The organism is Streptomyces fragilis (genome assembly GCF_003112515.1).
Classification (GTDB): domain Bacteria; phylum Actinomycetota; class Actinomycetes; order Streptomycetales; family Streptomycetaceae; genus Streptomyces; species Streptomyces fragilis.
In genome coordinates, this window is the sequence record NZ_BEVZ01000005.1 from 1 (window position 1) to 57,671 (window position 57,671).

The window sequence follows — 57,671 nt, forward strand, 5'->3', positions numbered from 1 at the left end:
CCAACTTGCCGGTTGTTGTTTCATAGTGTTTCGGTGGTCATAGCGTGAGGGAAACGCCCGGTTACATTCCGAACCCGGAAGCTAAGCCTCACAGCGCCGATGGTACTGCAGGGGGGACCCTGTGGGAGAGTAGGACGCCGCCGAACAATTATTGGGAAAGCCCCCGCACCTTGGTGCGGGGGCTTTCTGCATTCCCGGAGAAGTTGTACGCGGAGATACAAAGAAAGAGGGGGGTGCCCGAGCCGGGCACCCCCCTCTTTTGCGTTCCTAGAGCCGTCCTGCCGCCTTCAGCGCGAGGTAGGCGTCGGCGAGGGCCGGCGCGAGGTCCTCGGGGGCGGCGTCGACGACCGTGACACCGTGACGGCGGAGTTGTTCGGCGACGTGATGGCGTTCTTCGCGGGCCTGGGCGGCCGAGGCGGCGCCGTAGACGGCCTCCACGCTGCCGCGGCCCTCGGCCATCTCGGCGACGTGCGGGTCGGCCACGGAGGCGACCAGCAGCGTGTGCTGCTGCGTCAGGCGGCTCAGCAAGGGCAGGAGGCCCTCCTCCAGCGGTGCCCGGTCGAGAGCGGTCAGGAGGACGATCAGGGAGCGACGCGGTGCTGCGGCCACGGCCGTGGTGACGAGGCCTCGCGCGTCGGTCTCGACCAGTTCGGGCTCCAGGTTGGCCATGGCCGCGACCAGCGAGGCCAGCAGGTCGTCGGCGGTGTGCCCCTGGACGCGGGCCCGCACGCGGCGGTCGTAGGCGAGGAACCCGACCCGGTCGCCGGCCTTGGAGGCCAGGGCGGCCAGCAGCAGGGCGGCGTCCATGGAGGAGTCGAGCCGGGGAGCGTCGCCGACGCGCCCGGCCGAGGTGCGTCCGGTGTCGAGGACCAGGTGGACGTGACGGTCCCGTTCGGGACGCCAGGTGCGGACGGCCACGGACTGCTGGCGTGCGGTGGCCCGCCAGTCGATGGAACGCGTGTCGTCCCCGGGGACGTACTCGCGCAGGCTGTCGAACTCGGTGCCCTCGCCGCGGGTGAGGACGCTGGTGCGGCCGTCCAGTTCCCGCAGGCGGGCCAGCTTGGACGGCAGGTGCTTGCGGCTGTGGAACGGCGGCAGCACGCGCACCGACCACGGCACCCGGTGGCTGCCCTGACGGGCCCACAGACCCAGCGGGCCGTAGGAGCGGACGGTGACCCGGTCCGGGGTGCGGTCGCCGCGGCGGGTGGGGCGCAGCCGGGTGGTGAACCTGCGGCGCTCGCCCGGGGGTACGTCGAGGGCGTGCCGTGAGGGGTCCCCGCCCGGGGTGTCCGCTCCGCCCACACCCGCGGTGTGCGTGCCGGCCGGCCAACTGCTCGGCGGCCAGGCGTCCCTCAGCTGCCCCTTGAGGGGCCGGCGGGAGGGATTGGTGACGGTGAGGGTCACCTCGGCGGTGTCGCCGAGGCGGACGGAGGTGTCGCCGGAGCGGCTCAGGCGCAGACGCCGGACGGGGGCGGCCAGCGCGAAGTCGCAGGCGCAGGCCGCCGCCAGGGTGCCGTTCACGGCGAGGACGCCCGTCCAGCTGGGCTCCAGCAGGGCGACCGGGAGCGAGCCGATGGCCGCCAGGAGGGCGGCCCGTCCGGTGAGAGCCATCAGCGCGGCACCGGGACCTGGGCGAGGACGGCGGTGATGACGGAGTCCGCGGTGACGCCCTCCATCTCGGCCTCGGGGCGCAGCTTGACCCGGTGGCGCAGGGTGGGGAGGGCGAGGGCCTTCACGTCGTCGGGGATGACGTAGTCGCGGCCGGTGAGCCAGGCCCAGGCGCGGGCGGTGGACAGCAGGGCGGTGGCGCCACGTGGGGAGACACCCAGTGCCAGGGAGGGCGATTCGCGGGTGGCGCGGCAGATGTCGACGACGTACGCGGTGATGTCGGGGGAGACGGTGGTCTTCGCGACGGCGGTGCGGGCTGCCTCGATGTCGGCGGCGGAGGCCACCGGACGCAGACCCGCGGCGGAGAGGTCGCGGGGGTCGAAACCGGAGGCGTGGCGGGTGAGGACGCCGATCTCGTCGTCGCGGGAGGGCAGCGGCACGGTGAGCTTGAGCAGGAAGCGGTCCAGCTGGGCTTCCGGCAGCGGATAGGTGCCCTCGTACTCGACGGGGTTCTGGGTCGCGGCGACCAGGAACGGCTCGGGCAGCGGGCGGGGCGTTCCGTCGACGGTGACCTGGCGCTCCTCCATGGCCTCCAGGAGGGAGGACTGCGTCTTGGGAGGGGTGCGGTTGATTTCGTCGGCGAGCAGCAGGTTGGTGAAGACGGGGCCGGCCTGGAAGGAGAACTCGGCGTTGCGGGTGTCGTAGACCAGCGAGCCGGTGACGTCGGCGGGCATCAGGTCGGGGGTGAACTGGACGCGCTTGGTGTCCAGTCGCAGGGAGGCCGCGAGGGAGCGGACGAGGAGGGTCTTGGCGACGCCGGGGACGCCTTCCAGGAGGACGTGGCCGCGGCAGAGCAGGGCGACGACCAGGCCGGTGACGGCGGGGTCCTGGCCGACGACGGCCTTGCCGATCTCTGCCCGCAGGCTCTCCAGGGCGGCCCGCGGGTCGCCGGAGGGCGCGGTGGTGTAGGCGGTGGGCTGCCAGGAGCCGGGGGTGGTGTCGGCGGTCGGGTCCGTCATGGACGGCTCACCTCTCTTTCGAGGGCGTCGAGTCGGTCGGCGAGGGAGACGAGGGCCGCGTCGTCGCCGGGCGGCGGGCCGAAGAGGAGTTCCTGCAGGGCGGCGGCCCGCGCGGGGTCGCCGATGCGGGTGGCCACGGCGGGCAGCAGGGCGTCCGCGGAGTGGGCGCGTGCGGCGGGGACGCCGGTCAGCGGGGCCAGGCGCAGGCGGGTGGCGCCGCGCAGTGCCTCGGCGGCCCGGTCGCGGGCCCTGGCCGCGTGGTAGAGGCGGGCCCGGCCCTCGGTGGTCTCCGAGGCGCGCACGACCACGGGCAGCGGTTCGGTGACCAGCGGGCCGAAGCGCCGGCCGCGCCAGAAGGCGGCCACGGCTGCGGCGATCAGCAGCTGGAGGACGGCCCATTGCCAGGCGGCGGGCAGCAGGGAGGACACCTCGGCCATGCCGTCCTGGTCCTCGCCGGCCGGGCCCGCCTCGGCGACGTCGGCGAGGGAGGGGATGTACCAGACGAGGTCGGGCCGGGAGCCGAGGAGGCCGAGGGCCAGGGAGGCGTTGCCGTGCTCGGCGAGGCGTTCGTTGGTCAGGAAGGCCGGGGAACCGACGACCACCGTGTCGCCGCCGGTCTCCGTCGCGGTGTCGGACGGGAGGCGGACGAGGGTGGGCAGGCCGTCGCTGAGGTAGCAGGAGTCGGCGTCCCGCGCGGTGACGCGGTAGCGGATGCCGGTCGTCCCGGCGTCGCCGGCGCGTTCGGCGGCGGGCAGGGCGCAGGCGGGTTCGGCGGTGTCCTCGAAGGCCGGGGTGGTGTCGGAGGCGACGCCGGGGGCCAGCGCCCCGGTGGAGACGTCGGGGGCCAGGAGCACCAGGTTGCTTCCGGTCTCGCTGACGGCGTCCCGCAGGGACCTGGTCTGGTCCTTCGTGAGCAGGTCGGGGACGGCGACCAGCAGGGTGGTGTCCGGTCCCAGGGCGGAGGTGGCGGCGTCGAGGGTGGTGACGGTGCGGGTGTCGACACCGTGGTCGCCCAGCACCTCGGCGACGGCCTTCGCCCCGTAGGCGCTGGGGGAGCGGGGGTCGAGCGGGCCGTTGTTCGCCGAGCGGGCCGCGGCCATGACGATGCCGGCGACGACGAGGACGGCCAGGACGAGCAGGATGCCTCGGCCACGGGTCCACAGCTGGCGCGTGGTGGGCGAGGTGGAGGTGCCGCCCGCGGGAAGGTGCGCGGTGGTGGTCATCCGGCGGCTCCCGGGCTGGTCCAGCCGCCGCGGGAGGCGGTCGTGGCGTCGGCGAGCAAGGGGGTTGCCCTGCGCAGGTCGGCGTCGAGGGCGGCGGTGCGGCGGTAGGTGTTCTCGGAGGCGGTGCGCCCGCCGTAGGTGACGTCGTCGAAGTCGCGGGCGGCGGTGCGGAGCCGGTCCGCGTGGCCGGGGAGGACCCGGCCGGCCTCGGCGGCGGCCTCGTCGGCGGTGCGGCCGGGCCGGACGTCGAGCAGGGTGCGTTCCTCCAGGGAGCGGACCAGGGCGCGGGTGTGTTCCTGGACGGCGCGTGTCCAGTCGCCGCGGGCGGCCGCCTCCTCGGCGGCCGTGCGGTGTGCGGAGGCGCTGCGCGGGCCGTCGGCGAACAGTGTGTCCTGCGCGGTGGCCGCCGGCCGGCGGCCGGGCAGGCCGAGGCGCACGACGAGCAGGACCAGCAGCAGGACGACCGCCCCGAGGAGCAGCCAGAGGCCGGTGTGGCCTCCGGGCGCCAGGGAGGCGGCCCGGTCGAAGAGGTCGGAGACGGCTTCGCCGAGCCATCGCAGGGCCCGCTCGAACAGCCCGGGGTCGTCCTGGTGGTAGACGCCCTTGGACAGTTCGCGCTCGGCCTCCTCCCGCGCGGGGTCGCGCGGGAGGGTGACCGGAGGGCCGTCGTCGGACGTGGTGTGTGCGGTGGCCGCGAGAACCGCGGCCGTTCCCCCCGCCCAGCTCACCGCATCAGCTCCCCGTGCCGGGGGCGAGGCCGGTGACGCGGGCGAGCTCCAGGTCGAGCGCCTCGCGGCGGATGCGGCGGTCGATGTAGAGGAGCACGGTGACGCCGGCGGCGAAGGGCAGGGTGATCGTCTGGGCGATCACGCCGCCGATGCTGTTGAGGATGTAGTAGACCGCCCCGAACGAGTCGAGTCCGCCGCTGAAGTACGTGTCCGGCGAGAAGCCGTCGAGGATCATGCCCAGCACTTCGAACGGCACCTGGACCATGAAGGCGAGCATCCCGGCGATGATCGAGGCGAGCAGCTGGATGCCGAAGATGCGCCACCAGGAGCCCTTGACGAGCTTGGCGGAGCGGCTCATCGACCGGAACACGGGCTGCTTCTCGAGGATCAGCGCCGGCGAGGCGAGGGACCACTTGAAGTTGAGCCACGTCAGCAGCGGGAGGCAGGCGAGGGAGCCGAGCACCAGCAGCAGGATGCCGGCGGGTCGGGCGTCGGCGGCCAGCAGGAGGATGCCGGGCAGCAGGCAGCCCAGGACCACGGCGATGAGGATCACCGGGATCAGGAGGGTGAGCCCGACGAGGCGGAAGAACTGGGGCTTGGAGGTCCGCCACGCCTGGCCGACCGTCGCGGGCCGGCCGAGGACCGCCTGGCTGATCACCGGGGTGAGCAGGGCGGCGGCCGCCGTGGTGCCGAGGAGCATGACGACCATGGCGACCAGGTAGACGGCGCCCGTCGCGGCCATCAGGCCGGCGAAGTCCGAGCTGTCGACGGAGGTCGGGTCGGAGCTGAAGGTGTTCAGCTCGTCGAGCACGCTGAGGGTGCTGAGGAGCGACAGGCCCTGGGTGATCAGGGCGACGACGAAGGAGATGCCGAGGACGGGGCGCCAGTAGGTGCGCATGGTGGCGACCGCGCCGTCGAGGATCTCGCCGAGGCCGAGCGGTCGGAGCGGGACCACGCCGGGCTTGGGGGCGGGCGGGGGTCCCCACGCGGGCCCGGGCGGGCCGTGAGGGGCACCGCCGTAGGGAGCGCCGCCGGGCGGGGCGCCGCCGTAGGGTCCGCCGCCGTAGGGGGCTCCGTGCTGGGGCGCGCCCGGGTGGGCTCCGCCCTGCGGGGGAGCGTCCTGGTACGGGCCGCCCTGGTGCGGCACGCCGGGGCCCGGCTGCGGGGCGGCGGGCGGGGGCTGCTCCTTGGACCACTGGGGCCCCTGCTCGCCGCTGGGGCCGCCGGCCGGAGAGGATCCGGGCGAGGTCCAGCCCGGCGAGTCGTTCATGGTCGCTCCTTCAGGGTGCTGCCGCGATCGCGGCGCAGGTCAGGTCATCGTGCCATGTGCACGCCCGGGGGTGGACGGGGTGTGGACGATCGGGACGGGACCGGGACAGGACGGTGCGCGCGGCTGTGATCGCCTCACTGGCGCGGCCGTTTCGGGGAAGACTGACGGCATGGCTGATCACGGCGTGCGACCTGGCGGCAGCGGACGGACCGACGGCATACCCATGATCCCGGCGCTTCGCTGGGAGGAGCCCCCGGAGGGGCCGGTGGTGGTGCTCCTGGACCAGACACGGCTGCCGGCCGAGGAGTCGGAACTGACCTGTACGGACGCCGCCGCGCTCGTCGGGGCGATCCGTTCGCTGGCGGTGCGCGGGGCTCCGCTGCTGGGGATTGCGGGTGCCTACGGGGTGGCGCTGGCGGCGGCCCGCGGCTTCGACGTGGAGCAGGCGGCAGGTGCGCTGGCGGGCGCGCGGCCCACCGCGGCGAACCTGGAGGCCGGCGTGAGGCGGGCGAAGGCCGCGTACGACGCGGCGCTGGCCGCGGGCGGCGGCCCGGACGGCGCGGCGAAGGCGGCCCTGGAGGCGGCGCGCGCGCTGCACCGGGAGGACGCGCGGGCCTCCGAGCGGATGGCGGAGCTCGGGCTGACGCTGCTGGACGAACTGCGGCCGGGCGGCGGGCACCGCATCCTGACGCACTGCAACACGGGTGAGCTGGTGTCGGGCGGTGAGGGCACGGCCTTCGCCGTGGCGCTGGCCGCGCACCGGGTGGGGCGGCTGCGCCGGCTGTGGGTGGACGAGACGCGGCCGCTGCTGCAGGGCGCGCGGCTGACGGCGTGGGAGGCGGCGCGGCAGCGGATGGCGTACACGCTGCTCGCGGACAACGCGGCGGGCTCGCTGTTCGCGGCCGGGGAGGTGGACGCCGTGGTGGTGGGGGCGGACCGGATCGCGGCGGACGGCTCGGTCGCCAACAAGGTGGGGACGTATCCGCTGGCGGTGCTGGCGCGGTACCACCACGTGCCGTTCGTGGTGGTGGCGCCGTGGACCACGGTGGACGTGCACACGCCGGACGGGGCGTCGGTCGAGGTGGAGCAGCGTGCCGGGCGGGAGGTCACCGAAGTGGCGGGCGTGGTGGTCGCGCCGCTGGGGACGCAGGCCTACAACCCGGCGTTCGACGTGACGCCGCCGGAGCTGGTGACGGCGATCGTGACGGAGCGGGGCGTGCTGTCGCCGGTGACGGCGGAGGGGATTGCCGCGTTGCAGGGCGGCGCGTAAGGTCCGGCGGCGCGCAGCGCGTACGGTTCGTCGTACGAACGGCTTGTCCCGGACACCGACAGCGGTGACGGACACACGTGACCTCGCTCACCAAGCGTCCCGGTCACCGTTATCGGAATGGGATGATGTGGTTTATGAAGGGACGAGTCCTTGTCGTCGATGACGACACCGCACTGGCCGAGATGCTCGGGATCGTGCTGCGTGGAGAAGGCTTCGAGCTGGCCTTCGTGGCCGACGGCGACAAGGCGCTGGCCGCTTTCCGGGAGGCGAAGCCCGATCTGGTGCTGCTGGACCTGATGCTGCCCGGTCGGGACGGCATCGAGGTCTGCCGGCAGATCCGGGCGGAGTCCGGCGTGCCGATCGTGATGCTGACCGCGAAGAGCGACACCGTCGACGTGGTGGTGGGCCTGGAGTCCGGCGCCGACGACTACGTGGTGAAGCCGTTCAAGCCGAAGGAGCTGGTCGCCCGCATCCGGGCGCGGCTGCGGAGGTCGGAGGAGCCCGCTCCCGAGCAGCTGACCATCGGCGACCTGGTGATCGACGTGGCCGGGCACTCGGTGAAGCGGGACGGCCGGGCCATCGCGCTGACGCCGCTGGAGTTCGACCTGCTGGTCGCGCTCGCCCGCAAGCCGTGGCAGGTGTTCACCCGCGAGGTGCTCCTGGAGCAGGTGTGGGGCTACCGCCACGCCGCCGACACCCGCCTGGTCAACGTCCATGTGCAGCGTCTGCGCTCGAAGGTCGAGAAGGACCCGGAGCGCCCGGAGATCGTGGTGACCGTGCGTGGCGTCGGATACAAGGCGGGGCCGAGCTGACATGCCCGGGGCTCTGCTCGCGGGCGGGCTGCTGCAGGGCGGCGTCCAGGGCAGTCCCGTCCTGAGGCTGCTGCTGCGCTGGGTCCGCCGGCCGCTGCTGCCCGTCATACGTCTGTGGCGGCGCAACATCCAGCTCAAGGTGATCGTCACCACGCTGCTGATGTCCCTCGGCGTGGTGCTGCTGCTCGGTTTCGTGGTGATCGGGCAGGTCCGCAACGGCCTGCTGGACGCCAAGGTGAGCGCGGCGCAGAGTCAGGCCGCCGGCGGGTTCGCCGCGGCCAAGACGCGTGCCGACGAGGAGGCCGGCAAGGCGTCCGGAACCGGGGCGGCCGAGATGCCGGGTGAGGGCGAGGTGGCCGGATCGGGCCCGATCCCGTGGACCACCGACCTGCTCGAGTCCTTGTCCAGCGGCGGCCAGGGCGCGTACGACGTGGTGATCCTGCCGGTCGCCGACACGTTCGGCAGTCCCCGTTCCTCGGGCACCGTCGAGCCCGAGGCGTCCATACCCGAGGCCCTGAGCCAGCGCCTCGAGGACAGCTCGGCGGCCGCGCAGAGCTACACGCGGGTCGTCTACAAGGAGGCCAGGCCCTCCCAGCCGGCGCTGGTCATCGGCAAGCAGATCATCGACCCGGAGGGTGAGCCGTACCAGCTGTACTTCCTCTTCCCGCTCACCCAGGAGGAGAAGTCGCTGAGCCTGGTCAAGGGCACGCTGGCGACCGCCGGGGTGTTCCTGGTGGGTTTGCTCGGCGCCATCGCCTGGCTGGTGGTGCGCCAGGTGGTCACGCCGGTGCGGATGGCGGCCGGCGTCGCCGAGCGGCTGTCGGCCGGCCGGCTCCAGGAACGGATGAAGGTCACCGGCGAGGACGACATCGCCCGGCTCGGCGAGGCCTTCAACAAGATGGCGCAGAACCTGCAGCTGAAGATCCAGCAGCTCGAGGACCTGTCGCGGATGCAGCGCCGGTTCGTCTCCGACGTCTCGCACGAGCTGCGCACCCCGCTGACCACCGTGCGGATGGCGGCCGACGTCATCCATGAGGCCCGGGGGGACTTCGACCCGGTGACCGCGCGCTCCGCGGAGCTCCTGACGGACCAGCTGGACCGGTTCGAGTCGCTGCTCGCCGACCTGCTGGAGATCAGCCGGTTCGACGCGGGCGCGGCGGCCCTGGAGGCCGAGCCGACCGACCTGCGGGACGTGGTGCGGCGGGTGGTGGGCGGCGCCGAGCCGCTCGCCGAGCGCAAGGGCACCCGGATACGCGTGGTGGGCGACCGGCAGCCGGTCATCGCCGAGGTCGACGCCCGGCGTGTGGAGCGGGTGCTGCGCAACCTGGTCGTCAACGCGGTCGAGCACGGCGAGGGCAAGGACGTGGTCGTGCGGCTCGCCTCGGCGGGCGGCGCCGTTGCCGTCGCGGTCCGCGACTACGGCGTGGGTCTCAAGCCGGGCGAGGCGACCCGGGTGTTCAGCCGCTTCTGGCGGGCCGACCCGGCGCGGGCCCGCACCACCGGTGGCACCGGTCTGGGGCTGTCGATAGCCCTGGAGGACGCGCGGCTGCACGGTGGCTGGCTGCAGGCGTGGGGCGAGCCGGGCGGCGGCTCGCAGTTCCGTCTGACCCTGCCGCGTACCGCGGACGAGCCGCTGCGTGGTTCCCCGATACCGCTGGAGCCGCGTGACTCGCGGCAGTCCCGCCGTGCCCGTGAGGCGGCGCGGGCGCAGCAGCCGGTGGCCGTGGACGGGGTGACCTCGTCGTCGGCGCACGGCGGGGGCCGGGCCGCGGTGCCGGTGCAGCCCGTCGGTGACCGGCTGCCGCCGCGGGGGACGCCCGTGGCCCGGCGGCCCGGTCCGGCGGCGGACCCGGCGGCGTTGCCGGGCGACAGCGCGCGGGTGGTGTCCCGCCCGTCGGTGCCGGTGCAGCCCACCGCGGGCCGGTCGTCGTCCGCCGAAGGCAGGTCGTCGGTCACCGAGGGCCGGTCCTCGTCCGCCGTGACTGAGGACGGGGTGGACGGCCGGGCGGACCACAGGCAGGCGAAGGACCGGCAGGCCAAGGACACGCGGGGGAACGGCGGGCAGGGGAACGACGGCCCGTCGGCGGGCGCCAACGTGGCGCGCGGCACCGCGGCGGACGCCGTGGACGTCGCGGAAGCCGCAGAGGGCGCCGGGCACCGCTCCGCCGACCGCGGGGCGGACACGGCGGGCCCGGACCGGTGGGGATCACGGCCGGGAGCACCGGCGGAGCAGGAAGAGGCGACTCGTGGGGGCTGACACCTCTGGCACGGCCGAACGGGCCGAACGGGCCGGCAGGGTCGACGGAGGGGCCGGTGCGGCCCGCCGTCGGGGACCGGGGCGTGCGGCGGTCGCAGCGGCGTGCGGCGTCGTGCTGCTCGCCGGATGCGCCTCGATGCCCGACGGCGGTGACCTGCGGGACGTGCAGCTGAGCCAGCGGCAGGACGCGCAGGTGCGGGTCTTCGCCGTGCCGCCGCGTGAGGACGCCAGGCCCGACCAGATCGTGCGCGGATTCCTCGAGGCGCTCACCAGCGACGACCTCGGGTACGAGACCGCGCGCAAGTACCTGACCACCCGCTCCGCCCGCACCTGGCGTCCGGAGCTGTCGACGACCGTCCTCGCGAACGGTCCCGTGCCCGAGCCCAGCCGCTCCGACCGGTGGGAGAAGAACGCCGACGAGCTGACCTACACGCTCTCCGGCAGCCGGGTGGCCGCGGTGGACGCCCAGCAGGCCTACGCGCCGGCCGACGGCGAGTACCACGAGGTCGTCACCCTCCGCCGGGACGCCAGGTCCGGGCAGTGGCGCATCGACCGGCTGCCCCAGGGCATCGTGATGGGCCAGTCCGACTTCCACCGCAACTACTCCTCCGTCAGCCGCTACTACTTCCCCGCGTCGACCGCCGACGGGGGCGGCCGTCAGCACGCCGTCGCCGATCCGGTGCAGGTGCGCAAGGTGGACCCGCTGACCGGCATCGTGCGCGCGCTGCTCGCCGGACCCACCGGCTGGCTCTCGCCCGCGGTGCGCACCCGCTTCCCGTCCGGGACGGCGCTGAGTGACGGCGTCACCTCGCTCACCCCCGACGACGAGGGGAAGCTGACCGTCCCGCTGAACGCCGCCGCCCGGGCCGCGGACCACAACGCCTGCGAGATGATGGCCGCCCAGACGCTCCTCACCCTGCAGGGCTACTCGCCGACCGGGGTGAAGTCGGTCGAGCTGAAGTCCGGCGAGCGGCGTCTGTGCGGGATCGACGAGAAGCGGACCGAGCTCTACGCGCCGCGGGGTTCCGGCAACCCGCCGGAGTACCTGTACTTCGTGGACGGCGAGCACCGCCTGGTGCGGATCGACGCCGAGTACCAGGACGTGCCGGAGCCCGACGACGCGACCTCCGCGCAGTCCGAGGATGCGGAGGACCAGGACGCGAGCCAGGACACCGGCCAGGGCGCCGCGGGCCAGGACGCCGACCCGTCCGCCTCGCCGGGCGACACCGCGGCCGAGGACGCCGCGCGTGCCGAGGCAGCCGGGGTGGAGCCGGTGCCCGGCGTCTTCGGCACCGGCACGGTCCCGCTGCGGTCGGTGGCGGTGTCCCGGGACGAGCACACCGTGGCGGGTGTCCACCTGGACGGGAGCCGGCTGTACGTCGGACCCCTGGCCGCGGACGGCGAGAACCCCGGGGAGCCGGTGCTGAAGAGCACGGGCAGCTCGGAGAGCGACCGGCTGACCGCTCCCAGCTGGGACGCCCGCGGGGACCTGTGGATCGCCGACCGGGAGCCCGGCGACCCGCGGCTGTTGATGCTGCCCGGCGGTACCGGGAAGCCCGTGGAGGTCTCGGTCCCGGAGCTGGAGGGCCGGGTGGAGGCCGTGCGGGTGGCCGCCGACGGCGTGCGGATCGCGCTGGTCGTCGCCAAGGAGGAGAAGCGGTCGCTGTGGATCGGCCGTATCGACCGGCGGCACGGCAAGGACGGCACGAAGAACCGGCTGCTGGTGTCGGTGGTGGACCCGCGGGCCGTCGCGCCGCGCTTCGAGGACGTCGCCGCCATGTCCTGGGCGGGCCCCGACCGGCTGGTCGTCGCCGGGCGGGAGCAGGGCGGCGTCCAGCAGATGCGGTACGTCCGCGTCGACGGGTCGGCCGTCACCGGCGTGGCGCCGGCCGCGCTGTCGGGCGTGCGGGAGATCGCCGCGTCGGAGGACGAGGAATCGCCGCTGACGGCGTTCTCCGGGACCGACGGGCTGGTCCGGCTGCCGTCGGGGGCGCAGTGGAAACAGATCGTCAGGAAGGCCATGAGTCCGGTATATCCCGGCTGAGAGGCGGGCCTGGAGTTTTCCACAGGGGCGAGGGATGCGGGTGACGTTCGTCCGCGCCCCTCGCGGGTTTTCCACAGGCGTGCACGCCGATCCGTTCGCTGGCGCACAGTGGCCCCATGGACGACATGAGAAACGTGCGGGGACCGGCGGGCCTGACGGGCCCGGGGGACTGGTGGCGGGCGCTGGCCGAACTGGTGCTGCCCGGGGAGTGCGCGGGCTGCGGGGCGCCGCGGTCGACGCTGTGCGAGAGATGCCGGCGGGCGCTGGCGCGGGGCTCGCCCAGGCCGGTGCGCCCCCGGGGCGCGCCCGGCGGGCTGCCGCCGGTGTGGGCGGCCGTGCCGTACGCCGACGCGGTGCGGTCCGTCCTGCTGGCCCACAAGGAGCGCGGTGCGCTGCCGCTCGCCGCGCCGCTGGGCGAGGCGCTGGCCGTGGCGGTCCGTGCCGCCCTGCGCGAGGGGCGGGTCCCGCCCGACGGGCCGGACCCGCCCGACGGGCAGGCTGCGGGTGACGGGCCGGTGGTGCTGGTGCCCGTGCCGTCGGCGCGGCGGGCGGTGCGGGTGCGCGGGCACGACCCGGCGCGGCGGATCGCGCTCGCGGCGGCGGGGGTGCTGCGAAGGTCGGGGACGCCGGCGCGGACCGCGGCGGTGCTCCGTCAGCGGCGGGCCGTGGCCGACCAGGCGGGCCTGGACGCGGCCGGGCGGCTGGCCAACCTGGACGGTGCCCTGGAGCTCCGGCCCGGCGGCGAGGCGCTGCTTGCGGCGGCCGGGCGGCTGCTGGTGGTGGACGACGTGACGACCACCGGGGCCTCTGTCGCCGAGGCGGCGCGTGTTCTGCGGAGCACCGCGGAAAGGAAGGGAACGTGCGTTCCCTTTGCAGCGGCGGTCGTTGCGGCGTCACCACTTTTCTTCGACTGAAACCGGAACTGATGGAAATTCTCCGAATGCCTCCCCTTGGTTGAATCGCTCAACTGCACGGGCGGTGACCAGGGGATACGGCAGGGTTAATTTGCTTGAACGGAGGTATGTGGCGGTAACGGGTGACGACATCCGGCCGAGCGAGATATGTTCGGTAGTGAGGGAAAAGGCGCAGGCCATGCCCCTCCTGTCGCAATGCCGAGCCGCGGGGCCACTGCCCCGTCCCGGCCTCCCCGGGACGGATGACGCGCCCGTGGGGGAGGAGGAGGTGGAGTCACCGAGTCCGAGGTTCCGGAGAGAGTCCGGAACCTGGTGCTAATGGGAGATGATCCGCCGGTGAGGCGGGCGATCCGGGAACGGAGTTCTGCGTGGACATCGTCGTCAAGGGCCGCAAGACCGAGGTGCCCGAGCGGTTCCGTAAGCACGTGGCCGAGAAGCTGAACCTGGAGAAGATCCAGAAGCTCGACGGCAAGGTGATGAGCCTCGACGTCGAGGTGTCCAAGGAGCCCAACCCGCGGCAGGCCGACCGCAGTGACCGGGTCGAGATCACGCTCCGCTCCCGCGGTCCGGTGATCCGGGCGGAGGCCTCCGCCGCCGACCCGTACGCGGCGCTCGACCTGGCGGCGGAGAAGCTGGGCGCCCGGCTGCGCAAGCAGCACGACAAGCGCTACAACCGGCGCGGCGCCGGCCGCGTCCCCGCGGCCGAGGTGGCCGCCCACGTGCCCGACGCGGCGACCCTCGACGCCACGGGTGCGGTGGTGCCCTCCGTCGAAGAGCCCGAGCCCGTGCCCACCAAGCGCATCGGCTCCCTCGAGATCCAGGGCGACGGGCCGCTGGTGGTGCGCGAGAAGAACCACGTGGCCGCTCCGATGAGCCTCGACCAGGCGCTCTACGAGATGGAGCTGGTCGGCCACGACTTCTACCTCTTCGTCGACTCCGAGACCAAGGAGCCCAGCGTCGTCTACCGGCGGCACGCCTACGACTACGGCGTGATCCACCTCCGCACCGATCCGATGGTGGCGGGCGGCGAGCCCTCCCCCGACGCAGGCGGGACGCTCGGCGGCTGAAGCCGCCCGGTGATGCCCGAGGTGCCCCTGGAGGGCGCGCGCGACGCGCCCCTCAGGGGCACCTGTGTGCGCCCCCGCGCCACGTGCGCGGTGACGTCATCGACCCGCCGCCGGTCCGGGCATGGAATCATGGCGGCACGGCCCAACGGGCTGTTCACCGCCGCATGTTGACCGGGCGGCGGCTTGGACAGGCCTCAGCTCCATGGGGGAGGAACGATGGCGGACACCTTCGGACCGATGCGGAACGGGGGCGCCGGCGACAGCATGCCCGGCACCGAACCGGCCGCGGACGGAGGGCGCGAGGAGCCCATCCGGGTCCTGGTGGTGGACGATCACGCGCTCTTCCGGCGTGGCCTGGAGATCGTGCTGGCGGCGGAGGAGGACATCCAGGTCGTCGGTGAGGCCGGAGACGGAGCGGAGGCCGTCGACAAGGCGGCCGACCTGCTGCCCGACATCATCCTGATGGACGTCCGGATGCCGCGCCGCGGCGGAATCGAGGCCTGCACCTCCATCAAGGAGGTCGCCCCGAGCGCCAAGATCATCATGCTGACGATAAGCGACGAGGAGGCCGACCTCTACGACGCGATCAAGGCCGGCGCCACGGGCTACCTGCTCAAGGAGATCTCCACCGACGAGGTGGCCACCGCCATCCGCGCGGTCGCCGACGGCCAGTCGCAGATCAGCCCCTCGATGGCGTCGAAGCTGCTCACCGAGTTCAAGTCGATGATCCAGCGCACCGACGAGCGGCGGCTGGTCCCGGCGCCCCGGCTCACCGACCGGGAACTCGAGGTGCTCAAGCTGGTCGCCACCGGGATGAACAACCGGGACATCGCCAAGGAGCTGTTCATCTCCGAGAACACCGTGAAGAACCACGTGCGCAACATCCTGGAGAAGCTGCAGCTGCACTCCCGGATGGAGGCCGTGGTCTACGCGATGCGGGAGAAGATCCTCGAGATCCGCTGACGGCGGGGCCCGCCCAGCCGGGCCCGCCGCGCGGCCCTTCCGTCCCGCCGAGGCCGGCGTCCCGCCAAGGCCGGCGTCCCGTCGCGCCCCGCGGGCCCGCCGCCGTGGGTTCGCCGGCCGCTGGTCAGGCCGTGAGCGCCGCGAGCTCGGCGACCAGGGCCTCGCGCAGCTCCGGCGGGTCCATCCGCTCCACCCGCACGTCGGTGCAGTCCACCCAGCTCGCCGCCTCGAGCAGGGCGCGGGCGACGTCCCGCACCGCTCGGGGACCCTCCAGGGAGACCTGCCGGGCCACCAGGGTGCGGCCGGAGCGCGCCGGGTCGACCCTGCCGACCAGGCGCCCGCCCGCCAGCACCGGCATGGCGAAGTAGCCGTACACCCGGCGGGCCTTGGGGGTGTACGCCTCCAGCCGGTGGGTGAAGCCGAAGATCCGCTCGGTGCGGGCGCGTTCCCAGATCAGGGAGTCGAAGGGCGAGAGCAGCGTGGTGCGGTGGCGGCCGCGCGGCGGCGTCTCCAGGGCCTGCGGGTCCGCCCACGCCGGGCGGCCCCAGCCCTCGACGGTGACCGGGACCAGACCCGAGTCGCCGACCACCGCGTCGAACTGGTCGGCGCGCAGCCGGTGGTAGTCCGCGATGTCCGAGCGGGTGCCGACGCCCAGCGCCCGCCCTGCCTGCGCCACCAGGCGGCGCACGCACTCGGTGTCGTCCAGCTCGTCGTGCAGCAGCGCCTCGGGCACGGCGCGTTCGGCGAGGTCGTAGACGCGCTTCCAGCCGCGGCGCTCGACGCAGACCACCTCGCCGTACATCAGGGCGCGTTCCACGGCCACCTTGGAGGCGGACCAGTCCCACCACTCGCTGGTGCGCTTGGCGCCGCCGAGCTCCGTGGCGGTCAGCGGGCCCTCCGACCGCAGCTGCTCGATCACCTGGGCGTAGGCGCCCTCGGGGAGTTCGTGGCCCCACATGGGGCGGGCCCGGTAGGCGCGGCGGCGGAACGCGAAGTGCGGCCACTCCTCGACGGGCAGCACGCAGGCGGCGTGCGACCAGTACTCGAAGGAGTGCGGGCGGCCGTCGCCGTCGCGGCCCCAGTACGCCGACTCCACGGTCCCGCGGCCCACCGCGCCGAGGCGTGCGTAGGGGACGAGTTCGTGGGAGCGGGCGAGCACGGAGATGGTGTCGAGCTGGACCGCGCCGAGGTGCCGGAGTATGCCGCGCACGCCCCCTCGACGGTCGGGGGCGCCCAGCAGGCCCTGGGCGCGCAGGGCGATACGCCGGGCCTCGTCGGCGGAGAGCTCGGCGACGGGACGAGGACGAGAACTCGCTGACAAGAGGGCCATGACGGCACCTTAGAGGGCGGCGCCGACAGCCGGGGTCCGCTCGTCGAGGTCTGTGGGGAGCAGGGAGGCGATCCAGGCGTCGTGGCGGACGCCGCCGCTGAGGACGGCCTGGCGCAGCACACCCTCGTGGACGAAGCCGCACCGGTCGGCGACGGCGCGGGAGGCATCGTTGCCGACCCCCGCGCGCCATTCGACGCGGGCCGCGCCGAGGGCGTCGAAGGCCCAGCGGCACAGGGCGAGGGCGGCCTCGGTGACGTGACCGCGGCCGCGGTGCTCCTTCACCGCCCAGAAGCCGAGCTCGAAGGTGTCCTGGCCGCGCGTCTTCAGGCCGAGGCAGGCGGCGAGGTCGCCCGCGCCGCCCCGTCGGCCGGGGTCGGCGAGGAAGGCGCCGAAGACGTACTCGGTGTCCGAGGCCCAGGCGGCCGGCGCGGCCTTCCCGGCGAAGGCACGGGCGTGCTCGGCCAGGTAGGGCGAGGGGACGCCGGTCCAGCGCCGGATCTCCGGGTCCTGGCAGGCCGCGAGGACGGCGCCGGCGTCACCCGGGCCGAGGGGACGCAGGAGCAGGCGTGCGGTGCTGAGGGTGACCGGTTCCATCGACCGATTGTGCGGGCCGCGGGACGGCGGGGGCCACAGCATTTTCGCCCACAGTGATATCGGGGCCCGCGGGACGCCGTTTTCCGGCAATTCGGTCGTCCCGCGCGGCACTATCGGCCGCTCCCGCACGTTGTGTCCTGGTGGAAGCAGCTCGCGGCTGCCGTTCGTCGCGCGGCCCTCCGTTCCACCGGGGCGAAGCCAGACCTCCCGGCGTGGCGGGGTCCTCGCATACGATGGCCGTTGCTCAGCAGTACCAGCAAGCGACCGTCCCAGGCCCGACCGGCAAGGAGACCAGCCCCCGTGTCCGTCCTCTCGAAGATCATGCGTGCAGGCGAAGGCAAGATCCTGCGCAAACTGCACCGCATTGCGGACCAGGTCAACTCCATCGAAGAGGACTTCGTCAACCTCTCCGACGCCGAGCTGCGGGCCCTCACCGACGAGTACCGGCAGCGGTACCAGGACGGTGAGAGCCTGGACGACCTGCTCCCCGAGGCGTTCGCCACCGTGCGCGAGGCCGCCAAGCGCGTCCTCGGCCAGCGGCACTACGACGTGCAGCTCATGGGCGGCGCCGCCCTCCACCTCGGCTACGTCGCCGAGATGAAGACCGGTGAGGGCAAGACCCTCGTCGGTACCCTGCCCGCCTACCTCAACGCGATCTCCGGCAAGGGCGTCCACCTGATCACGGTGAACGACTACCTGGCCGAGCGCGACTCCGAGATGATGGGCCGGGTCCACAAGTTCCTCGGCCTCGAGGTGGGCTGCATCCTGGCGAACATGACGCCGGCCCAGCGCCGCGCGCAGTACGCCTGCGACATCACCTACGGCACGAACAACGAGTTCGGCTTCGACTACCTGCGCGACAACATGGCGTGGTCGAAGGACGAGCTGGTCCAGCGCGGCCACAACTTCGCGATCGTCGACGAGGTCGACTCGATCCTCGTGGACGAGGCCCGTACCCCGCTGATCATCTCGGGTCCGGCGGACCAGGCCACCAAGTGGTACGCCGACTTCGCCAAGCTGGTCACCCGCCTGAAGAAGGGTGAGGCCGGCAACCCGCTCAAGGGCCTGTCGGAGACCGGCGACTACGACGTCGACGAGAAGAAGCGCACGGTCGCCATCCACGAGTCCGGCGTCGCCAAGGTCGAGGACTGGCTGGGCATCGACAACCTCTACGAGTCGGTGAACACCCCGCTGGTCGGCTACCTGAACAACGCCATCAAGGCCAAGGAACTCTTCAAGAAGGACAAGGACTACGTCGTCATCGACGGCGAAGTCATGATCGTCGACGAGCACACCGGCCGTATCCTCGCCGGCCGCCGCTACAACGAGGGCATGCACCAGGCGATCGAGGCGAAGGAGGGGGTGCCGATCAAGGACGAGAACCAGACCCTCGCCACGATCACCCTCCAGAACTTCTTCCGCCTCTACAGCAAGCTCTCCGGCATGACCGGTACGGCGATGACCGAGGCCGCCGAGTTCCACCAGATCTACAAGCTCGGCGTGGTGCCGATCCCGACCAACCGGCCGATGATCCGCAAGGACCAGTCGGACCTCATCTACCGCACCGAGGTCGCCAAGTTCGACGCGGTGGTCGACGACATCGCGGAGAAGCACGCCAAGGGCCAGCCGATCCTGGTCGGCACCACCTCGGTCGAGAAGTCCGAGTACCTGTCGCAGCAGCTGTCCAAGCGCGGCGTGCAGCACGAGGTCCTCAACGCCAAGCACCACGAGCGTGAGGCCGTGATCGTCGCCCAGGCCGGCCGCAAGGGCGCCGTCACCGTCGCCACCAACATGGCCGGCCGTGGTACCGACATCAAGCTCGGCGGCAACCCCGAGGACCTCGCCGAGGCCGAGCTGCGGCAGGCGGGCCTCGACCCCGAGGAGCACATCGAGGAGTGGGCCGCCGCCCTCCCGGCCGCCATGGAGCGCGCCGAGGCCGCGGTCAAGGCGGAGAAGGAGGAGGTGGAGCGCCTCGGCGGCCTCTACGTCCTCGGTACCGAGCGGCACGAGTCGCGCCGTATCGACAACCAGCTCCGCGGCCGCTCCGGCCGTCAGGGAGACCCGGGCGAGTCCCGCTTCTACCTGTCGCTGGGCGACGACCTGATGCGCCTGTTCAAGGCGCAGATGGTCGAGCGCGTGATGTCCATGGCGAACGTGCCGGACGACGTGCCGATCGAGAACAAGATGGTCACCCGTGCCATCGCCTCCGCGCAGTCGCAGGTCGAGCAGCAGAACTTCGAGGCGCGCAAGAACGTCCTGAAGTACGACGAGGTGCTCAACCGCCAGCGTGAGGTCATCTACAGCGAGCGGCGCCGGGTGCTGGAGGGCGAGGACCTGCAGGAGCAGATCCAGCACTTCATGAACGACACCATCGACGCGTACGTCTCCGCGGAGACCGCCGAGGGTTTCCCCGAGGACTGGGACCTGGACCGTCTGTGGGGCGCGTTCCGCCAGCTGTACCCGGTGAAGGTCACCGTGGAGGAGCTGGAGGAGGCGGCCGGCGAGCGTGCGGGTCTGACCGCCGACTTCATCTCCGAGTCCATCAAGGACGACATCCATGAGCAGTACGAGGCCCGCGAGGCGCAGCTGGGCTCCGAGATCATGCGTGAGCTCGAGCGCCGGGTCGTGCTGTCGGTGCTGGACCGCAAGTGGCGTGAGCACCTGTACGAGATGGACTACCTGCAGGAGGGCATCGGCCTGCGGGCGATGGCGCAGAAGGACCCGCTGGTCGAGTACCAGCGCGAGGGCTTCGACATGTTCACCGCCATGATGGAGGGCATCAAGGAGGAGTCCGTCGGTTACCTGTTCAACCTGGAGGTCCAGGTCGAGCAGCAGGTCGAGGAGGTCCCGGTCTCCGACGAGGCGCCGTCGCTGTCCAAGCAGGACGCCGTGCCGGCGGGCGCCCGCCCGGAGATCCGTGCCAAGGGCCTCGAAGCGCCGCAGCGGCCGGACCGGCTGCACTTCTCGGCGCCGACGGTCGACGGCGAGGGCGGGGTCGTCGAGGGCGACTTCACCAGCGACGGCGAGCCGGTGCGGTCCGAGGCGGACGGCCTGACGCGTGCCGAGCGCCGCAAGCAGCAGAAGGCCGCGGGGCGTCGCCGCAAGAAGTGACACCGCCGCACGGCGGGTGACCGCCGGACGGTGCGAGCGAGGGGCCGGGTGCGCACAGCACCCGGCCCCTCGTGGTGTGTCCGGCGTCGGAGCCCCGGCGGGGACAGGAACGCGCGCTTCGGCCCGGCTCCGGTCAGGGAGGCGTCGCGCTCGGGACGGGGCCGCGCAGGGAGGCGCACTTGGCCCCGGCCCGGTCAGGGAGGCGCGCCTGGGCCCTGGTCCGGTCAGGGCTGTGCGAGGCGGTCGGCCAGGTGTTCCGCCAGGGAGACCGCCTCGGTGAGGGAGTCCACGACCGGTACGCCGGCCTCCTCCAGGCTGGCCCGGCTGTGGGAGCCGCCGGTGTACAGCACCGCGCTCGCCCCCGCACTGCGGGCGGCCAGCGCGTCGTCGAGGGCGTCCCCGATGACGACGGTGGTGTCGGGGCGCACGCCGTGGGCGTCGAGGGCGGCGAGGTGGCGGACCATGTGCTCGGCCTTGGTGCCGCCGGAGGGGCCGTCGCGGCCGTCGACGCGCAGGAAGTGCGGCTCGATGCCGAAGTCGCGGACCAGCGGCACGAGTTCGTCGTGGCCGTGCATGCTGAGGATCGACTGGCTGCGGCCGGCCGCGTGCCAGCCGTGGAGCAGTTCGCGGACGCCCTCGGCGAGGTCGCAGGCGGTGACGTGGGTCTTGTAGTGGTGGTGGAACAGCCCGTCCATCACCTCCCACTCGCGCTGGGTGGGCATGCGGCCCATCAGCCGCTCGTAGAAGCGGGGCACCGGGACGCGGTAGAGCGTGCGGTACTGCTCCAGCGTGATGGGCGCCAGGCCGACCTCGGTGAAGGCGGCGTTGGTGGCCGCGATCGTCGCGTCCAGGTCGTGGAAGAGGGTGCCGTTCCAGTCCCAGACGATGTGCGGGCGGGGCCCGGTGGAGCCGTCGCCGGTGCCGGGGGCCGTCGTGGAGCGGGGTGGGGGTATGGCGGTCACGCGCGTTCGTCCTCCGTGCCCGCGCCGTCGATCAGGGCGGGGATCTCCTGCGTGGCGAACCACAGCAGGTCGTGCTCGTCGGCCAGGTCCACGGTGTTCTGCGCGTCGACGTCGTCCTTGTCGGCGGCGTCCAGCGCGGCCGCGGCGGCGGTGACGTCCCGCTCGGCGCTCTGCGCGTCGACGTGCACGGAGGCGGCCTTGGCCACCCGCAGGGGGCCCGGGACGAGGGCCTCGCCCATCTCCTCGGCGGCCAGGTCCACGGCGCGGTCGGCCACGTCCACCGCGACGACGACGCGGCGGCGGGGCGCGGCCGGGTCGGCGGCCAGCAGACGCAGCGAGGCGTGGGCGGCGAGGCCCAGGGCGGCGTACTCCAGCTCCTCGGAGTCCTCGGACTCGTACCAGTCGCTCAGCGCGGGGGTGGCCGCGTAGACGGTGACGCGCTCCCCGCCCAGCTCGCCCGTCCGGTACGCCTCGGCGAGCCCGGGGAGGGTCAGGGGTACGTAGACGCGCATGCGGGCCGCCGCTTTCGGTCGGGGACGAGGGGTCAGCCCAGGATACGTCCGACGTGCGGGGGCGGTCCCCTTTCGGGGTGACGGCAGGGGCGTGGGGAGCCCGCGCAGCGGCGCGGCCGGAGCGGGCGGGGGCGGCCGTCCGCACGGCCTCGGCGGGGTGATGGGGCCGGATAGGTGAATCGCGGGGGCGGTCGCGGGCCTCGTGTCGGTCTTTGCCCGGCGGTGAGGGCGGCTCTACAAGATCCACAGCGGGGTTACTCGCCGGTATGTCTCTCGCGGAACGGGGATGAGTTCGTGAACAAGGTCATGACGAGGGTGCGGAGCGGAGGGGCCGGGGAGCGGCCCGGGGGCGCGGTGGTGGGACGGCGGCGGCCGCCGGGGCGGAGGGACGCGCGGCGGCCGGGCGGTGGGGGCGGCTCCGGTGTCACCGCGGGGGAGAGGGCGGGCGCCCGGGCCGGTGGGGCGGGGCGGCGGGTGGCGCCGCCCTCGGACCGGCCGACCGACGTGTTCGCGGAGCGGCTGGTGGGGGTGCTGAGCGGGCAGCTGCCGGTGCACTCGATGCTGCGGCACACGGTGGGCCGGGCCTACGACGACCTGGCGCGTCTGGCGGAACGGGGGGTGCTGCGGACGCGGGGCGGGGTCCGGCCGGTGGTGCGGGACATCGGCTACTACGTGGCCCGGGCGGGGGCGCTCGAGGTGTTCGTGCGGGTGGGTGCGGGGGAGAGGGTGCGGGCGCTGGCCTTCCGGCTGGAGCGGGGGGAGGACCGGCGGTGGCGGTGCGTGGCGATCGACGCGGGGCCCTGACGGTTGCGGGTCCCCTGCGCGGGGGGCGGCGGCAGGGTCTCTGCGGTCCGGCCGCTCCTCCGCCGCGGTGACGGGGTGGGTGGCCCGGGTGACGGTGCTGGTTCTGTCCCCCGACCACCCCCCTTCCCGGGAAAGACCTGGCCACGGGTGGGGCGGACCGTCACGTGCGTACGCGCCGCCCGCACCCGGTCGTCCCGCCCCGGCGGCGCGACTGCCCGCAGGGCGGGACGGGAGTGCCGTCCAGGTCCAACTGCCGGGTCCCGGCGTCAGAGGGACTTGAGGGCGGCCGTGGTGGCTCGGGTGAGGGTGGGGAGGTGGGATTTGGGGAGGCGGGGCTGGCGGAGGATGACGGTGCGCCAGTAGAGGGGGCCGGTGATGAGGTCGAGGGCGATGTCCTCGTCGAGGCCGCGCCGCAGCTCGCCCCGCTCCACCGCCGCCGCGAGGATCCGCAGCGCCACGCTCTCCTGCCCCGACCGCACCGCCTTGCGCAGCGCCTCGTCGATCTCCGGGTTGCGGGCGGCCTCCGCCTGCAGGTCCGGGATGATCTGCGAGGCCACCGGGTGCCGCAGGGCGCGCGAGGTGAACTCGTACAGCAGCCGCAGGTCCGTCTCCAGGGACCCGGTGTCCGGCGCGGGCAGCCCTTCGACGGCCAGCGCGGAGACGATGTCCAGGACCAGGTGCAGTTTGCCCCGCCAGCGCCGGTAGACCGCCGTCTTGCCGACCCCGGCCCGGCGGGCGACCCCCTCGATGGAGGTCCGCGCGTACCCGACCGCCGCGAGCTCCTCCAGCACCGCCGAGCGGATGGCCTGCGTCACGTCCTCGCGCAGCACCGCCGCGCCGGCCGGCGCCCTGCGGCGCGGCGCGGAGCCGCCCCCGGCGGGACCCGCAGCCTCCGCGGACCCCGCGGTACCTGCGGATCCGGGGGCCTCGGTGGCCCCGGCCCCGGCGGCCCCGGTTGCCCCAGCGGCTTCGACGGCTTCGGCGTCAGTCATGCGATCCAGCATAGGGCGCACGCGTCGTCACGACGGGACGGTTGCGTTGCGACGTGTTCCCGGCCTAGGCTCAGGCCGCGCGGACGACGATACGGTCCCGTTCCGTCGTAACGTCGCCAACTCTCCCGCTCGACGAAAGGCCGCGGATGTGAGCCAGGTTCTCGACGCACCGCACGCCGCCGGCCCGGCGGTTCCCGACCACGGGGACCTTCCGGCGCTGGCCGCCCGGCACGGTCTCACGGTCAGCGGGGCCCGCCCGACCCTGACCGGCTACGTCCGGCAGCTCTGGGCGCGGCGGCACTTCATCACCGCCTTCTCCACCGCCAAGCTCACCGCCCAGTACAGCCAGGCCAAGCTGGGCCAGCTCTGGCAGGTGCTGACGCCGGTGCTGAACGCCGCGGTGTACTTCTTCATCTTCGGCGTCCTGATGGGCACCTCCCACGGCGTGCCGGACTTCGTGCCCTTCCTGGTCACCGGCGTGTTCGTGTGGACGTTCACCCAGTCCTCGCTGATGACCGGCACCCGCGCGATCGCGAGCAACGTCGGACTGGTCCGCGCGCTGCACTTCCCGCGGGCCTCGCTGCCGATCTCGTACTGCCTGCAGCAGCTCCAGCAGTTGCTGTTCTCGATGGCGGCGCTGGCCGTGATCCTGCTGGTCTTCGGCGTGCCGGTGGCCTGGTCCTGGCTGCTGGTGGTGCCGGCGCTGATCCTGCAGTTCGTCTTCAACGCCGGTCTGGCGATGGTGCTGGCCCGCCTCGGCGCGCACACCCCCGACCTGGCGCAGCTGATGCCGTTCGTGCTGCGCACCTGGATGTACGCCTCCGGCGTGATGTTCAGCCTGACGCAGGTGGCGCAGCGCACCGACCTGCCGGGCTGGGTGTTCAACGTCCTGCAGTGGAACCCGGCGGCGGTCTACATCGACCTGATGCGGTTCGCGCTGATCGACAGCTTCACCGCGAGCCAGCTGCCGGACCACGTGTGGCTGATCGCCGGCGGGTGGGCGCTGCTCGCCGGGCTCGGTGGATTCGTTTTCTTCTGGAAGGCTGAGGAGACCTACGGCCGTGGCTGAGCAGCGGATGGACCTCGCGGACGCAACCGGGGAGCGGATCCCCACGGTGGTCGTCGACCATGTGGACATCGTCTACAAGGTCAACGGCGCGGGCGGCGGACGGGGCGCGGCCACGGCGGCGCTCAGCCGGATCGTGCGGCGCAAGGAGAAGGTCGAGCGGGCCGCCGGGGTGCGGCGGGTGCACGCGGTGAAGAACGTGACGTTCGTGGCGCACCGGGGTGAGGCGATCGGGCTGATCGGCACCAACGGTTCGGGCAAGTCGACGCTGCTGAAGGCGGTGGCCGGGCTCCTGCCGGTGGAGAGGGGCCAGATCTTCACCGACGGCCAGCCCTCGCTGCTGGGAGTCAACGCGGCGCTGATGAAGGACCTCACCGGCGAGCGCAACGTCCATCTCGGCGGGCTCGCCATGGGGATGTCGCGCGAGCAGATACGGGAGCGGTACCGGTCGATCGTGGACTTCTCGGGGATCAACGAGAAGGGCGACTTCATCACGCTGCCGATGCGGACGTACTCCTCCGGCATGTCGGCGCGGCTGCGGTTCTCGATCGCCGCGGCCAAGGACCACGACGTGCTGCTGATCGACGAGGCGCTGGCCACCGGCGACAAGAAGTTCCAGAAGCGCTCCGAGGCGCGGATCCGCGAGCTGCGCAAGCACGCGGGCACGGTGTTCCTGGTCAGCCACAACAACAAGTCGATCCGCGACACCTGCGACCGGGTGCTGTGGCTGGAGCGGGGCGAGCTGCGGATGGACGGGCCGACCGAGGACGTCATGCGCGAGTACGAGAAGTTCACCGGCAAGTAGGCCGAGTACGCGGCGCTCCACGGGAGGGGCGGTTCGGGGCACGTGCATGTGTCCCCGGGCCGCCCCTCCGCGCTGTCCGGCGGTCTCAGATCTTGCTCAGGGATCAGGGCGAGGAGGCGCTCCGGCCGTGGGACGGACCTACGCTCGGGCTCTTCGACGAACGGGGGAGCGCGCGATGCGAGGTCGACGGGGTGCCGCGGCGGTGGCAGCGATGGTGGTGGCGGTCGTGACGGGTGCGGCGGGGTGCACCGGCGAGGCGTCGTGGGGCGAGGGGAAGGAGCTGCCCGCGGCCGTGGACGGCGGGCCAAGCCCGGCCGGGTCCGCGCCGTGGCAGGAACCGGCACCGGAGCAGGAATCGGCGCCGGAGCTGGAGCCGGGGCAGGAACCGGCGGAGGAGCAGGAACCGGCGGAGGAGCTGGAGCACCGGGGGAACGCGAGCCTGGCGTACCCGTCCGGGCGGCCCGGGGACGCCCTCACGCTCACCGTCTCGTGCCGAGGGGACGGGACGGTCGAGGTGCGGGTGCCCGGCGTCGGCACGAGCGTCCGGAACCGCTGCGACGAGGGGAAGGTCGCCGCCTACGAGCACCGGATCGCGATCGGCGGGGCGGAGCGCGCGGGCACCGCCGTCGTGACGGCTCCGGCGGAGGTGGAGTGGACGCTCACCGTCACCCGCACCGCGCCGGTTACGTCTCCCTGATCTCGTCGAGGGAGTGCTGCATCGCCTCCCGCGCACGGACGAAGAAGTCGGCGAGGACGGCCGTCTCGTCCGGGGTGTAGCCGGCGAGGAGCGCGCCCAGCCGCTCGTAGTGGGGGCCGTAGACGGCGAAGACGCGGGTGGCCGCCGACGCGTCCAGGACGACACGGACACGTCGGCGGTCGTTCGGATCGGGCTGCCGGTGGACGTAGCCGGCGCGTTCCAGGCGGTTCAGGACGCCGGTGACCGCGCCGGTGGTGATGTTCGCGCGTTCGGCCAGATCGCCGGCGGCCAGGTGCCGCATGCCGGCGCCGATGATGTGGCCGAGGCAGGTCAGGTCGGTGACGTTCAGCCCCAGTCGCTGAGCGATGACGAGGACCTCGGGCACACGCTCGCCGGATGGGCGGGCGCCTGCCTCGCCCTCGTCGGATGCGCCCTCTGCGGCGCGGCGACGGTCGCCGGACGGCCCGCCGGCTTCCTGATCGGCCTCGGCGTGGTCGTCCTGGCCGCCCTGCTCAGCTGGGTGCTGCATCTGGGCGGCTGGGGGAAGCCCGGCGGGCCGCGCCCGGCCGCCGACCGGCACTGGCGTACGAGGGACCGGGCGGCCGCGCAGGGGCACCCGGACTGCTGGGGCTGTCGCCTGGCGCGGCGCGGGCGTCGCCTCACCCGGCCGGAACCCCATCGCGCGCCCGAGCCGGAACCCCTGCGCGCGCCCGAGCCGGAACCCCAGCTCGCGCCCGAGCCGGAACCCCAGCTCGCGCCCGAGCCGGAGCCCCAGCTCGCGCCCGAGCCGGGGCGGCGGGCGGTCACCGGGGCCGTGTGACCGGAGTGGGTCCCGCGGGCGGTGTCCCGGGGGGAACGCGGCGGGCCGCCCGCCGTGTCGGGTGGACACGTCGGGCGGCCCGGAGACCGCGGCGCGAACCGCGGGCGGCGGTCGGGGCTACGACCGCAGCAGCGTGCGCATGGTGCGCATCGCGACCGAGAGGTTGGCCAGGTCGAAGCTGTCGGAGGTGTGGATCTCGTCCAGCGTCGTGCGGGCCCGGCTCAGGATCGCGGCGTGCCGCTGCTGCCAGGCCTCGAAGCGCTGCTCCGGGGTGTCGGCCTCGGCTCCCGCGGCGAGGATCTCCGCGGTGAGGGCGGCGTGGGCGGCGTACAGGTCCTCGCGGATGGAGGCGCGGGCCATGGACTGCCACCGGTCGGCGCGCGGCAGTTCGAGGATGCGGTCCATCAGCTGGGTGATGCGCAGCCGGTCGGCGAGGTCGTAGTAGACCTCGGCGACCTCCAGCGGGTCGCGGCCGACCCGGTCGGCCACCGCGACGATGTCCAGCGTCGGGAAGGCGGAGGAGAACCCGGCGACCTGCGAGGCCAGTTCCTCCGGCACGCCGGCGTCCGCCAGCTCGTCGTGGATGTGCTGGTACCAGGCCTGGTCGGCGCCGCGCAGCAGCTTGGGCAGGTGGCCCCAGATCTGCTCGACGCCCTCGGCGAAGAACTCCACCGTCTCGGCGATGGCCAGCGGCTGCGGCCGGTTGTTGAGCAGCCAGCGGGTGGCGCGCTCGACCAGGCGGCGCGAGTGCAGCCGGATCCGGGTGAGGACGGCCGCCTCGACCTGGTTGTGCAGCGCCTCCACGGCGTCCCAGACACGTCCGCAGTGGAAGATCTCCCGGGCCACGGTGTGCGCCCGCACCACCTCCTCCAGCGACGCCCCGGTCTCCTCGCGCAGCCGGTGCAGGAAGGTGGTGCCACCGGTGTTGACGGTGTCGTTGACCAGCACCGTGGTGACGATCTCGCGGTGCAGGGGGTGGTTGTCGATCTGCTCCTCGAACCGCTCGCGCAGCGCCGCCGGGAAGTAGGCGTGCAGCAGGCGCCGCAGGTACGGGTCGTCGGGCAGGCCGGTGGTCACCAGCTCCTCGGCCGCGGTGATCTTGGTGTAGGCCAGCAGCACGGCGGTCTCGGGGCCGGTGAGGCCCTGCCCGTGCTGGAGGCGCTCACGGATCTGCCGGTCGGTGGGCAGGAACTCGATGGCCCGGTCCAGACGGCCGGAGCGCACCAGGTGGCGCAGGAACCGCTGCTGGGAGGGCAGCATGTCGTGCGCCTGGGCGGCGGCGTTGGCCAGCGCGGTGTTCTGCGCGTAGTTGTTGCGCAGGACCAGGTGGCCGACCTCGTCGGTCATCTCGGCGAGCAGCTTGTTGCGCTGCTTGACCGTCATGTCGTCGGCGGAGACCAGCCCGTTGAGCAGGATCTTGATGTTCACCTCGTGGTCGGAGGTGTCCACGCCCGCGCTGTTGTCGATGGCGTCGGTGTTGACCTTGCCGCCCTCGCCGCCCCGGCCGGCCTGCGCGTACTCGATGCGGCCGAGCTGGGTCAGGCCCAGGTTGCCGCCCTCGCCGACGACCTTGGCCCGCAGGTCCCGGCCGTCCACCCGGATGGCGTCGTTGGCCTTGTCGCCGACGTCCGCGTGGGACTCGGTGGAGGCCTTCACGTAGGTGCCGATGCCGCCGTTCCACAGCAGGTCGACGGGGGCGCTCAGCACGGCCTTCATCAGCTCGGCCGGGGTCATCTTGGTGACGCCGGGGTCGATGCCGAGGGCCTCGCGGATGTGCTGGTTGAGCGGGATCGACTTCGCGGTGCGGGGGAAGACGCCGCCGCCCGGGGAGAGCAGCTCGGTGTCGTAGTCCGCCCACGAGGAGCGCGGCAGCTCGAACAGGCGGCGGCGCTCGGCGTAGGAGGCGGCCGCGTCCGGGGTGGGGTCGACGAAGATGTGCCGGTGGTCGAAGGCGGCGACCAGGCGGATGTGCTCGCTGAGCAGCATGCCGTTGCCGAACACGTCGCCGGACATGTCGCCGACGCCGACCACGGTGAAGTCCTGCGACTGGGTGTCCACGCCCAGTTCGCGGAAGTGGCGCTTGACGGACTCCCAGGCGCCGCGGGCGGTGATGCCCATGCCCTTGTGGTCGTAGCCGGCGGAGCCGCCGGAGGCGAACGCGTCGCCCAGCCAGAAGCCGTACGCCTGGGCGACCTCGTTGGCGATGTCGGAGAAGGTGGCGGTGCCCTTGTCGGCGGCGACCACCAGGTAGGTGTCGTCGCTGTCGTGCCGCACCACGCCCTGCGGCGGGACGACCTCGCCGCCGACCAGGTTGTCGGTGATGTCGAGCAGCGCGGAGATGAAGGTGCGGTAGCAGGCGACGCCCTCGGCCATCCAGGCGTCGCGGTCCACCGACGGGTCGGGCAGCTGCTTGGCGACGAAGCCGCCCTTGGCGCCGACCGGCACGATGACGGTGTTCTTCACCATCTGCGCCTTGACCAGGCCGAGGACCTCCGTGCGGAAGTCCTCACGCCGGTCCGACCAGCGCAGACCACCGCGGGCCACCTTGCCGAACCGCAGGTGGACGCCCTCGACGCGCGGCGAGTACACCCAGATCTCGAAGGCGGGGCGCGGCGCCGGCAGGTCGGGGATGGCCTGCGGGTCGAACTTCATCGACACGTAGTCGTGCGGCCGGCCGTCGTCGGTCAGCTGGAAGAAGTTGGTCCGCAGGGTCGCCTTCACGACCGTGAGGAAGGACCGCAGGATCCTGTCCTCGTCCAGCGAGGCGACCTGGTCCAGGGCGCCGTCCAGCTCCTCCAGCAGGCCCTCGACGATCTCCAGGCCGGCGCTCTGCCGCTCCGGCGACAGCCGCGCCTCGAACAGCGAGACCAGCAGGCGGGTGGTGTGGACGTTGTCGCGGAGGGTGTCCTCCATGTAGTCCTGCGAGAACGTCGACCCGGCCTGGCGCAGGTACTTGGCGTAGGCGCGCAGCATCATCGCCTCACGCCAGGTCAGACCGGCGCTGAGGACCAGGGAGTTGAAGCCGTCGTTCTCGGCGCGCCCGGTCCAGGTCGCGGCGAAGGCGTCCTGGAACCGCTCGCGGGCGTCGTCGCCGCCGAGGAACTCCCCGGCCGCGGTGAGCGCGGTGCGCGGCAGGCGCAGGCCGAAGTCGTAGATCCACGCGCCGGTGACGCCGTCGTGACCCTCCGGGCAGCGCAGCTCGTAGGGGCGCTCGTCGGTGACCTCGACGCCGAGCCGGGTGAGGACCGGCAGCACCTCGGAGAGGGAGACCGGGGCGCCGTGACGGTAGATCTTGAAGCGGCGCTCGCCGGGCGCCGCGCCGACCGGCTCGTACAGGCTGAGGGCGAACTCCTCCTCGACGCCGGCCGTGGTCAGGTGCTCCAGGCGAGCGATGTCGGAGACCGCGGCGCGCGGCGTGTGGTCGGCCTTGTAGCCCTCGGGGAAGGCGTTGCCGTAACGGCGCAGCAGTTCGGCGGCGCGCTCCTCGCCGAACTCGGCGTGCAGCGCCTCGGCGAAGCCGTCGGCCCAGGAGCGGGCGGCCTCGGCGAGCCGGCCCTCGATGCGCTCCTTGTCGGCGTCCGACAGGTGCGGCAGCTCGGTGCCGAGCGGCACGCGGACCACGAAGTGCAGCCGGGAGAGGATGGACTCGGTGTTCCAGGCGGTGAAGTCGACGCTGGAGCCTCCGAGTTCCTCCTTGAGGATGTCGATGATCCGCAGCCGCACGGCCGTGGTGTAGCGGTCGCGGGGCAGGTAGACCAGAGCCGAGTAGTAGCGGCCGTACTCGTCCTGACGCAGGTACAGCCGCAGGCGGCGGCGCTCCTGCAGGTAGAGGACGGAGGTGACGATGGAGCGCAGTTCGTCGGCGGGCGTCTGGAACAGCTCGTCGCGCGGGTAGGTCTCCAGGATCTGGAGCAGGTCGCGCCCGCCGTGGCTGTTGGGGGAGAAGCCGGTGCCGGCCAGCACCTCGGCGACCTTGCGGCGGATCACCGGGACGCGGCGCACCGACTCGGTGTAGGCGGCCGAGGAGAACAGGCCGAGGAAGCGGCGCTCGCCGACGACCTCGCCGTTCTTGTCGAACTTCTTGACGCCGATGTAGTCCAGGTAGCTGGGGCGGTGCACGGTGGCGCGGCTGTTGGCCTTGGTGAGGACCAGCAGCCGGTGCTCGCGGGCCTTGGCGCGGGCGTCGGCGGGCAGCCGCTCGAAGGACGGGCCGGCCGGGTCCGCGCCGCGGTCGCCGTCGTGCTCGCCCTCGCCCGCGCTCTGCTGCGGGTCGGAGCGCAGGATGCCGAGGCCGGTGCCGGGGACGGCGACCAGGGTGTCGTCGTCGACGAGCTGGTACTCGCGGTAGCCGAGGAAGGTGAAGGCGTCGGCGGACAGCCAGCGCAGCAGCTCGCGGGCCTCCTCGATCTCCTCCGTGGGCAGGTCGGAGGCGAGCGGCTCGGCGGGCAGTTCGTCGGCGATGCGCAGGGCCGCCTCGCGCATCTTCTCCCAGTCCTCGACGGCCTCGCGGACGTCGGACAGGACGCGCTGCAGGTCGGCGGTGATCTGCTTGAGGTCGTCGCGGTCGGTCTCGCGGTCCATCTCGACGTGGATCCACGACTCGACGTACGCGTCGTGCGGCAGCTCGGCGTCCGAGCCGACGGGGGTGTCGAGGACCTCCAGCAGCTTGCCCGTCAGGTCGCGGCGGACCACGACCTGCGGGTGGACCACCAGGTGGATGCCGCGGCCCTGGCGGGAGAGCTCGTTGGTCACCGAGTCGACCAGGAACGGCATGTCGTCGGTGACGACCTCGACCACGGAGTGGCTGCTGGTCCAGCCGTTCTCCTCGACGGTCGGGGTGTGCACGCGCACCGCGGCCGTGCCCTGCGGCCGGTTGCCGGCCAGCCGGTAGTGGGAGTACGCAGCGCCCAGGACGTCGACCGGGTCGCGGTCGGTGAGGTCCTCGGGCGCCGTGTGCAGGTAGTAGCGCTGGAGCAACGACAGCACGGCGGCCCGGTCCGGGCTCCTCCCGCCGTCGTCCGTGGCCCCCGCCGGAAGACGTCCTCCGGCGGGGCTGTTCTCAGCTACCCGGGCTGCCCTCTCGAGCAGCTCGGCCTTGGCTTCGTCCAGCTTGGTCTGCATCGTTCCTTGGCTCCTGTCGCGCGCCGTTGCGTGACGTCGAAGGGAAGTCGGCCGGTCCGGCCGTGGCGCTTCCGGCAGCACGTCTCGATGCCGGGTGTCCGGTTCGTGTCGACGCTATGCCTGGGGAGGGGACGTGCGTGGGGAATCCGGCCATGCGCGACTCCGATGTCGCGGCCCCCCTGGCCCCCTCGGAAATATCAGCGAGCGGCGCCCGGTCCCGGGTGTCCACCGGGTGCTCCGGGCGCGATGCGGGGGCTGGTTCGCCCGCGCCGGCTATCGCGCTGATCACGCCACAAGGCTATATGCCGGTGAGAGGGGGCCGTCATGAGCCGTATGTGTACAAAACAGGGGGTGCTATTTTGCCGGTCCGCACAGCGCCACGAAGGGGGGCGGGGCGGTATGGGGACGCCCGGCGCGGGCGGTTCTCAGGCCCGGCGTGGGCGGTTCTCAGGCCGGGCGTGGGCGGTTTTCTCAGCCGGGCGGCGGGCCGTGGGGCGTCGTCGCCGGCGCCTGGCCGCCGCGGGCGGCCTGGCCGCTCCGTCCGTCCGGTCCGTCGTCCCGTCCCGGGGTGAGGCGCGCCAGCCGGACGCAGGACAGGACGGCGGCGGCCACCAGCAGGCCGTTGCGGACGGCCATCACCAGGCAGCCGGTCCAGGTGCGGGCGACGACCTCCTCGTAGAGGACCGGATAGGCCAGCGCGCTGACCGCCGTCGCCGCCACCACGAGCAGCGCCACCGGACGTTGGGCGGAGTGCCGCAGGGTCAAGCAGACCGCGGACAGGCCCAGCAGCCAGATCATGTACTGAGGGCTGATGACCCGGCTGGTCACCGTGAGCAGCAGCACGGCCGCCAGCGGGGCGTCGTGGGTCAGGGCCGGGTACCGGTGGCCGTGCGGGGAGCCGGCGCGGGTGGCGCGGACCACCCGCAGACGCCACAGGACGATCAGCGCGAAGGACGCCGCGGTCAGTGCCAGCGAGGCCGCGGCCACCACCCGCACGCCCGGGCCGACCAGTTCCATCGCCCCATACTGGTAGCGCACCTGTCCCGGCCAGCCGGCCCGGGAGGCGAAGGAGAGCAGCGTGCCGCCGAGCGACTCGATCTGCACGCCCCGCCCGCTCTGCTGCCGGACGAAGGAGAGGGCGTCGGCGAACAGCGAGGTCAGCAGGGCGAGCAGGGTGACGGCGGTGAGAGCGGCGGAGGCCCAGGCGCGCCGGGTGGTGCGGCCCGGCTCGGTACCGGCCAGCACCAGCGCCGGCCACGCCTTGGCGAGCGCGCCGAGCGCGGCGAGCGCGCCGCCCAGACGGGGCAGTCGGTCCACGACGAGCAGCGCGAGCACGGCGAGCGCGGTGACCTGCACGTCGAAGCGGGCCAGCGGGACGTGCAGCAGCAGCGGGAGTCCCGCGGTCCACAGCAGCGCGCCCAGCAGGCTGCGTCGCCCGCCGCCCCGGGTGCGGCGGGTGACACCCGCCCGGAGCAGGGCGGCGGTGACGGCGGCGTCCGCGACCAGCGTGAGCGCGGTGAACGCCCACGGGTAGGGCAGCCGGGGCAGCAGCAGCCCGGGCAGCAGCAGGGCGGCGCCCGCGCCGGGCGGGTACTGCCAGAGCGGGTCGCCGGAGGGGTAGGAGCCGTCGTCCAGGGTCTCCCGCCAGCGCGTGTAGAGGCGCTCCGGCTCGTGCGTGACGCCGCCCGCGCCGAGCCACGGCAGGTGGTCGTGGGTCAGCAGCCAGAGCATCACGACGCGGGTCAGGAGCCACAGCAGGGCCAGTGCGGCGACGGCCGCGGCGGGGCGGACGCGGCCCGGCGGGGGCTCCGGGGCCGTCGGCCGGGGCTCCGGGGCGGGAGCGGGCGACGGGCCGCGCCCAGGGGGAGGGGTCACGGGGTCACCGGCCGACCCGGGCGAGGACCTCGCCCGTCTCCCTGCTCCAGGCCACCACCACGGCCTCCTCGGGGGTCCTCCTCCAGCGGGTCAGCAGCAGCCAGCGCACCCGGTAGCGGCGGACCACGGCCTCCCGCCCGGCGCGCCCGGTGGCCGGGTCCAGGTAGCGGGCGGTGGCCTCCAGCCGCCGGCCGCGTTCCCGGTCGCCGAGCACCGGGTCCGGCCAGGGCGGCGCCACCAGGTCGACGCCGTACCCCGGCAGCAGACGCGGCGCGAAGTAGCCGTCGGCCAGCAGGGTTTCGCCCCGGCCCACGTGCCGGGCGGCCCAGTCGTACGAGGGCCAGTGCGGCGGCTGGTCGAGGCGGTCCGAGGGCACGAGGGCGCCCGCGTGCACGGTCAGCAGCCCGCACACCGCGCCCGCCGCGGCCGCGGCGCCCAGGGCCTTGCGCCACCGCGGCCAGGGGCGCGGCGCCGCCAGCTCCACGGCCAGGGCCACCTGCAGCGGGAGCAGGGCGGGACCGAGCAGGCGGGCGTACGTCCAGTGACCGCTGAGCCAGCCGTACGCCAGGGCCGCGCAGTCCAGCAGGAACAGCAGCGTCAGCGGGTCGCGCCAGGGACGGCCGGCCCTGCGGGCCCGCAGGACCAGCGCCGGGAGGCCGAGCACGACGGCGAGCCAGAAGCGCTCGGGGAGGCGGTCGTAGAGCTGGCGGTGCATCACGTCGAGGCCGCGGTCCCCGGCCAGGGCGAGGACGTCCGCGTACGGCCAGGCGAGCGCGAGGGCGAGGGCGACGGTGGCGGCCGTCGCCCAGCGCCCGAGCAGCGCGGGGGTGAGAGCGCGCGGGGAGGCGGCGACGAAGGCGAGGGCGCCGAGGGCGGCGGCGACGAAGGTGACCGGGTGGGTCAGCAGGATCAGCCCGTACAGGACGCCCAGGGCGGCGTAGCCGGGGAGGCCGGGCAGGCCGCGGGGGCCGACGAAGCGGACGCCGGGGCGGTCGCGGGCGGTCGTGGGGTCGCTGCCGCCGCCCTTGTTCTCGCCGCCGTTGCCGTGGTCGCCGCGGCCTGTGCCGCCGCGGCCGTCGCAGGCACCGCCGCGGTTGCCGTTGCCGTCGGCGGCGTGGACCCGGTCGGCGGTCAGGGCCCACGCCCAGAGGGTCGCGCCGAGGGCGAAGGCGGAGGGGTAGCCGGCGTGGCCCGTCGAGGACATCAGGTTCAGGAACCCGCTCCACCAGGCGCGCTCGGTGCCCCACAGGAGGGTGACGGCCAGGAGCGCCCACACGGGCGCCCAGGGGCGGGGGGTGAGGGCGCGGACCAGGCGGTTCAGGCCGGTGAGGAGGACGGCCAGGTTGAAGGGGGTCGCCAGGCGGACCGTCTCGATGCCGTTCAGGCCGGTGAGGCGGGCGAAGGCGCCCTGGGCGAGCGCGTAGGGGGAGTAGTAGGGGTTGCCGTCGCCCGGGAGGTCCACCAGGGGGTGCCGGGGGTGCATCAGCGACTCGCGCAGGCGCTCGACGACGGCGGCGTGCTGGCCGTAGTCGCAGCACATCGGCACCCGCCAGGAGGCGAGGGTCAGCACGAGCCAGGCGAGGCCGCCGAAGACGGCGTAGGGGGAGGGGTGACGGGGGCGGAAGCGGCGCGTGGCGGTGGAGCCGTGGGGTGCCTTCGCCCCCGTGCGGGTGCGGGTGGTGACGGTCACGTCTTCGGGCCCCCGGGGGAGGGGGAGTCGCCGCGGCCCTTGCCCCTGCCCTTGCCTTGGTCGTCGGCCTTGGCGCGCCGCTTGCCTCTGTCCCTGCGCGACAGCTTGCCGGTGCCCGGGGCCACGTCCTTGCCCGGGCCCTTGCCCGGACTCTTGCCCGGGGCCTTGTCCGGGCCCGGGCCCGACCGGGAGGCCAGGTGGGCGAGGGCCGTCGGGGGGTGGTGCGCGGCGGTGGTCACGGTGAGCGGGCGGGGGCGGGGGCGGGGGCGCGAGTGTGCGGGCTCCGGGGCCGTGGGGGCCTCGGCGGCGCGGGGTGCGGGCGGCGCGGGCTGGAGAGCTGATGCCCGGTGGAGCGAGCCGTCACGTGCGTCCTTGCCGCCTGCGCCCGCCCGTGCCGCCCTCTGGGCGGCCCAGCCGCCCGCAGGGGAGGCGCCCGTAGACGATGAGCTCGCGGGGGACGCGCCCGCAGGGGAGGCGCCCGTAGACGATGAGCTCGCGGGGGACGCGCCCGCAGGGGAGGCGCCCGCAGACGATGAGCCCGCGGGGGACGCGCCCGCAGGGAATGAGCCCGCAGACGATGAGCTCCCGGGGGAGGCGCCCGCGGACGATGAGCTCGCGGGGGAGGTGCCCGCAGGGGATGGGCTCGCGGGGGAGGTGCCCGCGGTGTCGCTGTTGCGGGGTGTGGCCGCGGTGAGGGGGGCAGGGGTCGCGTCGGGTGCGGGGGCTGTCGGGGCGGAGCGCGGGGGCCAGGGGCCGGCGCCGGGGGTGGGGTGGGGGAGGCGGAGGGGGACGCTGGTGGGGGAGAAGGGACCCTGGCGGGTCGTCAGGGACTCCAGGAGCAGCGGGAGGCCCACCACCGGCAGGACCCAGGCGAGCACGATCAGACGGCCGCCCCAGATGCCCAGGTCGGGGTGGGCCGCCTGGGTCAGCACCCCCGTGCCCGCCGCGCCGATCAGGAACACGCCGAACGCGGGACGCCTCCGCAGCGCGCCCCACGCCCCCGCGGCCAGCGCCACGGCGAACAGCGGCTCCCACAGCTGGCGGCGGGTCCACTCCACCCAGAAGTTGAACTCCAGGTGCGCGAACTCCCGCCACGGCGCAGCCCGGTCGGGCCGCTGGAAGTGGTCGGTGAGCAGGTCCTGCACGCTGTCCGTCAGCGACGGGTGGTCCAGCGCCCAGGCGGCGACCACCGTGGCCAGCGCCCCGTACGCGGAGGCCGCCGCCACCGCGACCACCCCGCGCCCCATCGGCCGTGCGTGCCGCAGCCGGCGCAGGGCGACCGCCGTGCCCGCCGCGGCCAGGCACAGCCCGAGGAACAGGGCCTGCGAGTGCTTGACGGTGAACAGCGCCGCCAGGGACAGCGAGACCAGCATCGCGCCCGTCCCGTCACGTCCGCGCAGCACCAGCGCGCAGCCCCACAGGGCGGACAGGGTGAACAGGAGCAGCAGCCCCTCGGTCATCGGCCGCATCGCCGTCGCCCCGCAGGGCAGCGCGTAGAACAGCGCCTGGCCGGTGAGGGCCAGGGTGCGGCGGGCCCGCAGCGAACGCAGGACCAGGAAGACCAGCACCCCGCACGACGACGCGACGGTGACGCCCGCCGTCCACAGGCCCCACTTCACGCCGAACGTCGCGACGAACGGCACCAGGAACGCCGGGTAGCCGGGGCGGACCTCGAAGATCCGCTGGAACCGCTCGGACATGAAGGGCGTGGTGTGCCCGCCGGTCTGTCCCGCCTTCAGCCGCTCGTCGACGGTCCGCCAGTGGCCGGACCGGCAGTCGGCGGCGACCTTGCGGGCGGGCGAGGCCCGGTGGAAGCGCCGGACGTCGACCTTCTGGTCCCGGCGGGCCACGGAGGCCTGGCTGGTGCAGACGTACTCGATGGTGACGCCCGCCGCCTCCCGCTTGTCCTGCCCGAGCAGGCTCATCGTGTACGAGAGGTAGTTCTTGGTGTCGGGGGTGTCCCGGCCGCCGACGTTGGCGAGCTGGAGCACGGCGAAGACGGCGGCGAGCAGCAGGACCCAGCCGCGGGTGCGGCGCGGGCGCAGCGTGGCCCGCAGGGAGGCGGCGGTCATGACCGCGGGAGGAGGTCGTCGCGGCCGGCGGCCGGCGCGGGCAGGGAGGCCGAGCCGCCGTCGGCGGCGCGCGCCGGGGCGGGAGCGGCACCGGCGGGGGCGGCGTGGGCCGGGGCGGCGTGGGCCGGCATCGGTTCGCCGAGCATCAGGGCGCGCACCACCCGCTCGGCGGCCCGGCCGTCGTCGAACTCGCCGTACACGGCGCGGAAGCGGGCGCGGCGCTGGGCGGACCGCTCGTCGCGCCAGGCGTCGGTGGCGAAGAGTTCGGTCAGTTCCTCGTAGCGGTGGGTCACGTGGCCGGGTGGTTCGGCGGTGACGTCGAGGTACAGGCCGCGGCTCGCCGCGACCGCGGCCCGGTCGTCGGCGTGGACGACGACGGGCCGGTCCAGGTTGGCGTAGTCGAACATCAGCGACGAGTGGTCGGTGACCAGGACGTCGGAGGCGAGCATCAGATCCTCCACATGGGGTTCGTCGGTGGCGTCGACGAGGACGCCCCGCCGGTGCAGCTCGGCGAGATCGAGGCCGCGCACCGGGCCGTCGGCGAGCGAGGGGTGGAGGCGGACCACCAGGGTCCGCCCCGGGCCGAGGTCGGCGGCGAGACGGGCCGGGTCGAAGGGCACCGTGTGGCCGCCGCGGACGTGGTCGCGACGGGCCGGGGCGTACAGCACCACGGTGTGCCCGGCGGGGATGCCGAGACGGGCCCGGGTGGCCGCTCCGCGGGCGGCGTCGCCGCGCACCAGCACGTCGTTGCGCGGACTGCCGGTGCGCAGCGAGGTGAAGTGGCAGGGGAAGGCGCGCTCCCACACCCGCTCGGAGTGCCGGTTGGCGACCAGGCTCCAGTCCCAGAGGTCCGCCCTGCGCAGCATCCGCGGCACGTCCAGCCCCAGCCGGGCCCCGGGCTTGGTCAGCAGGTCGGCGCCCTGGTACTTCAGCGGGGTGCCGCGGTGGGTCTGGATGTGCACGCTGCCGGGGTGCTTGACCGGCATCCAGGGCCAGTGGACGTCGTTGACGAACCAGGTGGCACGGGCCTGCAGGGCGAGGTGCCGGGGCGAGCCGGGGGCGACGTGTTCGATCCCGTCGGGGACCTGGTGGGCGTGTTCGGGGCGCACCACCCACACGCCGCGGATGTGCGGGGCGAGTTCGCGGGCCGCCCGGTGGATCGCCGCCGGGTCGCCCAGCACGCCGCGGTGGTGGAACGCGGAGTACAGCGCGAGTTCGGGGTCCAGGCCGCGGCGGCGGTGCGCGAACTGCAGCAGGCGGCCCGCGCGTTCGGCGGTGACACGGCGTGCGAGGCGGGCCGCGCCGGCCGCGCGGTGGCGGGCCGCGGCCGCCTGCCTGCCCAACCGGTAGGCGGCGTACGGACGTTCCAGTACGCGCAGGGCGGGGTCGGTGACCACCAGGCCCGGGGGGCGCAGTTCGCGCAGGAGACCGGCGGTGGCGCGGAAGAACTCGGCCTTGGCGGTGGGCGGGAGACGGTCCGGCTTGCCCAGCACGTCCAGGCAGTGCTCGCCCGCCCGCCGGTGCAGGTAGGGCTTCCACGGTTCCAGTTCGGGGTGCTCGTCGACGTAGGCGAAGACCCGGCGGTACTGCTCGTGCAGGTCGAAGTGCTTGCGGCTGGTGGTGGAGAGGATCGAGCCGGTGGGCCGCTGGCGGTAGCTGAGGCACACGCGGTCCAGGGCAGCGATCCGCCCGGCGGTGAGCAGGACCGGGAAGGTCCAGGGGGTGTCCTCGTAGTAGCCGGGCGGGAAGCGGAAGCCGTGCTGCTCGACGAACGCGCGGCGGTAGGTCTTGTTCCAGACCACCATGAGGAGTTCGAGGATCTCGGGGTGCCCGGCGGCGGTGAACACGCCGCCGGGGGTCGCGCCGGCGTCGGCGAGCACGTGGGCGAGGGCGTTGCGGCGGATGCCGCCCCACCAGTGGGCGCGGACGTAGTCGAAGACGAGGACGTCCGGGTCGCCGGTCTCGTCGAGGCGGTCGGCGATCGCCTGGAGGGCGCCGGGGGTGAGGGTGTCGTCGCTGTCCAGGAAGAGGAGGTGGTCGCCGGCGGCGTGCGGGAGCGCGGCGTTGCGGGCGCGGCCGAGGCCGGCGTTCTCCGCCAGGTGGAGCACCTTGATCCGCGGGTCGCGGGCGGCGTACTCGTCGAGGATCGCGCCGCTGCGGTCGGGGGAGTGGTCGTCGACGGCGATCACCTCCCAGTCCTGGTGGGACTGGGTGAGGACGGAGTCGAGGCACTCGCGGAGGAAGCCCTGTACGCGGTGGGCGGGGACGATGATGCTGAGGCGGGGCGGCACGGGTCAGTTCCTCACGGGTGGGGCGGGACGGGTGTGGGGCGCGTCCGCCGGGGCCGGGGGTGCGGTGCGGGGGGCCGACGCCCGGTGGGGCGAATCGTCACGCGAGTCGTGGCCGCCTGCGCCCGCCCTCCCCCACGCTCGGCTTCGCTCGCGCGGGGGGACCCCCGTCGCCCCCTGGGCGGCCCGGCCGCCCGCGGATGGAGCGGCAGGAATGGCCGCCGGGCCGGCACGGCCGCCCGCAGGACGGGAGGCAGGCGCTGCCGTGCGGGTTCGTCCGGTGGCCGGTGGTCCGGGCGGGGCGGCGGACGGAGCCGGGGTGCGGGCCGGCAGGGGGACGATCGGGGGGAGGGCGGCGGGGGGTTCGCCGAGCAGGACGTGGCGGACGACGCGTTCGGCGGCGTGGCCGTCGTCCCAGGGGCAGAAGCGCGCGCGGAACGCGGCGCGCAGACGGGCGGACTCCGGGGAGGTGGGGGCGCCCTCGGCGAGGAGGCGGTAGAGCTCCTCCGGGGTGCGGGAGACGGGGCCGGGGGGCGACGCCAGGAGGTCGAAGGTGACGCCGCGGGTGGCGCGGTAGACGTCCCAGTCGGGGGCGTGCACGACGATCGGCCGGTCCAGGTCGGCGTAGTCGAACATGATGGACGAGTAGTCGGTGACCAGCATGTCCGCCGCCAGGCACACGTCCTCCGCCGAGCGGTGCGAGGTCACGTCGATCACGCGCGGTGAGGCGGCGGCGCGTTCGCGTCCGGCGCGGTCGTGGAAGTAGTGGGCCCGCAGCAGCACCACCGCGTCGTCCCCCGCCGCCTCGGCCAGCCGCTCGGGGTCCAGGAGGCCCTGCCGGACCGCGTCGGAGCCCTCGGCGTGGTCGCGGTGGGTGGGGGCGTACAGGACGGCCGTGGCGCCCTCGGGGACGCCCAGTTCGCGGCGGATGCGCGCCACGTCCCGTGCGGTGGCCGTGCAGTACACGTCGTTGCGCGGATAGCCGTACTCCAGCGTCGTGTGACCGCCGGGGAAGACCCGCTCCCAGGTCTCGGTGGAGTGCGGGTTGGACGACAGGTTGTGGTCCCAGCGCTGGACGCGGGCCAGCAGCCTGGCGAAGCTCCCGGTGGCGGCGGCGACCACCGGGTGGGCGGCCTGGTCGAGGCCCATCCGCTTCAGCGGCGTGCCGTGCTGGGTCTGCAGGTGGACGGTGCCGGGGCGCTTGACGACGGCGTCGGGGAAGTTGGCGTTGGAGACGAGGTAGGTGGCGCGGGCCAGCAGGTCCCAGGCGGCGCGGGTGCCGATCACCGCGTGCTCCACGCCGGGCGGGAGCGTGGGGACGGCCTCCGGCTCGACGAGGAAGACCCCGCGCAGGTGCGGGGCGAGTTCGCGGGCCTTGGCGTGGATCGCCGCCGGGTTGCAGGCGTAGCCGCGGCCCCAGTAGGCGCAGTACACGACGAGGTGCGGGTCGAGCGGGCGGCGCAGCGCGCGGCGGTAGTACAGACGGGTGCGCAGCCCGCGCAGCGGGGCGGGCAGGACGGCGAGGGCACGCACCCGGGCGGCCGCGCGGTGGGCGGCGCGCAGCAGCCGGAACGCCGGGTGGCTGCCCGCGGCGAGCAGCCGGTGCTGGACACCCAGGCTGCCGCGGGGCGGCCGGAACCCGGCCGGTCGGTGGCGGCGGTACAGGCCGGCCGCGGTGGTGAAGAAGGCGCGGCGGTCGGCGGCGGGCAGGCGGCGCGGGTCGGCGGCGGTGCGCAGGACCAGCGCGAACAGGTCGGCGAAGAGCGGCCCGGTCCGCGCGGCGGGCAGTCCGGCCGCGCGGCACAGCAGGTCCCGGGCGCGGTCGAGCAGGTCCCGGTGGTGCGGTCCGGGCTCGTTGAGGCGGCTGCCCTGGCGCCGTACCCGGTGCTCGACGACGGTCCGGCGCAGCACCGCGACCCGGTCGGCGGCGAGCAGCGCGGCCGGGGTGAAGGACAGGTCGGTGTACCAGCCGTCGGCGAAGGCGAGGCGGTGGGCGGTGACGAAGGCGCGGCGGTAGGCGGCGCTCCAGGCGGGCAGCCGGACGCCGGTGAGGGCGGGCACCTCGGCGGGGTGGAACGGCCCTTCGGGCGCGCTCTGTTCGGGCAGCCGTGGTCCGGGCGCGGGCGGCCGGGCGGGGGTCCACCAGGGGGCGCGTTCGTGGCCGAGGACCAGGACGTCGGGGTCGCCGGCGACGGTGAGCCGGGCGGCGGCCGCGTCGAGCGCGCCGGGGGTGAGGGCGTCGTCGCCGTCGAGGAACAGCACGTAGTCGCCGCGCGCCGCGGCCAGTCCCGCGTTGCGGGCCGCGCCCAGCCCGGCGGAGGGCGGGGAGAGCACGGGACGGGTGGGCGGGTCCTGGTCGCCGCGGCGGGCGAGGACGTCGGCCTCGGGGGCGTCCGGGCCGTCGAGGACGACGATCACCTCGACGTCGTGCCGGTGAGGGCCGGCGACGCTGTCCAGGGCCTCCGCCAGACGGTGGGCGGTGCCATGGGCGGGGATCACGACGGAGAACCGGGGCATGGTTCGCGCGCCTCCTCTTCGCGGTGGTTCGCGGGTGGGCGTCTTCCCGGGGCGGTGCGGTGCGGTGCCGGGTGGGGGATGGGGCGGTGCGGTGCGGTGCCGGGTGGGGGATGGGGCGGTGCGGTGCCGGGTGCGGGCTGGGGCGGTGCGGTGCGGTGCCGGGTGCGGCTGGGCGGGGCGGGGTGCGGCGGATCGGTGGTGGGGGTGCGGTGCGGCGGATCGGCGGTGGGGGCGTGGTGGGTGTGGTGGGCGTGCGGTGCGGCGGGTCAGCGGCCGCGGTGGGGACCCGGTGGGCGGCCCGGCGGCCGCCAGGTGGAGGGCCGGGACGGGGTCGGGCGTGACGTGGGCATCGGCGGCGTTCCCCTCAGCGCTGTTCCGCCAGGCCGTATCCCGCGGCCGGCCGCGCCGCGGGCAGGGCGGCGGGGCCGGTGCCGGTCGCGCGCACCGGGGCGGCCGCGGGGGCCGGGCGGCGCTCGGCGGGCGGGGTCACCGCGGGCAGGCCGGCCCTCTCGCCGAGGACCACCCGCCGCACCACCCGCTCGGCGACCCGCCCGTCGTCGTGGGGGCAGTGCCGCTCGCGGAAGGCCGCGCGCAGTTCGGCCAGGGCCGGGCCGTCGCAGGCTCCGGTGACCAGCAGCCGGGCCAGCTCCGCGGTGTCCTCGGCGACCGCGCCCGGCACCTGGACGGGGTACAGACCGCGCACGGCGTCCAGTGCGGCCCGGTCCGGCCCCCAGAGGACCACCGGCCGGTCCAGCGCGGCGAAGTCGGCGATCAGCGGGGAGCAGTCGGTGAGCAGAACGTCCGCCGCCAGGCAGAGGGTGGCCGCGGGCGCCGCGGTGCGGGACACGTCGATCACCCGGCCGGGCGGATAGGTGCCGGGGTCGGGGACGGTGGTGAGCAGGACGAACCGCTCGCCCAGCCGCCGCGCCAGGTCCTCCACGTCCAGCGAGGGCTCCGGGTGCGGGCGCGGGACCGGCGCGTACAGCACCGCGGTGCGTTCGGCGGGGACGCCCAGCAGGGCGCGCCCGCGGGCGACGTCCTGAGCGGTGGCCCGCTGGTAGGCGTCGGTGCGGGGACGGCCGAACTCCAGGGTGGTGTACCGGCCGGGGAAGCCGCGCTCGTGGACCAGCGTGGTGTGGGAGTCGCCGGACAGGCACAGGTCCCAGGTGTCGACGTCGGCGAGGACGGCGTCGACGTCGGGCCGGGCCGCGTCCAGTCCGGCGCGGGTGAGGGGCAGGCCGTCGAGCGTGTGCAGCAGGACCTGCCCGCGCCGGGGGCGTACCGGGCGGCCGAAGCCGGTGTCGGTGACCAGGTAGCGGGCCCGGGCCAGCGCCGTCCACCAGGCGAGGCTGCCGGGGGTGAGGCGCCTGGTCTCCGGCGGCACCGTGTCCGAGAGTGCGCGCGGGGCGGCCCAGGCGGTGCGGGTGCGCGGCGACCACATCCGGAACGCGGTCTCCAGCGCCCCCGGGTCGCCGCCGTAGGGCGCGGCGCCGTCCCCCGCGGTGAAGAGCGCGAGGTCGCGGGTGGGCAGCAGGCGCTGCACGGCGAAGTGGACGCGCAGCAGGAGCGCGCGGGCCCGGCGGAGGGCGGCGCGGGCCGGGCGGCCCGCGCGCCGCGAGGCGGCGAGCGCCAGCCGCAGGGTCCGCCAGAGCCGGACGCTGCCGCTGCGGAGCACCAGGTCGCGGCCGCGGGCCCGCAGCCCGGCGGGCGGCGGCCCGCTCACGCGGTGGCGGCGGTGGTGGGCGCGGGCGCGGCGCAGGAACTCGCGGTCGGCGCCGGGCGGCAGCCGGTCGGCGCGGTTGAGGACGGTGAAGCAGTGGTCCGTCATGCGGTGGAACAGCGGGCCGCGCCAGTGCGCCAGGCCGGGCCGCGCGTCGAGGAAGGCGAAGACCCGGTCGTACTGGGCGAAGACGTCGAAGTGCTGCCGGCCCGGGGTGCCGAGGATGTTGCCGAGGCGGCGCTGGCGGTAGTGGACGCAGACCCGGTCCAGGGTGGCCAGGGACCCGGCGGCCAGCAGCGCCGGGTAGGTGAAGGGGGTGTCCTCGTAGCAGCCGCCCGGGAAGCGGAGGTTCTCCCGCTCCACGTAGGCCCGCCGGTAGGCCTTGTTCCAGACGACCATCAGCAGGTTCAGCAGCCCGGGCCGGTCGTCCAGCGGGAACGGGGCGGGTCCGTCCTCGCGCAGCTCGGCGGCGAGCCGGTTGCGCACGGCGGTGCCGTCCAGCCGGAGGCGGGCGTAGTCGTAGACCAGCACGTCCGGGTCGCCGGTGTGGTCGAGTCGCTCGGCGATGGCGCGCAGGGCGTGCGGGGTGAGGGCGTCGTCACCGTCGAGGAAGATCAGGTAGTCGCCGGACGCCCGCTCCAGGCCGGTGTTGCGGGCCGGTCCGAGCCCGGTGTTGCGCTCCAGGTGGACGGGACGGACCCGGGCGTCGCGGGCGGCGAACTCGTCGATGATCGCCCCGCACCGGTCCGGGGACCCGTCGTCGACCACGATCAGCTCCAGGTCCGTGTACGACTGCCCGAGCACCGACTCCAGGCAGGAGTGCAGGTACGCCTGGACCCGGTACGCGGGCACGATGACACTGAACCTGGGCAACGGCACATCCAGGGGGTGACGGGGGCGGTCGGGCTCGGGCGCCGGGCCGACGGGACCGGTGCCGGAAGATCCGAAGGTGTGACCTGGATACGCCCTGCCGCCCTGCCGGGTGGCGACGCCGGACGCGTGTCGGGGCGGCCCGTTGACCGGACCGCCCCTTCAGGTGAACGGATTCGCCCGCTTGCCGGACGCTTCCGATCGAGTGACGCACACCCCTGACGTCTACTTCACGGCGCCCGCCATCACTCCCGAGACGAACTGCCGCTGGAAGGCGAAGAACACCGCCAGCGGGATCGCCATGGAGAGGAACGCGCCCGGCGCGAGCACGTCGATGTTGTTGCCGAACTGCCGCACCTGTGTCTGCAGCGCCACCGTGATCGGCTGGCTGCCGGAGTCGGCGAACACCAGCGCGACCAGCATGTCGTTCCACACCCACAGGAACTGGAAGATGCCCAGGCTCGCCACCGCGGGGCCGCCCAGCGGCAGCACCACCCGGGTGAACAGGCGCAGTTCGCCCGCCCCGTCCAGCCGGGCCGCCTCGAGCAGCTCGCGCGGGATCTCCGCGAAGAAGTTCCGCAGCAGGAACACCGCGAACGGCAGGCCGAAACCGGTGTGGAACAGCACCACACCCGCGATCGACCCGAACAGGCCCAGGTCGCCGAAGAGTTCGGCGATCGGCAGCAGCGCCACCTGGACCGGCACCACGATCAGGCCCACCACGCCCAGGAACCACCAGTCCCGTCCGGGGAACTCCATCCAGGCGAAGGCGTAGCCGGCGAGCGCGCCGATCACCACGACCAGCAGGGTGGCCGGCACGGTGATCAGCAGGGTGTTGAGCAGCGAGCCGGTGATGTCGTCGTTGCCGAGCAGGTTCGAGTAGGACTCGAGCGTCATCCGCGAGGGCTCGGTCAGGACGGTCCACCAGCCGCTCTCCGCCATGTCCCGCGGCGAGCGCAACGAGGAGAGCAGCAGGCCGACGGTGGGCATCAGCCAGAACAGGCCGACCACCACCAGGAACAGCTGGACCAGCGTCCCGCCCAGCCCGGAGACCGCCCGTGAGGCGAAGGAGGCCTTGCGCGGCCCCTGCTTCCCGGTCGCGGCCGGAGCCGGTGCCGGAACCGGAGCCGGTGTCGCCGGCGTCGAGGTCGAGGTCATCGCTGTCGGCCCTCCTGCCTGATCCGCCGGACGTTGAACCACATCACCGGGACGACGAGCAGCAGCAGGAAGACCGAGATGGCGCTGGCGACCCCCGGCTGGTCCTCGGCGAAGCCCTTCCGGTAGAGCTCCAGGGCCAGCACGTTGGCGTCGTCCTGCGAGGAGCCCGGCGGGATGATGAAGACCAGGTCGAAGATCTTCAGCACGTTGATCATCAGGGTGACCAGCACCACCCCCAGCACGGGGGCCAGCAGCGGCACGGTGATCCGGCGGAACACCTGCCACTCGGTGGCCCCGTCCACCCGGGCCGCCTCCATCAGCTCCCGCGGCACCCCGGCGAGCCCCGCGGCGATCAGCACCATCGCGAACCCGGCCCACATCCACACGTACGCGCCGATCACCGCCGGGGTGACCAGGGACGGGCCGAGCCAGTCGATCCCGTTGTACGGCTGGCGGAAGTTCTCGGCCGGCAGCCGCAGCAGCGCCCCGTCGGCCTCGGCGGACAGGCTGAAGGAGCCGTCCGAGGCCGCCGTGACCCGCTCCACCACCTTGCCGTCCTTGACCGCCTCGATGCGCATGCCCGGGTAGCCGACCTCGGTGGCGTCCGGCTCGTTGAGCGCGCCCACGCCCTTGCCGCGGGTGAAGTCCTGCCAGGTCACGCCGGTGATCCGGTCCGGCTCGGCCTTCGCCGGGCGGGCCCGGGAGGCGTCGTCGGGCATGACGTCGGGGGCGACGCCCACCAGCGGCAGCGACACCGGAGTGCCGACGCGCACCGGGTCGGTGGTGACGAACGCGCCGCCGCCGGCCGGCTTCAGCGGCGACTCGCGCCCCGGGTGCGCCTTGGGGAAGGCGGAGGACTCCGCGAAGGTGTCGTGCACCCCCACCCACACGGCGTTGGCGACGCCCTTGTCCGGGTCCTGGTCGTAGACCAGGCGGAAGATGATGCCCGCCGCCAGCATGGAGATCGCCATCGGCATGAAGACGACGAGCTTGAACGCCGTGCCCCAGCGCACCCGTTCGGTGAGCACGGCGAAGATCAGGCCGAGCGCGGTGGCGACGGCCGGGGCCACCACGACCCAGATCAGGTTGTTGGTCAGCGCCCGCAGGATGCCGTCGTCGGTGAAGAGTTCGGCGTAGTTGTCGAAGCCGGCGAAGTTCTCGCCGGTGCGGTCGAAGAGGCTGCGCAGCAGCGAGTACCCGATCGGGTACACCACCAGCGCGCCCAGCAGCACCAGGGCGGGCAGCAGGAACAGGAACGGGAGCGCGGACGCCCGTCTCCGGGACGCCTGGCCGCGCGGGGACGGCGGGGCGGGGGGCGCCCCGGCGGGCTCAGCCGCCGGGGACCCCTCCTTGGTCACGGCCGAATCCATCGGTGCCTCAGTTCCCGTAGGCCTTGGCCGCCGCGGCCTCCAGCTTCTCCTGGGCGCCCTCGACGTCCTTCGGGTTCTTCAGGAAGTCCTGGAGGATCTTCCACTCGCCCTTGCCGGGCGTGCCGCCGAAGGCCTGCGGGGCCTGGTCCGACATGTCGAACCGGAAGTCGTCGCCCGCCTCGATCAGCGCCTGGGCCATCTTGCGCTGCACGTCGTTCGGGTAGGCCGACGCGTCCACCGCCTTGTTCGGCGAGAGGTAGCCGCCCAGCTTCGCCTGGATGCCCGCGGCGTCCGGCGAGGCCAGGAAGGTGGCCAGCGCCTGGGAGGCCTTGGAGTCCTCGAGGATCACCGCGGCGTCGCCGCCGGAGACCACCGGCGCGCTGTCGCCGACCGCCGGGAACGGGAACACCTTGGCGTCGGTGCCGACCTTCGCGTCCGTCTCACCGATGTTGACCTGCACGAAGTCGCCCTCGTAGACCATCGCGGCCTTCGGCTGGTCGCCCTTGGTGAAGGTCTGGGTCACCGACGCGGGGAACTCCGTCTGCAGCGCGCCGTCGGCGCCGCCCGCGACGTAGTCGGCCTTGCCCCACACCTGGGCCAGGGTGGTCAGGGCCTCCTTGACCGACGGGTCGGTCCACTTGATCTCGTGCTTGGCCAGCTGGTCGTACTTCTCCGGGCCGGCCTGCGAGAGGTAGACGTTCTCGAACCAGTCGGTGAGCGTCCAGCCGTCGGCGCCGCCCACCGAGAACGGGGTCACACCGGAGTCGTAGACGGCCTGCGCGGTGGTCAGCAGCTCGTCCCAGCTCTTGGGCTCGCTCGCCCCCGCGTTCTCGAAGACCTGGGCGTTGTACCAGATCAGGGACTTGTTGGCGGCCTTGTAGTAGACGCCGTACTGCTTGCCCTCGTGGGAGCCGAGGTCCTGCCAGCCCTGGCTGTAGTTCTTGGCGAGCTGCGCCTTGGCCTCCTCGCCGAGCGGCTTGGCCCAGCCCTTCTCCACCGCCTGGTGGATGGCGCCGACCTGCGGCAGCATCGCCACGTCCGGCGGTGCGCCGCCGGCGATCTTGGAGCCGAGGAAGTTGATGATCGGGTCCTGGGCGGGCACGAACTTCACCGTCGCGCCGGTGCGCTTCTCGAACTCCGCGAGGACCTTCTTGAAGTTCTCCTGCTCCGTGCCGGTCCAGACGGCGGCGAACTCGAGGGTCTGGCCGTCGAGCTTGGGCAGGTCGACGGTCCTGGCGGCGTCGCTGCCGCCGGCCTTGTCCTTCTTCTCGCCGTCGTCACCGCCACCGCCGCAGGCCGCGAGGGCGAGGGCGAGTGAGGTGGCCACCAGGGCGGTGGGTATCCGAGAGGTTGTCAGCGCCTTGCGTACGCGCATCGTTGCCCCGTTCTTCGTTCGTCGCTGAACGTGTCGGTGGACGTTGCGACTTGCGCCTTCCCAGGGGAAGTCCGGGTTACGCGCGCGTCGCCGACGTCGCCTCGGCCGGGTGGGCGTGTCGGGCCCGATCGTTGCCGCGCCGTTACTTTCCGCCGCGCCGACGGGCCCGGGCGCGGGCCGTGACGCCCGGGAGTACGCCCGGCGCGGGACCTCCACCCGGATTCTTCCCCCGCCGCCCCGGGGCGGCAACCGCGCCGCCGGGCCGACGGGCGGTGCGGGACCCGCGGGGCGGGCGCGGTGAGGCCGCGCGGGCCGGCACGGTGGTGCTACCGGGCGGCGGCGGAGGGGACCGTCGAGCTGGGGTGCTGGGCGGCGGCCCGGGTGAGGGCGCTGGTGAGGAGGGCGAGGTCGGTGGGGCCGTTGCCGAGTTCACGGACGGGACGGCGGGTGGGGGGATCGCCCATCCGTGACCAGTCCAGCGGCTGGACCGTGGGGCGGAGCGTGGCCGTGCGGGGGATACGCCCCGTCACCCGGCCGCCCTGGAACGGCGTGACCGACCCCCCGGAGGCGAGGAGACGGCCGCGCCCCGTCGGCGCGCCGTCGTCGAGCAGGACGCGCAGGGACGCCTGACGCCCCGGCTCCGACCCCTCCGCGGACACCGCCGCCGCGACCAGGTGGACGCCCAGCCGCTCGCCGTCCCGCGCCACCGCCTCCAGCGCCCGCACCACCGAGCCCGCGGACGGCCGCCCCGGCGCCCCGAGGGCCGGGTGCAGCAGCGCGTCCAGGTCGTCCACCACGACCACCAGCCGCGGCATCGCCACCGGCTCGGCCGGTCCCGCCGCCGCGGACCCCCGCTGCGGCACGATCCGCGCCGGCATCCGGCCCGCGTGCCAGGAGGCGAAGTCCATCAGCCCCAGCACCTCACCGCGCCGCTTCAGCTCCGCGGTGAGCGACTGCGCGAACTCCCGCATGACCAGCGGATCGTTGGCGACCAGCCGACCCGTGACGTGCGGGATCTCGGCGCACGGCTCCAGCCCCTGGGCGCGCGGCGACGCCGAACCGTCCACCAGCAGCACCGCCAGCCGTTCCGGCCGTTCCGCGGACGCCAGCGAGGCGACCACGGCCCGCAGCAGCTCCGTGCGCCCGCTGCCGCCGGAACCCTCGACCAGCAGGTGCGGGCCCTCGGCCGCGAGGTCCACGGCGACCGGCCCGTGCGGACCCGCGCCCAGGACGGCCACCGCGCGGCCGCCGGGGGAGTCCGGGTCGTCCGCGGCGTCGGCCCAGCGGGCCAGCAGCGACGACGGGGTGGCGCGGGCCAGGCCCAGCTCGTCGAGCAGCCGCGCCGCGTCGGGCAGCGGCTGCGACGGCCCGCTCTGCGGCCCCCGCGGGCCCGCCGCCCTCGACGACGGGGACGGCGGCGCGTCGGCCCGGAGCGGGGCCAGCGCGCGGGCGAACCGCTCGGCCCACGCCGGCGAGACCGCGTCGACCGCGCCCACCGTCCCGTGGCCCACCGGCGCGGTCCGCGGCAGCACCGGCCCGGCCGGGGCGGCGGAACCGGGGCCCGAGCGCGGCGCCGGGACACCGGCCACCGGCGCCACCCGCAGCAGCCGCAGCGCCGTGGCGACGTCGCCGCTGAGCAGCGCCACCGCCCCGCAGGCGCGGAAGGCGGGGACCAGGGAGCAGGCCGTCTCGTACGTCTCGGTCACCGGGGAGGCGGGGGAGGCCGGGGCGGTCTCCGCCAGGCACAGCACGTGGACGCCGGCCCGCGGACCGTTCAGCGCGAGCCGGGACACCGCGTCCCGCACGTCCGCGCCGCCGGGGTCGCCGTCGACCACCAGCACGGTGGAACGCAGGCCGCCGGGACGCGGCGCGGCCGGGCCGCCGGGGGCGGGCGAGGGCGCGGCCGCGGAGTCGGCGACCCGGCGCAGCAGTTCCTCGGTCCGGGCGGCGGCCTGGTCGCGGTCGTGCGCCAGCAGCAGCCGGCAGTCCTGGCCCTGGGTGGGCCGCACGTGGGGGAGCAGGCCGAGCCAGGCCCACTCCGCGGTCCGCTCCTCCAGGGGGCGGGAGCGGTCCGCGCTGATCAGCACGATCTCCAGCGTGTCCGGGGAGTGCAGCGCGGCCAGCTGCGCCAGCACCGAGCGGGCCAGCCCGGCCAGCCGGGGCCGGGGCCCCGCGAGACCCAGCGACCCGGCCTCGCGCAGGGCGGCGGTCACCGGCACGGCGGGCAGCAGGCCCTCGCCGTCGGGGGACGGCCGGTCGGCCGTGCCGAGGCGGACGGTGAGCGCCTCGGGGTGGTCGTGGTCGCGCTCCCACAGGCGCGGGCCGGGGCCGAGCGCGGTGAGCAGCAGCTCGGCCGGGTCCGGCCAGGTATCGGGCCGGCGCGGGACGGTGGCCCAGCCGTCGGTGTGCGCGGTCGGTCCGCAGGAGGCGGCGTCGGTGCGCTCGCCGCCGGTCCGGCCGGTGGTCAGCCGCCGGGCCCACGCCGTTATGCCCCGCCGCCGGGCGGGTTCCCCGGCCTCACCGGGCGCCGCGGGGGCGCCGGGCCGGTGCGCGACGCCCTGGTCGCGTGACGCGGGCGCCCCGCCGTACGCGGCCGGGTGGACGCCGGGCGCCCCGCCGTACGCGGCGCCGGTGGGGCCGTCGGCCGCGGGCACGTCCGCCGTGGGCGCGTCGGCCCGGACGGCACCGCCCGGGCTCGCGGCGGCCCACCCGGCGGAGGTCCCGGGGAACGCGTCCTCGCCGCCCGGCGCGCCGGGGGTCTCCCCGGCCGGGCCGACGCCGAGGGCCCCCCGGGCGGTCCCGCCGCCCCGGGTCTCCCGGGCGTCCCAGCCGTCCTGCCGGACCCAGCCTCCTTGCCTGCCCCAGGCCCCCTGCGTCACGTGCGCCCCATGCGGGCCGTGCGCCCCCGTGGGGCGGTCGGACCGGGCGGCGTCCGGAGCGCCGTGGGTCCCATCGGCAGCCCCGGGCGCACCCGCGCCCCCGGCCCCACCGGCAGCCCCGGCCCCACCGGCGGCTCCGGAGCCCGCCGCCGAACCCCGCTCGCCGTGGACCCCGCCGGGACCCCGCCCGCCGGGGTCCACGGACAGACGGAGGCACCCCTCCCCGTCCGGCGTCACCGGCGAGGGCGGCGGGGAGGCGGGCAGGGCGAGCCGCAGCGTGGACTCCCCGACCCGCAGCAGCGCACCCGGCACCAGCGGGACCGGTCCGGAGTCCAGGACCCGGCCGTCGAGCCGCGTGCCGTTGGTGGAGCGCAGGTCGGCCACGGTCACCGAGCCGTCCGGGGCGACGGTGACCGCGCAGTGCGTGCGGGAGACGTCCGGGTCGTCGAGCGGGATCTCGGCGTCGGCGGAGCGGCCGACGGTGACCCGGCCCCCGTGCAGCAGGTGGACGCCGCCCGCGTCGGGACCGGCGACCACGTGCAGCTCGGCGACCGCGGCCGGCCCGGTGCCGTCCTCCCCGCCGAGGTGGCCGTCGGGGTCGGCGGGGAGGCCCACCGACACCACCGCGCCGTCCACCAAGGGGGGCTCGCCCAGCACCCGGCGCAGCGGGTCCAGCCGCTCGGCCCCGGCGTACAGGGCGGCCCCGCCTCCGTCCCCGCCGGGAACCGCCGTGGCCAGGTCCGCCGCCACGGCCGCCAGCGTGGTGCCGGCGGGGGCGGTGACCAGCACGTCGCGGCTCGCGGCGGTCGGGTTCAGCGGGTCTACGACGGTCAGCCGGATCTGCATCGCCGTCAGCGATCCCTTCCGCTCGGGCGCCCGTGGGAGTGGTCGACGCCCCGGGTCCCCCACCGTGCCGTCCCCAACCGCCCGCAGAGCACGTCGGCCTGTAGCTGTAGCAGGGTGCATCCTCGCACCCGGGACGCGCCCCGCGCCCGCGGGCCACCCTCAAGTGATCTTGATTGGTCACCTCTGCCCTGGAAAGTGGCCCATTCAACACCTGTTCATGACTGATAACGCTCGCTCCCGGAAACCAAGCGACCGGGATGCACGTCTTTTCTTCGGGGAGCCCCACCGCGCCCCGCACGGCGGGCCCCACCCGGCACGCCTCACCGGCCGTGTCCGGACCGAGACGGATCCGGGCACGCCGACGACCGCCGTCACCGGCCCCCACGGCACTACAGTGGGCGGGACCGGACGTCAGGGCCGGTGCGAGTGATCACGACCAGCAGGGAGCGCATGACGTGCGGCCGGTAGGCAGCAAGTACCTGCTCGAGGAGCCGATCGGACGCGGCGCCACGGGCACCGTCTGGCGTGCCCGCCAGCGGGAGACCGCGGGGGCCGAGGCCGCCGTCGCCGGGCAGCCCGGTGAGACCGTCGCCATCAAGGTCCTCAAGGAGGAGCTGGCGAACGACCCGGACGTGGTGATGCGCTTCCTCCGGGAGCGCTCCGTCCTGCTCCGGCTCACCCACGACAACATCGTCCGGGTCCGCGACCTGGTAGTCGAGGGCGACCTGCTCGCCCTGGTGATGGACCTGATCGAGGGCCCCGACCTGCACCGCTACCTGCGGGAGAACGGCCCCTTCAGCCCGGTCGCCGCCGCCCTGCTCACGGCGCAGATCGCCGACGCGCTGGCCGCCAGCCACGCGGACGGCGTGGTGCACCGTGACCTGAAGCCCGCCAACGTCCTGCTGCGCCAGACCGGCGGCGAGCTGCACCCGATGCTGACCGACTTCGGCATCGCCCGGCTCGCCGACTCCCCGGGCCTGACCCGCACCAGCGAGTTCGTCGGCACGCCGTCCTACGTGGCCCCGGAGTCCGCCGAGGGCCGCCCGCAGACCTCCGCCGTGGACATCTACGGCGCCGGCATCCTGCTCTACGAGCTGGTCACCGGCCGCCCGCCGTTCGGCGGCGGCAGCGCGCTCGAGGTGCTCCAGCAGCACCTCAACGCCGAGCCGCGCCGTCCCTCCACGCTGCCCGAGCCGCTGTGGACGGTCATCGAGCGCTGCCTGCGCAAGAACCCCGACGAGCGCCCGAGCGCGGTCAGCCTGGCCCGCGCGCTGCGCGTGGTCGCCGACGGCGTGGGCCTGCGGGCGAGCTCGGCGCAGATCGTGGCCGCCGACAACGTCGCGGCCCTGCTCGCGCCCGACCCGGCCCCCGCGCCGGTGCCCGGCACGCCGGAGCCCGCCGGGGCGTCCGAGCCCACCCAGGTCCTCCCGCACGGTCCGGGCCAGGGCGGTTTCGGCCAGGGCGGCGCGTACGACCCCAACGCCGCCACCACGGTGATGCGGCACCCGCAGGGCGGCCAGGGCGGCGACGCCGACCCGACGCAGATGATGCCGCCGCAGGGCGCGGACGCGGGCCCCGAGCAGCCGCACCCCTGGCAGACCCAGCTCAGCGCCGCCCGCGAGCGCAACGAGCAGACCCAGGTCCAGCAGTACCTCGACCCCGACGACTCGGGGGACCCGCTGCGCCGTCGCCGGCCGCAGCGGCAGGTCGCCCCGCGTCCGCAGCAGCCGCCGCGCTCCCAGCAGCAGAGTTACGGCTACCCGCCGCAGCACCAGCAGCCGGTGCAGCGTCCGGCGCCGCGGCCGGTCCAGCGGCCCGCGCCGCGTCCGGTCCAGCCCCAGCCGCAGCGCTACGCGGCCCCGCCGCAGCAGCCGCCCGCCGCCCCGCGCGAGCGGCGCCGCAGCGCCAACCCGGTCCGCATCCCCGGCCTGGGCTGCCTCAAGGGCTGCCTGATCATGATCGTGGTCTTCTTCGTGGCCGGCTGGCTGGTCTGGGAGCTGACGCCGCTGCAGGACTGGATCGGCACCACCAAGGGCTGGTGGGACCAGCTGACCACCTGGATGGGCGACATCTCCGACTGGTTCACCAGCATCGGAGACACCGCCAAGGACGTGCAGAACGGCGTCGAGGACGTGCAGAAGGGCGTCGGGGACGCGCAGGACGCCCTGCCGTAACGGGTGAATTCACCGGCTGCCGTGAGGGAGGGCCCGGCGGGCGCGTAGGTTTGCACCAACACGCGTTCACAGGAGCTCTCTTGGCACGGAAGATCGGCAGCCGGTACACCGCCCACCAGATCCTCGGACGGGGCAGCGCCGGCACGGTGTGGCTCGGTGAGGGGCCCGACGGGCCCGTGGCGATCAAGCTCCTGCGCGAGGACCTGTCCTCGGACGAGGAGCTGGTCGGCCGCTTCGTCGGCGAGCGGACCGCGCTGCTCGGGCTCGAGCACCCGCGGATCGTCTCGGTGCGCGACCTGGTCGTCGACGGCAGCAACCTCGCCCTGGTGATGGACCTGGTGCGCGGCACCGACCTGCGCACCCGCCTGGAGCGCGAGCGCCGTCTCGCGCCGGAGGCGGCGGTGGCCGTCGTCGCGGACGTCGCCGACGCGCTGGCCGCGGCGCACGCCGCCGGGGTGGTGCACCGGGACGTCAAGCCGGAGAACGTCCTGCTGGACATGGACGGCCCGCTGGGCCCCGGCAACTCCCACCCGGCGCTGCTGACCGACTTCGGGGTCGCCAAGCTGATCGACGTGCCGCGGCGCAGCCGCGCCACCAAGATCATCGGAACTCCGGACTACCTGGCCCCCGAGATCGTCGAAGGGCTGCCGCCGCGCGCCTCGGTCGACATCTACGCCCTGGCCACCGTGCTCTACGAGCTGCTGGCCGGGTTCACGCCGTTCGGCGGGGGCCACCCCGGGGCGGTGCTGCGGCGGCACGTGACCGAGACGGTGGTGCCGCTGCCGGGGATCCCCGAGGAGCTGTGGCGGCTGATCGCCCAGTGCCTGTCGAAGGCGCCGGCCTCGCGGCTGCGGGCCGCCGAGCTGGCCGAGCGGCTGCGCGAGGTGCTGCCGCTGCTGGCCGGGATGCCCGCGCTGGACGTCGAGGACGTCGACCCGGAGGAGGAGCCGGAGGCCCCGCAGGGCCCGCTCCCGGGCGACCCGGCCGACGCGGACCGCGTCGCGCCTCCCGCCGCCTCCCGGCGCGGGGCCGTGCCGCTGGTGCGGGGATCGCGGCCGGACTCCAACCGGGACACCCACACCTCGATGCGGGTGCCGGAGCCGGACGAGCTGGCCGGCGGCGCGCTGGGGACGGCGCGGGCGCCGAGGGCCGCCGGGGCGCCGCGGCCGGGCTCGGCCCGCAACCGGCCCGCGGCCGCGCGGCGGCGTGCCGTCACCGCGGCGGGACTGGCGGTCGCGGCCGCGGCGGCGGCCACCGCCTGGTGGCTCGCCGCACCTTCCGGGAACCCTTCCGCCCCGCCCGGCCCGGGCGCCTCCTCGGCGGCTCCCTGACGGCAGCGGGGGCGGCGTCGGCCGGGGCGCCGCCGGGCCCGGGCCGCCCCGGGTACAGGGGTGTGGCCCTGGCCGCCGGGCGGAGCCGTTACGCTGGAGGGCGTGGCAGTCGTCGATGTATCCGAAGAGCTGAAGTCCCTCTCCTCGACCATGGAGTCGATCGAGGCCGTCCTGGACCTCGACAAGCTGAGGGCAGACATCGCCGTGCTCGAGGAGCAGGCGGCCGCGCCCTCCCTCTGGGACAACCCGGACGAGGCGCAGAAGATCACCAGCAAGCTCTCGCACCTCCAGGCCGAGGTCCGCAAGGCCGAGGCGCTGCGCGGCCGGATCGACGACCTGTCCGTCCTCTTCGAGATGGCCGAGGAGGAGGACGACCCGGACACCAAGGCGGAGGCCGAGGCCGAGCTGGTCGCGGTGAGGAAGGCGCTCGACGAGATGGAGGTCCGTACCCTCCTCTCCGGCGAGTACGACTCCCGTGAGGCGCTGGTCAACATCCGTGCCGAGGCCGGCGGCGTCGACGCCGCGGACTTCGCCGAGCAGCTCCAGCGCATGTACCTGCGCTGGGCCGAGCGCCACGGCTACAAGACGGAGATCTACGAGACCTCCTACGCGGAGGAGGCCGGCATCAAGTCGACCACCTTCGCCGTCCAGGTCCCGTACGCCTACGGCAACCTCTCCGTCGAGCAGGGCACCCACCGCCTGGTGCGCATCTCCCCGTTCGACAACCAGGGCCGCCGCCAGACCTCCTTCGCGGGCGTCGAGGTGCTGCCGGTCGTGGAGCAGACCGACCACATCGAGATCGACGAGTCCGAGCTCCGCGTCGACGTCTACCGCTCCTCCGGCCCCGGCGGCCAGGGCGTCAACACGACCGACTCCGCGGTCCGCCTGACCCACATCCCGACCGGCATCGTCGTCTCCTGCCAGAACGAGCGGTCGCAGATCCAGAACAAGGCGACGGCGATGAACGTCCTCCAGGCCAAGCTGCTCGAGCGGCGCCGCCAGGAGGAGCAGGCCAAGATGGACGCCCTCAAGGGCGACAGCGGCAACAGCTGGGGCAACCAGATGCGGTCGTACGTCCTGCACCCGTACCAGATGGTCAAGGACCTCCGGACGGAGTTCGAGGTCGGCAACCCGCAGGCCGTCCTGGACGGTGAGATCGACGGATTCCTCGAGGCGGGCATCCGCTGGCGCAAGCAGCAGGAGAAGTAACCCCCGAGCCCTCCGCGTTTGTCGACAACTGCCGCCTTCAGGGCGGCAGTTGTCGTTTTGTGCACGTGCCGTGAAGTAACTTGACGATCCTTTGGATTATCGGAAGGGTTAGGTTTGGCGTGCGTTGACGGGGGCGCATGTGAACCGGGGGGCGGCCGAGACCGGCCCCCCGTCGATCACCACCCCCAGGACGCCGCCTCCCTGACTACAGCTACTGGGGGTAGCAGACACATGAGCAGAAAGACACGGGTCCGCATCGCGCGGATCGCCGCGGGTGCCGTGATAGCGGCCGGCGCGTCGCTGACGGC

Annotated in this window: 38 protein-coding genes, 1 rRNA gene and 1 pseudogene (1 of these 40 running past the window's edge); 18 read left to right on the forward strand and 22 right to left on the reverse strand. The window is 74.4% G+C overall.

What is annotated here, in order from left to right; translation table 11 throughout:
- Positions 1-29: 29 nt before the first annotated feature.
- Positions 30-146: ribosomal RNA gene (gene rrf, locus Sfr03f_RS18445) — 5S ribosomal RNA — on the forward strand.
- Positions 147-267: 121 nt separating this feature from the next.
- On the opposite strand, the gene Sfr03f_RS18450 is transcribed toward rrf, so the two are convergent.
- The 5 genes from Sfr03f_RS18450 to Sfr03f_RS18470 are packed head-to-tail and all read right to left on the reverse strand — an operon-like array spanning position 268 to position 5,848.
- Complete coding sequence (locus tag Sfr03f_RS18450; RefSeq protein WP_108955078.1) at positions 268-1,611, reverse strand: DUF58 domain-containing protein; 1,344 nt, start codon at positions 1,609-1,611, stop codon at positions 268-270.
- Entirely contained in the window at positions 1,611-2,627 is a 1,017-nt protein-coding gene (locus Sfr03f_RS18455) for an AAA family ATPase (protein WP_245967635.1), read from the reverse strand. The genes Sfr03f_RS18450 and Sfr03f_RS18455 overlap by 1 nt, the downstream gene beginning before the upstream one ends.
- Complete coding sequence (locus Sfr03f_RS18460) at positions 2,624-3,850, reverse strand: DUF4350 domain-containing protein (RefSeq protein WP_108955079.1); 1,227 nt, start codon at positions 3,848-3,850, stop codon at positions 2,624-2,626. Before Sfr03f_RS18460 ends, Sfr03f_RS18455 begins: the two co-directional genes overlap by 4 nt.
- On the reverse strand, positions 3,847-4,578 hold the full coding sequence (locus Sfr03f_RS18465) for a DUF4129 domain-containing protein (RefSeq protein ID WP_108955080.1): 732 nt from the start codon (positions 4,576-4,578) through the stop codon (positions 3,847-3,849). The genes Sfr03f_RS18460 and Sfr03f_RS18465 overlap by 4 nt, the downstream gene beginning before the upstream one ends.
- A 4-nt stretch (positions 4,579-4,582) precedes the next feature.
- The gene (locus Sfr03f_RS18470) at positions 4,583-5,848 is read right to left on the reverse strand and encodes a glycerophosphoryl diester phosphodiesterase membrane domain-containing protein (protein WP_108955081.1); all 1,266 of its coding nucleotides are present in this window, start codon (positions 5,846-5,848) and stop codon (positions 4,583-4,585) included.
- Between the two features lie 169 nt (positions 5,849-6,017).
- Between Sfr03f_RS18470 and mtnA the strand changes: the two genes are divergently transcribed.
- The 7 genes from mtnA (at position 6,018) to Sfr03f_RS18505 (ending at position 15,175) form a co-directional block, all read left to right on the forward strand.
- Positions 6,018-7,118 (forward strand): S-methyl-5-thioribose-1-phosphate isomerase, encoded by a 1,101-nt coding sequence (gene mtnA / locus Sfr03f_RS18475; protein WP_245967636.1) that lies wholly within the window; start codon positions 6,018-6,020, stop codon positions 7,116-7,118.
- Between the two features lie 122 nt (positions 7,119-7,240).
- Positions 7,241-7,930, forward strand: coding sequence for a two-component system response regulator MtrA (gene mtrA / locus Sfr03f_RS18480; protein WP_281262843.1), 690 nt, complete (start codon positions 7,241-7,243; stop codon positions 7,928-7,930).
- A gap of 1 nt (position 7,931) precedes the next feature.
- Entirely contained in the window at positions 7,932-10,187 is a 2,256-nt protein-coding gene (gene mtrB, locus Sfr03f_RS18485; RefSeq protein WP_108955084.1) for an MtrAB system histidine kinase MtrB, read from the forward strand.
- Between the two features lie 136 nt (positions 10,188-10,323).
- Positions 10,324-12,231 carry an LpqB family beta-propeller domain-containing protein gene (locus Sfr03f_RS18490; protein WP_245967637.1) on the forward strand — a complete coding sequence of 636 codons (1,908 nt, stop codon included), beginning with the start codon at positions 10,324-10,326 and terminating at the stop codon, positions 12,229-12,231.
- A 116-nt stretch (positions 12,232-12,347) separates the two neighbouring features.
- Entirely contained in the window at positions 12,348-13,145 is a 798-nt protein-coding gene (locus Sfr03f_RS18495) for a ComF family protein (protein ID WP_176586661.1), read from the forward strand.
- A gap of 368 nt (positions 13,146-13,513) precedes the next feature.
- The gene (hpf, locus tag Sfr03f_RS18500; protein ID WP_108955085.1) at positions 13,514-14,212 is read left to right on the forward strand and encodes a ribosome hibernation-promoting factor, HPF/YfiA family; all 699 of its coding nucleotides are present in this window, start codon (positions 13,514-13,516) and stop codon (positions 14,210-14,212) included.
- A 216-nt stretch (positions 14,213-14,428) separates the two neighbouring features.
- Positions 14,429-15,175: a response regulator gene (locus Sfr03f_RS18505; RefSeq protein ID WP_108955086.1), complete on the forward strand. Its 747-nt coding sequence runs from the start codon at positions 14,429-14,431 to the stop codon at positions 15,173-15,175.
- A gap of 124 nt (positions 15,176-15,299) precedes the next feature.
- Here Sfr03f_RS18505 and Sfr03f_RS18510 read toward each other — a convergent pair whose 3' ends face one another.
- Positions 15,300-16,505, reverse strand: a complete 1,206-nt coding sequence (locus Sfr03f_RS18510) for a winged helix-turn-helix domain-containing protein (RefSeq protein WP_108955087.1) — start codon at positions 16,503-16,505, stop codon at positions 15,300-15,302.
- Between the two features lie 9 nt (positions 16,506-16,514).
- The gene (locus Sfr03f_RS18515) at positions 16,515-17,099 is read right to left on the reverse strand and encodes a GNAT family N-acetyltransferase (RefSeq protein ID WP_108955088.1); all 585 of its coding nucleotides are present in this window, start codon (positions 17,097-17,099) and stop codon (positions 16,515-16,517) included.
- A 300-nt stretch (positions 17,100-17,399) separates the two neighbouring features.
- Between Sfr03f_RS18515 and secA the strand changes: the two genes are divergently transcribed.
- A complete protein-coding gene (gene secA, locus Sfr03f_RS18520) occupies positions 17,400-20,210 on the forward strand; it encodes a preprotein translocase subunit SecA (RefSeq protein WP_108955089.1) in 2,811 nt (936 codons plus the stop codon).
- 224 nt (positions 20,211-20,434) lie between these two features.
- Here secA and Sfr03f_RS18525 read toward each other — a convergent pair whose 3' ends face one another.
- Together Sfr03f_RS18525 and Sfr03f_RS18530 are read right to left on the reverse strand one after the other, a co-directional pair.
- Positions 20,435-21,097 carry an HAD family hydrolase gene (locus Sfr03f_RS18525; protein ID WP_245967664.1) on the reverse strand — a complete coding sequence of 221 codons (663 nt, stop codon included), beginning with the start codon at positions 21,095-21,097 and terminating at the stop codon, positions 20,435-20,437.
- A 71-nt stretch (positions 21,098-21,168) separates the two neighbouring features.
- The gene (locus Sfr03f_RS18530; RefSeq protein ID WP_108955090.1) at positions 21,169-21,684 is read right to left on the reverse strand and encodes a DUF6912 family protein; all 516 of its coding nucleotides are present in this window, start codon (positions 21,682-21,684) and stop codon (positions 21,169-21,171) included.
- 474 nt (positions 21,685-22,158) lie between these two features.
- Between Sfr03f_RS18530 and Sfr03f_RS31270 the strand changes: the two genes are divergently transcribed.
- On the forward strand, positions 22,159-22,488 hold the full coding sequence (locus Sfr03f_RS31270) for an Rv3235 family protein (protein ID WP_308216734.1): 330 nt from the start codon (positions 22,159-22,161) through the stop codon (positions 22,486-22,488).
- 266 nt (positions 22,489-22,754) lie between these two features.
- Here the strand turns inward: Sfr03f_RS31270 and Sfr03f_RS18540 are convergent, their stop codons facing one another.
- Positions 22,755-23,480: a TetR/AcrR family transcriptional regulator gene (locus Sfr03f_RS18540; protein ID WP_108955091.1), complete on the reverse strand. Its 726-nt coding sequence runs from the start codon at positions 23,478-23,480 to the stop codon at positions 22,755-22,757.
- A 148-nt stretch (positions 23,481-23,628) separates the two neighbouring features.
- Between Sfr03f_RS18540 and Sfr03f_RS18545 the strand changes: the two genes are divergently transcribed.
- From Sfr03f_RS18545 to Sfr03f_RS30305, 3 genes are all read left to right on the forward strand, one after another.
- The gene (locus Sfr03f_RS18545) at positions 23,629-24,549 is read left to right on the forward strand and encodes an ABC transporter permease (protein WP_245967638.1); all 921 of its coding nucleotides are present in this window, start codon (positions 23,629-23,631) and stop codon (positions 24,547-24,549) included.
- Positions 24,550-24,556: 7 nt separating this feature from the next.
- Entirely contained in the window at positions 24,557-25,351 is a 795-nt protein-coding gene (locus tag Sfr03f_RS18550) for an ABC transporter ATP-binding protein (protein WP_108955093.1), read from the forward strand.
- 175 nt (positions 25,352-25,526) lie between these two features.
- Positions 25,527-26,048 carry a hypothetical protein gene (locus Sfr03f_RS30305; protein WP_159105673.1) on the forward strand — a complete coding sequence of 174 codons (522 nt, stop codon included), beginning with the start codon at positions 25,527-25,529 and terminating at the stop codon, positions 26,046-26,048.
- On the opposite strand, the gene Sfr03f_RS18560 is transcribed toward Sfr03f_RS30305, so the two are convergent.
- A complete protein-coding gene (locus Sfr03f_RS18560) occupies positions 26,035-26,349 on the reverse strand; it encodes a MarR family transcriptional regulator (protein WP_359289183.1) in 315 nt (104 codons plus the stop codon). The two genes, Sfr03f_RS30305 and Sfr03f_RS18560, sit on opposite strands and share 14 nt — an antisense overlap.
- A gap of 15 nt (positions 26,350-26,364) precedes the next feature.
- Here Sfr03f_RS18560 and Sfr03f_RS31275 point away from each other — a divergent pair, with 15 nt between their 5' ends.
- Positions 26,365-26,868, forward strand: coding sequence for an HGxxPAAW family protein (locus Sfr03f_RS31275; RefSeq protein WP_245967640.1), 504 nt, complete (start codon positions 26,365-26,367; stop codon positions 26,866-26,868).
- Between the two features lie 117 nt (positions 26,869-26,985).
- Here the strand turns inward: Sfr03f_RS31275 and Sfr03f_RS18565 are convergent, their stop codons facing one another.
- From Sfr03f_RS18565 to Sfr03f_RS18615, 11 genes and pseudogenes are all read right to left on the reverse strand, one after another.
- The gene (locus tag Sfr03f_RS18565) at positions 26,986-31,989 is read right to left on the reverse strand and encodes an NAD-glutamate dehydrogenase (protein WP_108955095.1); all 5,004 of its coding nucleotides are present in this window, start codon (positions 31,987-31,989) and stop codon (positions 26,986-26,988) included.
- Positions 31,990-32,460: 471 nt separating this feature from the next.
- A complete protein-coding gene (locus Sfr03f_RS18570) occupies positions 32,461-33,864 on the reverse strand; it encodes a glycosyltransferase 87 family protein (RefSeq protein ID WP_435841900.1) in 1,404 nt (467 codons plus the stop codon).
- Between the two features lie 4 nt (positions 33,865-33,868).
- Complete coding sequence (locus Sfr03f_RS31280; RefSeq protein ID WP_245967641.1) at positions 33,869-35,554, reverse strand: hypothetical protein; 1,686 nt, start codon at positions 35,552-35,554, stop codon at positions 33,869-33,871.
- A gap of 830 nt (positions 35,555-36,384) precedes the next feature.
- Positions 36,385-37,626: pseudogene (locus Sfr03f_RS31285) on the reverse strand (hypothetical protein); the annotation flags it as partial.
- Positions 37,623-39,917: a bifunctional glycosyltransferase/CDP-glycerol:glycerophosphate glycerophosphotransferase gene (locus tag Sfr03f_RS18585; protein WP_108955097.1), complete on the reverse strand. Its 2,295-nt coding sequence runs from the start codon at positions 39,915-39,917 to the stop codon at positions 37,623-37,625. The pseudogene Sfr03f_RS31285 and the gene Sfr03f_RS18585, both read right to left, overlap by 4 nt.
- 3 nt (positions 39,918-39,920) lie before the next feature.
- Entirely contained in the window at positions 39,921-42,431 is a 2,511-nt protein-coding gene (locus Sfr03f_RS18590) for a bifunctional glycosyltransferase/CDP-glycerol:glycerophosphate glycerophosphotransferase (RefSeq protein ID WP_108955098.1), read from the reverse strand.
- A 364-nt stretch (positions 42,432-42,795) separates the two neighbouring features.
- Entirely contained in the window at positions 42,796-45,024 is a 2,229-nt protein-coding gene (locus Sfr03f_RS18595) for a bifunctional glycosyltransferase/CDP-glycerol:glycerophosphate glycerophosphotransferase (RefSeq protein WP_108955099.1), read from the reverse strand.
- Positions 45,025-45,246: 222 nt separating this feature from the next.
- A complete protein-coding gene (locus tag Sfr03f_RS18600; protein WP_108955100.1) occupies positions 45,247-46,179 on the reverse strand; it encodes a carbohydrate ABC transporter permease in 933 nt (310 codons plus the stop codon).
- Positions 46,176-47,549, reverse strand: a complete 1,374-nt coding sequence (locus Sfr03f_RS18605) for a carbohydrate ABC transporter permease (protein WP_108955101.1) — start codon at positions 47,547-47,549, stop codon at positions 46,176-46,178. Before Sfr03f_RS18605 ends, Sfr03f_RS18600 begins: the two co-directional genes overlap by 4 nt.
- A gap of 7 nt (positions 47,550-47,556) precedes the next feature.
- A complete protein-coding gene (locus tag Sfr03f_RS18610) occupies positions 47,557-48,924 on the reverse strand; it encodes an ABC transporter substrate-binding protein (protein ID WP_108955102.1) in 1,368 nt (455 codons plus the stop codon).
- Between the two features lie 326 nt (positions 48,925-49,250).
- Positions 49,251-52,649, reverse strand: a complete 3,399-nt coding sequence (locus Sfr03f_RS18615; RefSeq protein ID WP_108955103.1) for an FHA domain-containing protein — start codon at positions 52,647-52,649, stop codon at positions 49,251-49,253.
- 455 nt (positions 52,650-53,104) lie between these two features.
- Between Sfr03f_RS18615 and Sfr03f_RS18620 the strand changes: the two genes are divergently transcribed.
- The 4 genes from Sfr03f_RS18620 to Sfr03f_RS18635 form a co-directional block, all read left to right on the forward strand.
- On the forward strand, positions 53,105-54,823 hold the full coding sequence (locus Sfr03f_RS18620) for a serine/threonine-protein kinase (protein WP_108955104.1): 1,719 nt from the start codon (positions 53,105-53,107) through the stop codon (positions 54,821-54,823).
- A gap of 80 nt (positions 54,824-54,903) precedes the next feature.
- Positions 54,904-56,154 (forward strand): serine/threonine-protein kinase, encoded by a 1,251-nt coding sequence (locus tag Sfr03f_RS18625; RefSeq protein ID WP_108955105.1) that lies wholly within the window; start codon positions 54,904-54,906, stop codon positions 56,152-56,154.
- A gap of 102 nt (positions 56,155-56,256) precedes the next feature.
- The gene (gene prfB / locus Sfr03f_RS18630) at positions 56,257-57,363 is read left to right on the forward strand and encodes a peptide chain release factor 2 (protein WP_108955106.1); all 1,107 of its coding nucleotides are present in this window, start codon (positions 56,257-56,259) and stop codon (positions 57,361-57,363) included.
- A gap of 231 nt (positions 57,364-57,594) precedes the next feature.
- Positions 57,595-57,671: the 5' end (the start) of an LPXTG cell wall anchor domain-containing protein gene (locus tag Sfr03f_RS18635; RefSeq protein WP_108955107.1), read on the forward strand. 667 nt of this gene lie beyond the right edge of the window; only the first 77 of its 744 coding nucleotides appear in the window; its start codon is at positions 57,595-57,597; the stop codon falls past the right edge of the window.

Bases quoted from the DNA above. Each gene is read 5' to 3' on its own strand.
- Sfr03f_RS18450 (WP_108955078.1), bottom strand. From the start codon at position 1,611: ATGGCTCTCACCGGACGGGCCGCCCTCCTGGCGGCCATCGGCTCGCTC.
- Sfr03f_RS18455 (WP_245967635.1), bottom strand. From the start codon at position 2,627: ATGACGGACCCGACCGCCGACACCACCCCCGGCTCCTGGCAGCCCACC.
- Sfr03f_RS18460 (WP_108955079.1), bottom strand. From the start codon at position 3,850: ATGACCACCACCGCGCACCTTCCCGCGGGCGGCACCTCCACCTCGCCC.
- Sfr03f_RS18470 (WP_108955081.1), bottom strand. From the start codon at position 5,848: ATGAACGACTCGCCGGGCTGGACCTCGCCCGGATCCTCTCCGGCCGGC.
- mtnA (WP_245967636.1), top strand. From the start codon at position 6,018: ATGGCTGATCACGGCGTGCGACCTGGCGGCAGCGGACGGACCGACGGC.
- mtrA (WP_281262843.1), top strand. From the start codon at position 7,241: ATGATGTGGTTTATGAAGGGACGAGTCCTTGTCGTCGATGACGACACC.
- mtrB (WP_108955084.1), top strand. From the start codon at position 7,932: ATGCCCGGGGCTCTGCTCGCGGGCGGGCTGCTGCAGGGCGGCGTCCAG.
- Sfr03f_RS18490 (WP_245967637.1), top strand. From the start codon at position 10,324: ATGCCCGACGGCGGTGACCTGCGGGACGTGCAGCTGAGCCAGCGGCAG.
- Sfr03f_RS18495 (WP_176586661.1), top strand. From the start codon at position 12,348: ATGGACGACATGAGAAACGTGCGGGGACCGGCGGGCCTGACGGGCCCG.
- Sfr03f_RS18505 (WP_108955086.1), top strand. From the start codon at position 14,429: ATGGCGGACACCTTCGGACCGATGCGGAACGGGGGCGCCGGCGACAGC.
- Sfr03f_RS18510 (WP_108955087.1), bottom strand. From the start codon at position 16,505: ATGGCCCTCTTGTCAGCGAGTTCTCGTCCTCGTCCCGTCGCCGAGCTC.
- Sfr03f_RS18515 (WP_108955088.1), bottom strand. From the start codon at position 17,099: ATGGAACCGGTCACCCTCAGCACCGCACGCCTGCTCCTGCGTCCCCTC.
- Sfr03f_RS18530 (WP_108955090.1), bottom strand. From the start codon at position 21,684: ATGCGCGTCTACGTACCCCTGACCCTCCCCGGGCTCGCCGAGGCGTAC.
- Sfr03f_RS18540 (WP_108955091.1), bottom strand. From the start codon at position 23,480: ATGACTGACGCCGAAGCCGTCGAAGCCGCTGGGGCAACCGGGGCCGCC.
- Sfr03f_RS18550 (WP_108955093.1), top strand. From the start codon at position 24,557: ATGGACCTCGCGGACGCAACCGGGGAGCGGATCCCCACGGTGGTCGTC.
- Sfr03f_RS30305 (WP_159105673.1), top strand. From the start codon at position 25,527: ATGCGAGGTCGACGGGGTGCCGCGGCGGTGGCAGCGATGGTGGTGGCG.
- Sfr03f_RS18560 (WP_359289183.1), bottom strand. From the start codon at position 26,349: ATGCGGCACCTGGCCGCCGGCGATCTGGCCGAACGCGCGAACATCACC.
- Sfr03f_RS18565 (WP_108955095.1), bottom strand. From the start codon at position 31,989: ATGCAGACCAAGCTGGACGAAGCCAAGGCCGAGCTGCTCGAGAGGGCA.
- Sfr03f_RS18590 (WP_108955098.1), bottom strand. From the start codon at position 42,431: ATGCCCCGGTTCTCCGTCGTGATCCCCGCCCATGGCACCGCCCACCGT.
- Sfr03f_RS18600 (WP_108955100.1), bottom strand. From the start codon at position 46,179: ATGACCTCGACCTCGACGCCGGCGACACCGGCTCCGGTTCCGGCACCG.
- Sfr03f_RS18605 (WP_108955101.1), bottom strand. From the start codon at position 47,549: ATGGATTCGGCCGTGACCAAGGAGGGGTCCCCGGCGGCTGAGCCCGCC.
- Sfr03f_RS18610 (WP_108955102.1), bottom strand. From the start codon at position 48,924: ATGCGCGTACGCAAGGCGCTGACAACCTCTCGGATACCCACCGCCCTG.
- Sfr03f_RS18615 (WP_108955103.1), bottom strand. From the start codon at position 52,649: ATGCAGATCCGGCTGACCGTCGTAGACCCGCTGAACCCGACCGCCGCG.